Source organism: Stieleria neptunia, from assembly GCF_007754155.1.
GTDB lineage: Bacteria > Planctomycetota > Planctomycetia > Pirellulales > Pirellulaceae > Stieleria > Stieleria neptunia.
The window spans coordinates 6,861,623-6,919,293 of record NZ_CP037423.1 but is presented as its reverse complement, the minus strand read 5'-3'; the positions used below and the strand labels follow the sequence as shown (position 1 = coordinate 6,919,293).

37 protein-coding genes (2 of these 37 running past the window's edge) are annotated in these 57,671 nt (G+C 59.4%); 19 read left to right on the top strand and 18 right to left on the bottom strand.

The genetic code is table 11. The features are described from left to right. The 4 genes from Enr13x_RS24075 to Enr13x_RS24060 form a co-directional block, all read right to left on the bottom strand. A protein-coding gene (locus Enr13x_RS24075) for a nucleoside monophosphate kinase (RefSeq protein ID WP_145389383.1) crosses the window boundary here: on the bottom strand, positions 1-447 show its start. 600 nt of this gene lie to the left of the window's left edge; 447 of the gene's 1,047 nt are visible here — the first part of the coding sequence; its start codon is at positions 445-447; its stop codon lies beyond the left edge, outside the window. Positions 448-662: 215 nt separating this feature from the next. Continuing rightward, complete coding sequence (locus Enr13x_RS24070; RefSeq protein ID WP_145389382.1) at positions 663-4,439, bottom strand: alpha/beta fold hydrolase; 3,777 nt, start codon at positions 4,437-4,439, stop codon at positions 663-665. A 119-nt stretch (positions 4,440-4,558) separates the two neighbouring features. Then, positions 4,559-6,556 carry an ATP-dependent helicase gene (locus Enr13x_RS24065; protein ID WP_145389381.1) on the bottom strand — a complete coding sequence of 666 codons (1,998 nt, stop codon included), beginning with the start codon at positions 6,554-6,556 and terminating at the stop codon, positions 4,559-4,561. Positions 6,557-6,591: 35 nt separating this feature from the next. Then, entirely contained in the window at positions 6,592-7,239 is a 648-nt protein-coding gene (locus tag Enr13x_RS24060; RefSeq protein WP_145389380.1) for a hypothetical protein, read from the bottom strand. A 222-nt stretch (positions 7,240-7,461) separates the two neighbouring features. Here Enr13x_RS24060 and Enr13x_RS24055 point away from each other — a divergent pair, with 222 nt between their 5' ends. From Enr13x_RS24055 to Enr13x_RS24040, 4 genes are all read left to right on the top strand, one after another. Next, entirely contained in the window at positions 7,462-8,652 is a 1,191-nt protein-coding gene (locus Enr13x_RS24055) for a Gfo/Idh/MocA family protein (protein ID WP_231743749.1), read from the top strand. A gap of 210 nt (positions 8,653-8,862) precedes the next feature. Then, positions 8,863-9,579, top strand: a complete 717-nt coding sequence (gene ispD, locus Enr13x_RS24050) for a 2-C-methyl-D-erythritol 4-phosphate cytidylyltransferase (protein ID WP_231743748.1) — start codon at positions 8,863-8,865, stop codon at positions 9,577-9,579. After that, positions 9,572-10,858, top strand: a complete 1,287-nt coding sequence (tyrS, locus tag Enr13x_RS24045; protein WP_145389379.1) for a tyrosine--tRNA ligase — start codon at positions 9,572-9,574, stop codon at positions 10,856-10,858. Before ispD ends, tyrS begins: the two co-directional genes overlap by 8 nt. 220 nt (positions 10,859-11,078) lie before the next feature. Then, a complete protein-coding gene (locus Enr13x_RS24040) occupies positions 11,079-12,479 on the top strand; it encodes an EF-hand domain-containing protein (RefSeq protein WP_231743747.1) in 1,401 nt (466 codons plus the stop codon). Between the two features lie 93 nt (positions 12,480-12,572). On the opposite strand, the gene nrdR is transcribed toward Enr13x_RS24040, so the two are convergent. After that, the gene (nrdR, locus tag Enr13x_RS24035) at positions 12,573-13,037 is read right to left on the bottom strand and encodes a transcriptional regulator NrdR (protein WP_145389378.1); all 465 of its coding nucleotides are present in this window, start codon (positions 13,035-13,037) and stop codon (positions 12,573-12,575) included. Between the two features lie 231 nt (positions 13,038-13,268). Here nrdR and Enr13x_RS24030 point away from each other — a divergent pair, with 231 nt between their 5' ends. Further along, positions 13,269-13,682, top strand: a complete 414-nt coding sequence (locus Enr13x_RS24030; RefSeq protein WP_145389377.1) for a GYF domain-containing protein — start codon at positions 13,269-13,271, stop codon at positions 13,680-13,682. A 115-nt stretch (positions 13,683-13,797) separates the two neighbouring features. On the opposite strand, the gene Enr13x_RS24025 is transcribed toward Enr13x_RS24030, so the two are convergent. Both Enr13x_RS24025 and Enr13x_RS24020 read right to left on the bottom strand, forming a co-directional pair. Further along, positions 13,798-15,120 carry a hypothetical protein gene (locus tag Enr13x_RS24025; RefSeq protein ID WP_145389376.1) on the bottom strand — a complete coding sequence of 441 codons (1,323 nt, stop codon included), beginning with the start codon at positions 15,118-15,120 and terminating at the stop codon, positions 13,798-13,800. 139 nt (positions 15,121-15,259) lie between these two features. Continuing rightward, positions 15,260-17,776 (bottom strand): pilus assembly protein N-terminal domain-containing protein, encoded by a 2,517-nt coding sequence (locus Enr13x_RS24020; RefSeq protein WP_145389375.1) that lies wholly within the window; start codon positions 17,774-17,776, stop codon positions 15,260-15,262. A gap of 339 nt (positions 17,777-18,115) precedes the next feature. Here Enr13x_RS24020 and Enr13x_RS24015 point away from each other — a divergent pair, with 339 nt between their 5' ends. From Enr13x_RS24015 to Enr13x_RS23995, 5 genes are all read left to right on the top strand, one after another. Beyond that, entirely contained in the window at positions 18,116-20,998 is a 2,883-nt protein-coding gene (locus Enr13x_RS24015) for a PD-(D/E)XK nuclease family protein (RefSeq protein ID WP_145389374.1), read from the top strand. Further along, complete coding sequence (locus tag Enr13x_RS24010; RefSeq protein ID WP_145389373.1) at positions 20,995-23,517, top strand: UvrD-helicase domain-containing protein; 2,523 nt, start codon at positions 20,995-20,997, stop codon at positions 23,515-23,517. The genes Enr13x_RS24015 and Enr13x_RS24010 overlap by 4 nt, the downstream gene beginning before the upstream one ends. 277 nt (positions 23,518-23,794) lie before the next feature. After that, on the top strand, positions 23,795-25,111 hold the full coding sequence (locus Enr13x_RS24005) for a metallophosphoesterase family protein (RefSeq protein WP_145389372.1): 1,317 nt from the start codon (positions 23,795-23,797) through the stop codon (positions 25,109-25,111). Beyond that, positions 25,108-28,659, top strand: coding sequence for a YhaN family protein (locus tag Enr13x_RS24000; protein WP_145389371.1), 3,552 nt, complete (start codon positions 25,108-25,110; stop codon positions 28,657-28,659). The genes Enr13x_RS24005 and Enr13x_RS24000 overlap by 4 nt, the downstream gene beginning before the upstream one ends. Before the next feature lie 197 nt (positions 28,660-28,856). Next, the gene (locus Enr13x_RS23995; protein ID WP_145389370.1) at positions 28,857-29,426 is read left to right on the top strand and encodes a hypothetical protein; all 570 of its coding nucleotides are present in this window, start codon (positions 28,857-28,859) and stop codon (positions 29,424-29,426) included. 216 nt (positions 29,427-29,642) lie between these two features. Here the strand turns inward: Enr13x_RS23995 and Enr13x_RS23990 are convergent, their stop codons facing one another. The 3 genes from Enr13x_RS23990 to Enr13x_RS23980 all read right to left on the bottom strand — a co-directional run bounded on the left by Enr13x_RS23990 (position 29,643) and on the right by Enr13x_RS23980 (position 32,080). Further along, entirely contained in the window at positions 29,643-30,320 is a 678-nt protein-coding gene (locus tag Enr13x_RS23990; protein ID WP_145389369.1) for a class I SAM-dependent methyltransferase, read from the bottom strand. Positions 30,321-30,541: 221 nt separating this feature from the next. After that, a complete protein-coding gene (locus Enr13x_RS23985; protein ID WP_145389368.1) occupies positions 30,542-31,480 on the bottom strand; it encodes a hypothetical protein in 939 nt (312 codons plus the stop codon). A 354-nt stretch (positions 31,481-31,834) separates the two neighbouring features. Beyond that, on the bottom strand, positions 31,835-32,080 hold the full coding sequence (locus Enr13x_RS23980) for a hypothetical protein (RefSeq protein WP_145389367.1): 246 nt from the start codon (positions 32,078-32,080) through the stop codon (positions 31,835-31,837). A gap of 13 nt (positions 32,081-32,093) precedes the next feature. Here Enr13x_RS23980 and Enr13x_RS23975 point away from each other — a divergent pair, with 13 nt between their 5' ends. After that, entirely contained in the window at positions 32,094-32,459 is a 366-nt protein-coding gene (locus tag Enr13x_RS23975) for a hypothetical protein (RefSeq protein ID WP_145389366.1), read from the top strand. Here Enr13x_RS23975 and Enr13x_RS23970 read toward each other — a convergent pair. Further along, entirely contained in the window at positions 32,456-33,424 is a 969-nt protein-coding gene (locus Enr13x_RS23970; RefSeq protein ID WP_145389365.1) for a DUF6268 family outer membrane beta-barrel protein, read from the bottom strand. The two genes, Enr13x_RS23975 and Enr13x_RS23970, sit on opposite strands and share 4 nt — an antisense overlap. Positions 33,425-33,847: 423 nt before the next feature. Between Enr13x_RS23970 and Enr13x_RS23965 the strand changes: the two genes are divergently transcribed. Together Enr13x_RS23965 and Enr13x_RS23960 are read left to right on the top strand one after the other, a co-directional pair. Next, positions 33,848-34,459 carry a peroxiredoxin family protein gene (locus tag Enr13x_RS23965; protein ID WP_197455318.1) on the top strand — a complete coding sequence of 204 codons (612 nt, stop codon included), beginning with the start codon at positions 33,848-33,850 and terminating at the stop codon, positions 34,457-34,459. 26 nt (positions 34,460-34,485) lie between these two features. Continuing rightward, complete coding sequence (locus tag Enr13x_RS23960) at positions 34,486-36,450, top strand: serine/threonine-protein kinase (RefSeq protein ID WP_145389363.1); 1,965 nt, start codon at positions 34,486-34,488, stop codon at positions 36,448-36,450. Between the two features lie 195 nt (positions 36,451-36,645). On the opposite strand, the gene Enr13x_RS23955 is transcribed toward Enr13x_RS23960, so the two are convergent. Next, entirely contained in the window at positions 36,646-37,452 is an 807-nt protein-coding gene (locus Enr13x_RS23955; protein ID WP_145389362.1) for a cupredoxin domain-containing protein, read from the bottom strand. A gap of 178 nt (positions 37,453-37,630) precedes the next feature. On the opposite strand from Enr13x_RS23955, the gene Enr13x_RS23950 reads away from it, so the two are divergent. The 3 genes from Enr13x_RS23950 (at position 37,631) to Enr13x_RS23940 (ending at position 42,045) form a co-directional block, all read left to right on the top strand. Continuing rightward, the gene (locus tag Enr13x_RS23950; protein WP_197455317.1) at positions 37,631-39,253 is read left to right on the top strand and encodes a sulfatase family protein; all 1,623 of its coding nucleotides are present in this window, start codon (positions 37,631-37,633) and stop codon (positions 39,251-39,253) included. Positions 39,254-39,333: 80 nt separating this feature from the next. Then, positions 39,334-41,220 (top strand): OPT family oligopeptide transporter, encoded by a 1,887-nt coding sequence (locus tag Enr13x_RS23945; protein WP_145389360.1) that lies wholly within the window; start codon positions 39,334-39,336, stop codon positions 41,218-41,220. A 201-nt stretch (positions 41,221-41,421) separates the two neighbouring features. Continuing rightward, positions 41,422-42,045 (top strand): 3-keto-disaccharide hydrolase, encoded by a 624-nt coding sequence (locus Enr13x_RS23940; protein ID WP_145389359.1) that lies wholly within the window; start codon positions 41,422-41,424, stop codon positions 42,043-42,045. Between the two features lie 20 nt (positions 42,046-42,065). Here Enr13x_RS23940 and Enr13x_RS23935 read toward each other — a convergent pair whose 3' ends face one another. Then, a complete protein-coding gene (locus Enr13x_RS23935; RefSeq protein WP_145389358.1) occupies positions 42,066-43,541 on the bottom strand; it encodes a DUF1598 domain-containing protein in 1,476 nt (491 codons plus the stop codon). 401 nt (positions 43,542-43,942) lie between these two features. Here Enr13x_RS23935 and Enr13x_RS23930 point away from each other — a divergent pair, with 401 nt between their 5' ends. Both Enr13x_RS23930 and Enr13x_RS23925 read left to right on the top strand, forming a co-directional pair. After that, entirely contained in the window at positions 43,943-44,857 is a 915-nt protein-coding gene (locus Enr13x_RS23930) for a PIG-L deacetylase family protein (protein ID WP_145389357.1), read from the top strand. 81 nt (positions 44,858-44,938) lie between these two features. Further along, positions 44,939-46,768, top strand: coding sequence for a sulfatase family protein (locus Enr13x_RS23925; RefSeq protein ID WP_145389356.1), 1,830 nt, complete (start codon positions 44,939-44,941; stop codon positions 46,766-46,768). 18 nt (positions 46,769-46,786) lie between these two features. On the opposite strand, the gene Enr13x_RS23920 is transcribed toward Enr13x_RS23925, so the two are convergent. Beyond that, a complete protein-coding gene (locus Enr13x_RS23920) occupies positions 46,787-47,896 on the bottom strand; it encodes a hypothetical protein (protein WP_145389355.1) in 1,110 nt (369 codons plus the stop codon). A 142-nt stretch (positions 47,897-48,038) separates the two neighbouring features. Next, complete coding sequence (locus tag Enr13x_RS23915; protein WP_145389354.1) at positions 48,039-48,305, bottom strand: hypothetical protein; 267 nt, start codon at positions 48,303-48,305, stop codon at positions 48,039-48,041. Between the two features lie 86 nt (positions 48,306-48,391). Here Enr13x_RS23915 and Enr13x_RS23910 point away from each other — a divergent pair, with 86 nt between their 5' ends. Next, entirely contained in the window at positions 48,392-50,194 is a 1,803-nt protein-coding gene (locus Enr13x_RS23910) for a glycosyltransferase family 2 protein (protein WP_145389353.1), read from the top strand. A 230-nt stretch (positions 50,195-50,424) separates the two neighbouring features. On the opposite strand, the gene Enr13x_RS23905 is transcribed toward Enr13x_RS23910, so the two are convergent. The 3 genes from Enr13x_RS23905 to Enr13x_RS23895 all read right to left on the bottom strand — a co-directional run. Next, complete coding sequence (locus Enr13x_RS23905) at positions 50,425-55,104, bottom strand: bifunctional serine/threonine-protein kinase/formylglycine-generating enzyme family protein (RefSeq protein WP_145389352.1); 4,680 nt, start codon at positions 55,102-55,104, stop codon at positions 50,425-50,427. Positions 55,105-55,232: 128 nt separating this feature from the next. Beyond that, the gene (locus tag Enr13x_RS23900) at positions 55,233-56,213 is read right to left on the bottom strand and encodes a nitrilase family protein (RefSeq protein ID WP_145389351.1); all 981 of its coding nucleotides are present in this window, start codon (positions 56,211-56,213) and stop codon (positions 55,233-55,235) included. Positions 56,214-56,313: 100 nt separating this feature from the next. Beyond that, positions 56,314-57,671 carry the 3' portion of a 4Fe-4S binding protein gene (locus tag Enr13x_RS23895; RefSeq protein WP_145389350.1) on the bottom strand. 895 nt of this gene lie beyond the right edge of the window, so only the last 1,358 of its 2,253 coding nucleotides appear in the window; its start codon lies beyond the right edge, outside the window; its stop codon occupies positions 56,314-56,316.

Genomic DNA, 57,671 nt, shown 5'->3' with positions numbered 1-57,671 from the left:
GAGCTCGCACATCGTTCCTTTTCCCGCGCCCGGTCCTCCCAGAACGAAAACAATATTGGCCTTGGGGCAGGGGAGTCGTGGGTCGCTGTGGTGCACCACGACCTTGGGAGCCGGAGCGACGCCTTTCTTGTAGACGTGCCATTGCCGATCGGTCGGCGGCAGTTCATCGTCACAGGTCATGTCGTAGGCAAGATGACCGTCCAGTCGACAAATTCGCCAGGACTTGTAACTGTTGGAATAGGACAGAGCCGGGCTTCGAGCACTTTTGCCATCGGCGCGATCCCACGCCATCTTGCCGTTCCAGTAACCGAGGCTCGAAACGGTACCCGATTCGGACTCGGTCGGCGGAGCCGTCGAGGGAACGAACAGACCATCCACTTCAGGAAGACCTGCACCCGAAACTTCGATAAACAGAGTGTTCGGCTTCAGCTCGTGGGATTGGACCATGACATCTTTGACGGAGGATTGGCAATTTCGAAGTTTTCTGTTTTGGAGATCTTACCCCATCGACACAAGAACTTAAGGGGAAGGGGGCGTTATTCGGGGCGTCGTCCCGACAGGTCAATGAAACACGGCGACGGAGCGCTTGGTGAAACCCGTTTCTGCTGTTCGCTCCAGCGCGCTTGGGTTCGATATCATGGGGAAATGACGTCGCCGCGTCGTCACTTTGGTGGTTCTCGAAAGCTCCAGACATCAAACGGCGAGACATTTCCGTTTCCCAGGTTGACGTGAACTGCGAGTGCATTTCCGTCTTCGGAATAGGCCAAACGGGTCGAGAAACCTCTCGGTATCTCCTTGGTCCAAACCGGTTCCATGGTTGCAAGGTCGTAAACGGCAACCACTTTCTGACCGCTGATGGCCATGCGACTTCCGTACTTTCCGTACATCGCATGGTTCGCGTTCATGAATTTCGGTAAGTTGCTTGAGCTGACGAAGTTCCCGAAATGAACATTGAACGTGTCGACATAACTTTCGACGATTGGGATACCGTTGCTCTGCAACTTGTTGATCTTCTTCAGATAAACATAGCCCGCTTTTGCATCAACCATGATGGTCGGCATCGTGTCGCACGGGATTTCCCAAACCGTCTCGCCCGTCAATCCGTTGAACCGGATCACGGCCTTCGAAGAATAACCAATCAGGTCCTTCGATTTTGGAACTCTGCGCAACGACAACACGCCCTCGTCACGAATCTTGATCTTTCTGACGGACTTGAGTTGCTCGCCCCGGACGCCATCAACCCAGAAGCGATCCGTCCAAATGGCGTTCGCGTCCCAGGCCTCCAGACGTTCCTGAAACGAGAGATAGAGTATTCGTTCTTCATCGGAGAAAACCGCTGACCGCACGTGGGGCATTTCGACGCGCTTTACACGGAAGGCATCCTTGCTCGATTCACCGAACACCACTTCCTCACGCCCTACATGCACCCAGCGGCCCGATTCGCGACAGACTGCCAAGTCGAGCGCAGATGGAAATTGGTTCGGGCTTTGGGTGATTTTCGTCTGCGTCGTTCCAACTTGACTGAGTCGTTGCCACGTCGTTTCCTTTTTGGATCCATGACTCATGATCAACAGTTCTGGGATGCCGTTCACGTTTACCAAGCCGATCCCGCCGACAGATCCACGCGCGAACGATGATGGCATCGTGTCTCGACTATGCAGTTGCGTCGCAATCACGGGAGATTTTCGAGGGTAAGACGCACGCAAACCTAAGTCTTTGCGCACCTGGTCGATCCATCGATCTGAATACGTGAGCAGAGTCTCGACGGTCGGCTTTGCCGATTCAGGCCCCGCGTTCGCTTGAAGTTCGGGCGTACGGGCCAACACCGAAGTGTAGTGTGTTGACATCAGCGGGTGGTCGTCTGGAGATTGAAAACCGACGGCACGCGGCAACCCCAACCGCTTGAGATCGAGGCTGGAAATCGCTTTGGCCCAAAACGCAGCGTGAAGCTGCGGTTCGAGAGGTTGAGTCAATTCCACGTCATCGAGCACCGAATCGACGGTGATCGATTCACTTCGCCAAACGTCAGCAGCATTCTCGGCAGGGGGCTTCGGTCGAATCTGGACCGTCGCCGTGACTTTGCCCTGAAACGACGGACTTTGTCGGAGAAAACCGCTGGACAGCCCCGATTGTTTCATCTGCGGCAGTTCTTCTCCAAAGAGGCGTAGTCGCGCTGTCGCTCGCAATCGTGCCGGTGGATCGTCCCAACGAACACGTTGCAAGGTCAACAAGATTGGGGAGTTTTCGTCGCCGAGCGATAAGCCCTGTTTCTCAAGCAATCGTGTTGCATACGGTTTGAGCTGACTTTGAGACGATCGATTGAAAGAATCCGCGATCGTAACGTCAACCGTCACATTCCGGTCATCCATTGCGGCCAGCTTGCGAATCAGCTCGATTGGGATTTCGTGGACCACGCGCTCGCCAAGTTGATTGGCCGTCGTGATCCAACGGTCGTGCACCGCCATCGATTGAATCTTGGTGAGTTCCACATCCAGGTTCAGACGCGCGATCAGAGTTCCATCGGCGCGATCGACGACGAACGTACGATTGAGAATCAAAAAACGATCGTTGTCCAGCCAATCCACCGTGATGCATTGCGGGGCGACACGTCGAGTGAGTTTCACCTCACCCGTTTGCAAGTCTCTGACCGTCAGCAACTCATTTGCGACCGCAGCCAATTCGAGCCCGCTTGTTGACACGGCAATCCCTGAATGTTCTAGATCGAGGTCAAATCGATGTCCGGACTTGGCATCACGCGCGACCCACGTCCGGGTATGGGCATCGATATGGAAGAAATACTGGCCGCCGGGAGTCACGGGAACTGGACCATTGATGTAGATCCGCATGCCTCGTTCAATCCACGTGTCAGTCTCCGTGTTAAGCAGCATTGCAACCTTAGCGCCAGGCCCCGCTTGCCTCTGGGCGCGGAGTTGAGGATTGCTTCCGGCATCTTTCCAGACCAGTAGATCCGAAGCGTTGAGGAACTGGCAATTGTCGTGGTCCATCATCGTCTTGACCAAGCTACCGCCATCGGTTCGATGCACGGAGACCCAGTACACGTTCGGCTCGGTGGGATGTAACGCGGCACGATTGCGAACTGCGAACAAGCGTCCATCCTTGGAAAGCGAAGCAAACTGCGATTCGCATTCAACAGACGGAGTAATGGGTCTCGGAAAAGCATTTTTGTATCGATATTGCTTTTTCCCATCGACGCTGAGAATGGCGAATCCCGGGGTTCCAAATTCACCAGCGACTGCCCAATACGGATTGTCTGGTAGCACTCGAACGTTTCTGAATTCGTCGCGTTCGATCAGCCGAGAGACGATCCATCGCCAATCGGCGATCGCGGGGCCCGGATCGGCAAGTGAGTTCCAACCCTGAACGACTGGAATTTGCCTTGGTAATGAGTCACCGGCGAGAGGAGGTCCAGGAGTCGTATCGATCAATCTGTCGATTTGTTGGCCGGCAAGATTGGTCGGCGCTTTTGCAACACTGGGGCGTTGTGTTTGGCGTGGCTGGGATTGAAGACTGTCAAAGAACGAGAGCGCTCTCGGAATCGACGGTTCAAACGCGGTAAAGTGATCGGCATTGGGGATTTCGATCGACTCAACGCGTTTGTTTTCGCGCTCGGCGCTCGATCTCATGCGCTCGGACAATTGGATGAGCGCTGATTCCTGGCTTCCGTATGCCAATAGGAGCGGGCACTTTAGGTCCTTCACAAAACTCAGCGGCGAGCGTACGACATTTTCCCTGTTGTCGGATGTGTCGTAGGGATACTTTTCTTGGATCGTCGGATCGTGTCGGGCGAAAACCTCGAGAGACATCACGGCGCCGCAGGCCATTGCGCCTCTCGGTTTCGGGGACACCTCGGCGGTCAGAACCGCCAGCAAACCTCCAATGCTGTGACCGAGAAGAAAAATCTGATCTTCATCAACGCTGGGCAGACGCTCGACGAAGTCGATTGCCGCAATCATGTCGTCGACTTCACCGTAGCACATCTCATGCGCTCCGGCGTTCCCGTTTTCCCCACGCCAAGTCGGTGCGAAAACGGCATAACCGTGCTCGACCAGTTGATTGGCAACCTCGATATCCTCGCTCCCGAGCAGGAATCCTCCATGAGCAAACACGATCGTGGGGTGGGGACCGTTTCCCGACGGTTCGTTGTAGTATCCGTATAGCAATCTTGCGTCAGACGGGAACTCGAACCATCGCCCGGCCGCAAGGCTGGAGATCTGGCGATGTCCGGAAACCGGTTCACGGCGCACCAATCGCGTTTCGTGATCGGTCCTCATCTCCGCCAGCGTTTCAGTCGGCTGGGTGTGACGCAGTTCGTCAAACGCCGGGGAGATGAATAAGCGAAGTGAAACCGTTGCGACGACCCCAACGACAATCGTCGCGAACGCGACCAACCTGCGCTGCCTTGTTCTAGGACTAGCCATGGTTCATTGAGTTACGATTCGGGGACATCAGTCTATGACAAACGCGGAATCTGAATTTTTGCCGCGTCTGACAGATCGATCGGGGCATCGATGCGGGCCTCCACGGAGGCTACCGGTGATCAGCGACCAGCCATTTTACGCTGCTTGCGGAACTGGTGGGGGTTGGTCGCTTGGCCGGTGACTTCGTAGAGAAATTGGCTGGGGATCGTTGGGCGTGGCTTACCCCATTTTCGCCGCGTCAGCGCCATCGACAGTGTCAGTTGTTCTTGGGCACGCGTGATGCCGACGTAGCACAACCGTCGCTCTTCGGCGATGTCTTCTTCGCGTCCCGATTTGACGCTCCGCGAGTGTGGCAACAAGCCTTCTTCCATGCCGACCATGTAGACGACCGGGAACTCCAGCCCCTTGGCCGCGTGCAGGGTGAGCAACCAAACGGCGTTTTGCATCGCCAGCTTGTCTTTTTCATTTCCCATCTCACGGCCCGACAGCGCGATGTCGGCCAGGAAACCGGTCAGGTCGGCGTCCTCGCGATTGTCTTCAAACGCTCCGATCGCGTTGGCCACTTCGCCGAGTGATGCCATCCGATTTTGACGGTCTTCCGGTTCGTCATACAGTCGGTTGATCTCATCGGCATAGGCCGTCCGCGTCAGCAGCGTTTCCATGGCTGCCGTCAACGAATCGCTCTTGGTCCGCGCGGTGACGTCGGCATGGACCGATTGCAGGTCGGCGACCCCGCGTTGGGCGGCCGGGGACAGGTCCGCGACGATCTCTCGCCGCTGCATCACCTGCCAGATCGAAACGCCGTCGGCCACGGCGTGTTCCATCAACGTCTTGACGCTCTTGGGGCTCATCCCACGCGACGGGGTGTTGATGATGCGAAGCAACGAGACTTCGTCGTCGGGTTGGTCGATCCATTTCAGGTACGCCACCATGTCGCGGACTTCGCGTCGATCAAAAAACGACTGACTTCCCAGCATCACGTAGGGGACATCGGCCTTGCGCAGCTCGGTTTCGAACAGACGGGGCTGTTCGTTGGTGCGGAACAGGATCGCGATGTCGCGTGGCTGGATGTGTTGGTTTTCGATCAGGTGTTTGATTTCGCCGACGACCGATTGCGATTCTTTCGTTTCGTCCTTGTGCTGTGCGATCCGCGGCCGCATGCCGTCGGGACGCGAGGGACGCAAGACCTTGTCGTGACGCGTGGCGTTGAACTTGATCAGCCGGTTAGCCATTTCCAGGATCGAACCGCAACTTCGATAGTTCGCTTCCAGGCAAACGATCTTCGCATCGGGCCAGTCATTCTTGAAATTCAAAATGTGGGTCACATCGGCCCCACGCCAGGCATAGATGGACTGGTCATCGTCACCGACGACGCACAGGTTGCGGTGTTTGCCGGCCAGGTGTTTGGTGATCCGGTACTGGCTGCCGTTGGTGTCTTGGTATTCGTCGACCAGCACGTGATCAAACCTAGACGCCTCGGCGTCACGGATCTCGGGATGTTCGTCGAACAGGACTTCGGTCTGCAACAACAGGTCATCAAAGTCCATCGCGCCGCGCGTCTTGAGGCCTTCCTGGTAGCGGCGGTAGCCTGCCGCGGCGAGGTGCTCTTTGTCGGTCGCGGCAACCAGGGGCGCTTGGTCGGGGTGGACGGAATCGTTTTTCCAGTTGCTGATGATCCCCAGCAAGTCGCCGGGTTTGAGCGCCGTACCGGGAAGCCGCAGTTGCCTGAGGATTTCGCGCGCCAGCGATTCCTGGTCGCTGCGATCGTAGATCGAAAACTTGGCCGGATAACCGAGTGCCGTGGCGTGTCGCCGAAGCACGCGGACGCAGTGGGCGTGGAACGTGCTGATGGTCGGTTCGGGGCGTTTTTCGCCCCGCTTTTTTCGTTTGCCGGCATAGCCCAGCAGCTCGCCGACGCGTTCCTTCATTTCGCCGGCGGCTTTGTTGGTAAACGTGACCGCCAGGATCCGGTCGGGTGCCGTTCCGTGGCGGATCAGGTTGGCGATGCGAAACGTCACCACCCGCGTTTTTCCGGTCCCGGCGCCGGCCAAGACCAGCAGGGGACCCGAAAGTGTCTCGACGGCGTCTGCTTGCGCCGGGTTCAATCCGTGAGCCAATGAAAGTCCTTTTGGGGTATCGAGCCAGGGAACGTCTAGCGAATCGCGTCGCGGTCCACGACCGGGTCCGCACTGCCGGTTGCCAGCAAGACCAAGTTGCCTTGTTGCGGTTTGTTGGCGTTCATCATCGTGCGATTGAAGGGGATGTAATAACAAGCGTAGATCCCGGTGGTCGTGTTCAGGACATAGACCACCGAGGAGGCTAACGGATTGTTGTTGCTGCTGGGCATATCGACCATTCCGGTCATCATCATGTACTCGGCGCCTTTTCCCGTTCCCAGGGCGTCGTGGACGTTGACGACGAACAGGCCCAGGAATTGACCGAGACGGGGATACATGACCGAGCATTGCAGCAAGCCGGAGTTGTGGTCCAGGACGAACAAGCCCTCGGCCCGGTCACTGACGAATCCGGTGGCCATCGAAAATTTTTCGCTGGACGCCGATGCGGTCGCCTCCAGGGTCGGCAATTTCCATCCCGGGGGAAGCGTCGGACTGCTGGGAGAACTCAGGTCGCTGGGAGAACCCGCGGTGGACGCGTTTAAATTTGCCTGTCGCAACGCGTGCGTCTGGCCGGCGAAATACGCCGCCACGAAAACGGACGCCAACGTCGCGGCCGCCAGCAGGGGGACCGCCCGACGACGAACGAACGATCGAGGATCAGCTTGTTGGGGTTGGTCAACCATGGAATTCTGCTCCGTGCGGCGAGGATTTGGCGACAGACGCGGGACGTTCAGTTTAATCAAACAGCAACAGCGCCGCCGCCGGACAACGAACCGGCACGACGCCTGGACGGGGAATTGTAGGGTAGCCGGCGGGTCTTTACGATTGCGGGCCACGCGAGAAATCAACAACCTGTTCAAATTGTCTCCCTTCGCATCATCGAGGTCAATCAATCAACTATGGGCATGAACGAACCCCTGAATCGAAAACTCCGCATGGCACTGGTCGGTGGCGGACAAGGCTCGTTCATCGGTCGAGTCCATTCGATTGCCGCCTGCCTGGACAATCGCGCGGTTTTGACCGCCGGGGCACTTTCGAGCAACCCCGAACGGGCCAAAGCATCGGCACCGGATTACGGGATCGAGGACACTCGGGCCTACACCAGCTATCAGGAAATGCTGGAAGCGGAATTGAAATTGCCCGCCGACGAGCGAATCGATTTCGTCAGCATCGCCACCCCCAATCACGTTCATTTCGAAGTCGCCGAGGCGGCCGTCAAAGCGGGATTCAACGTCGTCTGTGACAAGCCGATGACCTACGATCTTGCCCAAGCCGAACAGCTTCTCGAAACCGTCCAATCCAGCGACGTCGTGTTCGCGCTTTCGCACAACTACACCGGCTACCCGATGATCCGCCAGGCCCGCGAGATGATTCTCAGCGGTGAACTCGGTGAAATCAACGCGATCCGGTCCCAGTACATCCAGGGCTGGCTTGTCGAAGCGATGGAGCACCAGGAGAGCAAGCAAGCGGCTTGGCGGACCGACCCCAGCAAGAGCGGCGCCGCCGGTGCCTTCGGTGACATCGCCACCCACGCCTACAACCTCGGTCGCTTCATGACCGGCTTGTTGCCCGACCAGGTCAGCTGTCACCTCAAAACCTTTGTCGACGGTCGACGCCTGGATGACTACGGAACGGCGATCATCACTTACGAAAACGGGGCGCTCGGTTCGGTCACCGCCTCGCAAATCACCCATGGCCGCGAAAACGATTTTGAAATCGAAATCGACGGCACCAAGGGATCCTTGAAATGGAGACAAGAAAACCCCAACGAGATGATCGTGCGGCACAACGGCAAGCCGCACCAAATCTACACCCGTGATCCCAAAGCGGCGCACATCAACGCCATGGGCCGAGCCGCATGCCGGATCCCGGCCGGGCATCCCGAGGCGTTTTTCGAAGCGTTCGCCAACGTTTACAATGCCGCCTTTGATGACATGGCCAAACGCGCCTGCGGGGAGACCTTCGAGCGACGCGATTCGGTGTACACCAATTGCTATGACGGCGTCGAAGGCATGTTCTTCATCCAGCAGTGCGTCGCCAGCAGCCAAGAGAACGCGGCCTGGGTGCCACTGCGACACGAAGCGGCGCGGAAGTAGGTGCCACGAAGAAGGGTACCTGACCCGAATGACGCGGGCGTTGGTGTGCAGGTTTTAGCCGCCCCTTTCGCTGCGTCGCAGCGAAAGGGAATCGCCTAAAGGCTAAACACCAACGGTGGCTGAATACCGTTTTCCGCTCGACAAACGCAGGCTCGAAAATTGAACGCCGACAAGGCACTCGCCAATTCCTCTTGCGTGACGCAGGCTTGTATGTCCTCCTCTCCAAAAAACGTCGCGGTGATCCTGCCGGCCGCGGGCAGTGGTCGTCGATTCGGACAGGACGAAAACAAGCTGTTCGCGCTGCTGGCCGGCCGACCCATTTGGCTGGTCGCCGCGGAGCGGTTGCGGGCCCATCGGCGGGTCGCGCGGATCGTGATGCCGATTTCGGATCAGGACCGGCCGCGATTCGAAGGCGAGTTTGCCTCGCAAGTCGACGCGCTGGGCATCGAACTGGCGTGCGGCGGTGCCGAGCGAACCGACAGTGTCCGCGCCGGTGTCGATCGGGTCGCCGGCGATGCGGCGGTCCAACTGATCGCCATTCACGATGCGGCGCGGCCGTTGGTGCGCAGCGCCGATCTGGACGCCGTGTTTGCCAAAGCGGACCACACCGGAGCGGCGATCCTGGCCACACCGGTCACCGCGACGGTCAAGCAATCGCTGGACGCGGGGGCGTCGTGTCGGACGATCGATCGCAGTACGCTTTGGCTGGCCCAGACGCCCCAGGTATTTGCGCTCGATGTGCTGCAACGCGCCTACGCCAAACACCGCGGCCGACCGGCGACCGACGATGCCGAACTTGTCGGCCGCATCGGTGTCCATGTGGCGTTGGTCCCGGGATCGCCCGACAACCTCAAAATCACCCACCCCAACGACTTGATCGTCGCCGAGGCGATCCTGAAAACTCAACACGAATCCAACCATGCCTGAGAACGACCTGATCCAAGAGCTGCGTTGGCGCGGCTTGATCCACCAAGTCACCGACGAACAGGGATTGCAAAAGCTGCTCGATTCGCAGCCCCAAACGGTCTACATCGGCTTTGACCCCACCGCCACTTCGCTGCATGTCGGTTCGATGATGCAGTTGATGTTGCTGCGGCGGTTTCAACAGGCCGGCCACCGACCGATCGCCCTGGTCGGCGGCGCGACCGGCATGATCGGTGACCCGACCGGCAAAAGCGAAGAACGTAACCTGCTGTCGACCGAACAACTGCAACGCAACATCGCCGGCATCGAAACGCAGATGCGACGGTTCCTTTCCTTCGAAGGCGACAACGCGGCGATCCTGTTGAACAATTTCGACTGGATGAAGGGCTACAGCTACCTGGAATTCCTCCGCGACGTCGGAAAGAATTTCCCCGTCGGCGTGATGATGGGCAAAGAGTCCGTCCGGGCCCGATTGGGCAGCGAAGCCGGACTGAGCTACACCGAGTTCAGTTACATGCTGCTGCAAGCCTACGATTTTGTGCACCTGTGTCGCGAACACGGCTGCCTGATCCAAGCCGGCGGCAGCGACCAGTGGGGCAACGTGACCGCGGGCATCGACCTGGCCCGCCGCATGCTGGGCAAACAGGTCTTCGGCATGACCGCCCCGTTGCTGACGACCAGCGACGGCCGCAAGATGGGGAAAACCGAAAGCGGAGCGGTCTGGCTGGATCGCCAGCGGACCAGCCCCTACGCGTTCTACCAATACTGGTTGAACGTCGGCGACGAGGATGTCATGCGATGCATCGCCTACCTGACGGAAATCGATCGGGAAGAATACGACTCGCTGGCCGAAGTGACCGCGTCGGACCCGGGACGCAACACGGCCCAGAAACGCTTGGCCCAGTGGATGACGCAGTTCGTGCACGGCGAAGAAGGCTTGAACGCGGCGCTGAAGGCCAGCAAGACGCTGTTCGGCGGCGAGATCGAAGCGATGGACGATGCCATGCTCAACGAAATCTTTGCCGATGTCCCCAGCCAAGAACTCGCCCGCGACGTGCTCGCCGGGGACGGGTTGTGGGTCGTCGAGGCGCTGCAGCAAGCCGGTCTGGCCAAGAGCGGCGGCGAAGCCCGCCGGACGATCAAGGAGGGCGGGGCGTACATCAACAATCAACGGGTGACCGACATGGACCGTCGCCTGGGCGAATCCGATTTGGCCAGCGAGACCGTGATGGTGCTCCGCAAGGGCCGCAAGAACTACGCCCTGCTGCGGTTTACTCCGTAGCGATTCAACCGGAGGGCTGGCGCCCTGCCGCTAACAATCAACTTCCAGCGTGTTAGCGGAACGGCGCGAGCCGTCCGGTCGCGCTTCAAAAACACCGTGAAAGACCGGAGGGCTGGCGCCCTACCGCTAACAAAAACAGATTTTCCGCCCATTCTTAGGCGAATCGGCCCGGATTGGCTACACTGACGGAACCTTTGCCCCCGCCCGAGGTTCCATCGATATGAACACTCTAAAAACAACGATTTTCGCGGTCTTTTGTGTTTTCGTTCTCGGCGAACCGATGTCCGCGCTGGCTCAGCGTGGCGGCGGAGATCGCGGGGGAGACGGCGGAGGGGGCTTCCGAGGGGGCGGAGGCCCTGGCGGCGGTGGCTTTCGTGGCGGCGGCGGAGGCCCTGGCGGCGGTGGGGGCCCTGGCGGCGGAGGCTTTCGTGGCGGCGGCGGCGGTCCCGGCGGCGGCAGTCCTTTTGGTGGCGGTGGCGGTGATCGTGGTGCACGCGGCGGAGGCTCACGTGGCGGCCCGGGCGGCGGGTTTGACCCCAGCAGCTTTCTCAGCCGGCTCGATCGCAACGGAAATGGGACCATCGACCCCGACGAGCAACAGGGGCCGGCTCAGTTTTTGATCCAACGCATGCAGTCGTCCGACCCCAGCATCAAACCCGGCCAGCCGATTTCGATCAAACGGGTCAGCGAGTCGTTCAAGAAGATGCAGGAACAACGCGGCAATGACTCGTCCCGCAACCGCGGTTCGTCCGATGACGATTCATTGACGCCCGAATTACTGGTGCCTGGGTTTGGCACCGACGCACCTCCGCCCATTCTGGCCGGATTCGGCCCGGCGGCGGAAATGATGGATGTGATCGTGACCGATGAAGATCGCAAGCAAGCCCTGGAAGCGATCCGACGTTACGACCGCAACCGCGACGGCGTGTTGAAAAAGGACGAGCTGTCCAGTCGGTTCTCCGGCAACCCGATGGATTTTGACCGCAACAAAGACGGACGCTTGACCGAAGGTGAACTCGCCGTCCGCTACGCCCGTCGCCGTCAGTCGTCCGAACAAGCACGTGACGACGATCGAAACCGGCGCCGCGAGAGTGACCGCAGCGGCGATGTCGAACCGCCGGACGTCTACGGCGGGCGGAAATCCTACCGAGTTAGCGGCGAAAAACGGCAACCCGAAGGTCTGCCGGGGTTCTTCACCGACAAGGATGCCAATCAGGATGGACAGGTCGAAATGGCCGAATTCGCCAGCAAATGGGACGACAATGCCGTCAATGAGTTCTTCCAATCGGATCTCAATCGCGATGGCGTGATCACCGCCGAGGAAGCCATCCAGGCGGTCGAACGGGGGGCCAGCGCGCCCACGGCCACCACCATGGCCTCCACCTCTTCCGCACCCGAGAGCGCCTCCGCCAGCAGCGGCCCGGTAGGGACGCCCGATGAAAAAATGGTCAGTTACGCCGAGCGGATCATCGGCCGTTACGATGCCAACGGGGACAAGAAGCTGGTCGCCAGCGAATGGAAGAAGATGCTGATGAGTCCCGCCGATGCCGATGCCGATCGAGACGGCACGATCACCGTCAACGAGTACGCTTGGTGGATGCAGTCTCGTTCCAAACGCTAGTCCGGTCATTGTGGGAGAGGCTTCCAGCCTGTCTCTTCGCGCCGACAGGCTGGAAGCCTATCCCACACCTCTTGCACTCGTCCCGCCTGTGCCTCAGCTCCGGATCGGTCGCTTCGTCAGCCGGGTGACTTCGTTGATGAAGTCGTCGGCCGAATGGAACTCCTGATAGACGCTAGCAAATCGGATGTAGGCCACTTCGTCCAGTCGCGCCAAGTGTGCCATGACGATCTCGCCGACCTCCTTGGCCGGGATCTCTGTCTCGTATTCTTGGTAGATGTGCGTCTCGATGCTCTGCACGACCTGTTCGATTTTGTCGCTCGGGACGGAGCGTTTGGAGCAAGCCCGTTCGATGCCGCGGCGGATTTTCTCGCGTTCGAGGGGTTCCCGGGTTTGGTCGCGTTTGACGACGCGCAACGTCAACTGCTCGATTTTTTCGACCGTCCCGAATCGACGGTTACAATTGGTGCAGACCCGTTTTCGGCGAATCATGTAACCGCCTTCGGCGGTCCTGGTGTCCAGGACACGGTCTTCGTCGAGGTGGCAAAATGGACAGCGCATGGGCGACCGGTTGGTGCAGGGCGAGAAATTCGGCGTGTCATTATCTCGCCAAACGCAGCGAAAACGCAAGGCCTTGCGTTTTTTGCTGCCTGCCGCGTGATTCTGCTAAACTGGAACATCAGTCAAGAGACGACGCTGGCGATGTGCTTTTGATCGGCACAGTGCTTTTAAACGGCACAGTGCTTTTAAACGGCACAGCGAACTGGGACTTTCAAGGGAGCGAATCGAACCGTGACGGCTTGGTTTTTACAGCGAATGGAAGGCAACGTTCAGACGGAAGTGGGACCGTTGCGTCCGAGCGAATTATTGTCGATGGTCCGCAAGGGTGAAATCAAACCCGAGACACGTTTGCGCAAGAACGACTCGGCGTGGTTCCCCGCCAGTGACGTCGGCGGCCTGTTTGAAGCGGCGGTCCGCCAGGAGGTTCAGTATTACTGTCCCTCGTGCGGGATCCGAATCAGCCAACCGCCCCGCACCTGCCCACGATGTTTGCGGGATATCGGGCGAGGCGAAGCACGCGAGATCAAGCCGGAGAAATTGGCCGCCGACGTCGCCTTGTCGTCCGAGCCAGAAGAGCAAAAGGAATCCAAGCAGAGCGTGCAGAACTGGCTGCAGAAAAAAGTCGCGGGGAAGCAAAAAAAATAGCCGCGAGATCCCCCCCCGATTTCGAATGTTGCTCGAAGTGGAGAGAACCGGGCGGCTACTGGGTGAATCGTTGATCGAAGCTGGAAGCCTATCCGACTTATTTTCCCTGCGTTGTTTAGAACCGCAGTTCGACGCCGAAGGATCCGCCGTAGAACAGCAGGCCGTCGTTCATGTCGATGCGGGTTCCCAGTGCGTTGGTGACGTTCGCTTTGACTTGGCCGGGCACCAAGGCGGTGTTGGTGATGTAGAGCAATTCTCCGCCGCCGCGGATCGACAGCATCTCTCCCAACTGGTAGCGAAGCCCCAGCCCGATGTCAAACACGCCCGAGAAGTCGTCGTCGTCGCGACTATTGCTGAGCACCGTGACGCCTTGGTTGCGGAGCCGCACGTCGGAGTCGGCAAAGTTGTAGTAAACGCCACCCCGCAGTCGCACGTCGGTGTAGACATGCTGTGTGACCGGGTAGAGCAGGTCGAGTCCGAGTTGCAGCCCGGCCATCGTGTTCTGCGTGCTGGCGGTCAGATCCGAGTTGGACCCGAAGACATCTTTTCGGGACGCGTAGCCGTAATCTTCTTCGACGCGAATCACACGGCCACCGAACAGCGCTTTGGCGACATCCCAGCCGACGAGTGTCTTGTTCAATTCCGCACTCCAGTACTCGCTGTTGTAGTACTGGGTTTGCAGGTTGGCGTTTTCGAACGGATCCAGAAACGTGCCGTCAAAATTTTGCGGGTGCGGATTGGCCACGGTCGCGGGGCCGTCACCGTCGAACAGGTTCGAATCGATGTTGCCGGGAATGTTCGTGTCGACGACCCGCAGGTTGCGGTTCCATTCGGTCGGTCCGACAAAGGTGAATTCATAACCGTTGACACAGTTCGGCAGGGTTCCGAGCGTGATCCGGGGAACCCATTCGAATCCGAAGTCGTCCATCCGGGCGTTGCGGGTCAAGCTGAATCCGTCCTCGCCGTTGCGTTCCATGTACATGGCTTCCACGATCACGTAATAGTAGGGATCGCAAGGGATGCCGCACGCCATCGATTGACCACCGTAGCCGGACATCCCATAGCCGTTGCATGATCCGTTGCAGGAGCCTTGCTGACAGCTTTGGCAGCCGAAGCCGACTTGGGCGACGCGGCCGGCGTTGACCGATCCTGCCGGCCCCGAGTGGGTGGCGATGGCTTGTGAGATCGATCCTGGTGCGAGCCCGCGGGGGCTGACGTCGGCCGCGGTGCGGACGTCGGCTGCAGAAACGACCTTGGTTTCCGGACCGAACATCGCGGCGCCCGTCGAAGCCGACTGTGGGGCTCCACCGAGTGCGCCCACCAATCCGGTTTGCGCCCAAGCCACGCAGCCGCTACCGGCGATCATGGCGGCCGCGGCGAACGCCAGAACCCTTGCGGCGTGACGCCGGATGACGGAGTGGATCAGAGGGATGTTCATGTCGAACCTCGTTGACGTAATCGGTGCGGAACAGTTCCGCAAAGGATCAGTGGTTAGTGTGACGTATCTGAATCAAGTTGAATCGCGATGGGCGTGTCGGCCCCGTCCCAGGGCAGCTGAGCATCCCGTCCCGCTTCGATCATCGAACTTTCAAGTTGTCTTGGACGGGGACGAGGCAACTCTTGCGGACCATCCGGACGATTTGCTTCGCCGTGTCTTCGTCGTCGCAATGACCGGTGACGATCAGCTCGCCGCCACGAAGGGACACGACAACGCTGGCCGTCGGAAAGGCTTGGTCGATCGAATCGTTCAGCAGCTCGGTGTGCCCCGCGACCTTGTCTCCGATCGCATCGACGCCTTCGCCGACCTCGATTTGAAAGGTCTGTTTGCGTGTCGGCTCGCCGTCGGCGACATCCGCCCAGATCGTCAATTGGGTCTGCCCCGTGCCGGTCCCGATCAATTTGATCTGGTTGGCACTGGAAGCGAATGCCTGACAAACGTCCTTGTTTTCGATGGTGAATCGCCGCACCCGACCGCCGATCGTCATCGATCGCACTTGGGCACGCTTGAGTTGCAGAACGACCGCCGGGCGTTTGCCTTCGCCGCCTTGTGTTGGAGCCCCCGGCGACGGAGACGCGTTCGGATCGGGAACCGTCACGTCGATTCGTTTCTGATCCGGTTCGATCGATCGGCGCTCGATGCGATGGCGAGACGACGCGAGCTGTGCGCGGACGCTGGACGGTGTGGTCCGGTTGGGCGGATGAACGGTCGCGGTGTGGGCCGCGGCTGCACGCGACGGATTGACGGCGACCGGTGCCGCGATCAACGGAGCTTCATCGGTGCCGATCTGTTCGATGCCGGGGGCCACCGAGGTCACGATCGAATGCCCCGTGGCCTGCGGCGGCAACGGGAGCGGTTCGGGCTGACTGGCAGTGGGCTGACTGACAGTGGGCTGACTCAGCGGAGTTCGATGGGCAACGGGATCGCGTCTGGCAAGTTTCTCCATCGCGTCGCGGTCCGGTTCGGCGATCGTGCCGACCGGAGCAGATTCCGGGACGGTTTTCGAGTGATGCTCCAAGCTGATCGCGACGGCTGCTTTCGGGATCAACGCCGGCTCCGCATCATCAGTGGATCCTGCGTTCCCCGCGTTGTTCGCGGCCGTGGTGGGCCGATCCGCTGCTCGCTCGTCCTGGCTTGCCGCTGGCGCCGCTGCAAAGCGGATCGGGTCGATCGCCGACTGCACCACCGCGTTGTCGTCTTCGGCAAATTGCAGTTCGATCGGCGGAGTCGCGATCGCGATCGTCTTGCGCTGCAGCAGGAGCGGGACGTGCGAGTCCGCTTTCGCTGCGACGTGCTGTTCGGCGTTCAAGACACGCGACTTGGTCGTCGGTGGAACGCGTGCTCGGTTGCTGACCACCAATTCGTCGATTCCGGTGTCGTCGGTCGGGTCCGCATCGACATCGGTTCGGTCCAACGTCTTGGCACCGTCGTCCAGATTGTCGTGGAGGGGCGCCAAGACTTCCGCCGCAAAATTCACCGCCGGAGCGAGTTTCACCGGGGTCTGGGCGGCAACCGATGGTGTAGCGGGCTGCGAAGATTTCGGCTGCGAAGATTCGGGCTCGGATGTCTCGGGAACCGTTTCCGGATCTGTCTGGACTGGCGGCTCGGCTGGCAATTTGGCTGGCGACTGGACGCTGGCTGTCGATTCATCATCGGGACCGACCGCGGTCTTCGCCACCGGCTCAACCGGACTGGTGGATTCGGTAACGTGGTCCGCCGTTGGGGTTGCCGCGACCGAACCGCGGGGTGCCGCCGTCTCGGCGTCGGATTCGGCTTGGAACTCGCTGGTAAACGCATCGCCGGCTTCGGCCGTGTCATCGGACAGGGTGAAGAAGATCGGTTGCGTTTCCTGGATCGGCGACTGGGCGTCGCGGGCGTCGGTCACCGGAATGACACGCGAGTCCTGTTCGGCGGCGACTCCGATCGGAGCGGTGTGTCCGGCGGTCAGCCGAGACGCGGCATTGGATGACATAGCGGACCGGATCGGCGCGGCCGCACCGGTCGGGATCGCCAGCGGCGCCGGAGACTTCACGGAGGCGGTTTTCTCCGCCCAAGTCAGTTGCCCTGGGTCGGCTGGGCTGGGCTGGGCGAATGCATTGGCGGGAGCTGGTCGATTGGCGGGGGCTGGCCCGAATCGGTCAAACGCCTCGACTTGAGTGGCGGAGGCAACCGCGTTGGATCCCAGCGCGATCAGCGGCTGGTCGCTGACGCCGGTCGCTGCGGCGGCATGGAATTGTGGGTTTTGCCGCACGCGTCCCACCGGGGACGCGGCCATCGACACATGGCCGCCGGCCATTGTCGGTGACTGATTCGGCCCGTTGGTGGGGGTTGCCGAGGCCTGCCCGGGCGCCACAAAGGGGTTGGACTGCACCGCGCCCACGGGCATCGGGGCTGCGACCTGTGCGCCGCCGCGGACGATCCCGGGCGCAGCGTTGTTTTGGTGAAAGAAACGCGATTGAATCATCCCGCCCTGCGGTTGTTGACCGCCGGCGGTTGAGCCGGACGCGACCAACACCGCCAACAGGACCGCGCGTTTTGCGATTCGTTTGGAATGGTCGCCGTGTTGGCTTGTCAGTTTCGCGTTGTTCACACGCATGCCGCGTTCCTAGGTCCCGGTGATATCGGCCCCAATGAACCGGGTTCGGTTCATCGAATGGATGTGCCCCCCTCGGCACACCGACGGCACACAGTGATTGCGCACTGGATGTCCGTTGGTTTACGTATCGGATGCGTGTTGGCGCGACATTAACGATTCTCGGGGCTCTAGCACCTGTAACGCTGGAATCGTTTGTCGCGGCCGTGCGGCCTTTGATCGCCCCCACGGGTCACACAAGCAGCCACGAATCGATAGGATTGGACCAGACGTGTCACGACCGAACACGACAACAACGCCGCAGGCTTAAAAACGGATTTTCACCAGGGGGGCTGCTTCGCCGTGTCATTTGATCTTTTTCCCGAATTGCTGTGCCGACGCGAGTTTCTCGGCTGGGATCGGCCCTTGCTGCCCGGGGTGGTCCGCCATTTCATCGATCAGGCGGGCGAAAACGGCCGTTTGGACTTGGGCGATTGGATTTTCGTCTTGCCGACGGCCCAATCGATGCTGCGTTTCGGCCGGCTGTTGCAATCGGCTGCCGATGCCCAGGGATTCGACTATGTCGCGCCCCGCATCACGACGTCGGGAGACTTGGCCGAACATCTCTACCAACCCGAGAAACCGATCGCGATCGAGTTCGAGCAGACGCTGGCTTGGGCCCGCGTGTTGCGTCATCGCGACGCCGACTCGCTGCGGCCGCTGCTGCCCGTGCTGCCGGAATCCGAAGCGATCGGTCCCTGGCTGGAACTCGCCGGGACGCTGCGGCGATTGACGGCCGATCTGGCTGCCCACGACGTCGGTTTCGAGGATGTGGTTGCGGTCGCCGACAGCGACACCGAACAAGCCCGCTGGGAACTGCTGCAAGAACTGTTTGAACTGTACCTCGGCGAACTCGCCACGGCCGGGCGGAGCGACCCACACCAGCAGCGACGGCGTGCGATCAAGCGAAAGACGATTCGTTCCGGACGCGCGATCGCGCTGGTCGGCACCAGTGATTTGAATCCGTCGGTTGCCAAGGTGATCGCAAACGTCGAACGCGACGTCGTCGCCTTCATCGCCGCGCCCCAGGAAAAACAAGCTTGCTTTGATTGGCTCGGCTGCCTCAAACCGGACGCCTTTGCCGATTTTCAATTGCCGCTGATCGATGACCATCTGGTGCCGGCCGCCGACATCGCCGATCAAGCGACCGCGGTCAGCGAGGCGGTGACGCAATTCGCGACGCGCTATCAACCATCGGAGATTGCCGTCGGCGTGACCGATGATTCACACGTCGCCGCGACCGAAATGCAACTCGACGGATGCGGATTTCCAACCTACCGCCACGTCGGCTGGACCGTCGCGTCGACCGCAGTGGGACGACTGCTTTCCCTCACCGCCACCGTGGTGGCACGGCCGACCTGGCGATCGCTCGCGGCACTGGTGCGGCACGGTGATGTCCATCGTTTCCTGCACGCACAACTCAACACGACCCAGCGCGACACGGCGCCGCAGGACTACCTGGTCCCGCTCGACCAGATGCTCGCCAATCATCTGCCGGTGCGATTGGCCGATCCGCTGCCGCCGGCTGCGCTGAAACACTATCCCGCCGCCGAACAACTGCGCTGCACCGTCCTGGCCTGGCTCTCGCCCCTGGTTCCCGAGCATCTGTCCGACGGACCGCGAGCGACGAAACCGATCGCCGACTGGTGCGAGAGCCTGCTTCAATGGCTGGATTCGATTTATACCGGCGTCGAAACGGCCGATGCGTCTCGGCCCGAGCGCCGGTTGACGGTCGAAGCGGTCGCGAAAGTCCGAGACCTTTTGACACGCTTCACCCAACTCAGCCGCCACCTGGACGCGCCCGTCACCGCCGCGTCCGCGTTGGAAATGATCGCCTCCCGTCTGGCCGATCTGCGTGTCGGACAAGACCAGGACGCCGATGACATTCAAATTCACGGTTGGCTGGATTTGGCACTGGATGATTCGCCGGCCATGGTCGTGGTCGGTTTCAATCATCCCTTCGTGCCTTCGGCGGTCACCAGCGATCCGTTTCTGCCCGGATCGCTGCGTTCACGACTGGGAATCGCCGATAACGAACGCCGCTACGCCCGTGATCTGTATGCGACCCAGTTGCTGTTGTCGACACGCCGAGACATCCGTTTGATCGTGGGCAAGCGTTCTGCCGACGCAGCGCCCACGCCGCCCAGCCGACTGTTGGCTGCGTCGTCGCCCCCGGACGTGGCGCGACGGATTCGGATGCTGTTGGCCGGAACCCGCGACAAGGTCAACATCGCGCACCGTTGGGACAGCGATCGTCAAACGACCGAGCTTCCCATTCCAGAATTCCATCCCGACGCGTGTCCCGTCAAGACGATGAGCGTGACGGCGTTCAAGGCCTACCTTGAATGTCCCTATCGTTTCTACCTGCGGCATGTGCTGAATCTGAAACCCGTCGACGATTTGGCCCGCGAACTGGCGGCCAACCAGTTCGGCGACTTGGTCCATGGTGCGGTCGAGCACTTTGGGGAGTCCGCCGAGAAAGACGAAGCCGACGAAAAGCGAATCTTCGAATCGTTACGCCATCATTTGCACCAGTACGCGGCCGACCAATACGGCGATCACGCCGAAAGCGCCGTTCGTCTGCAAGTCCGTCAAGCCGAGCGGCGCCTGCACTTCGTCGCCGCCGAGCAAGCCCAACGCATCCAGCAGGGATGGAGAATTCACGCCACCGAAGCCAGCGTCGAAGAATCCAAAGGCGCTTCGATCACCGTCGACGGAAAAAAGATGGGATTGCGAGGGCGTTTCGATCGGATCGACCGCAACGTGCAAACCGGACAATGGGCGATCTTGGACTACAAAACCCACGGCCACAAACCGGAGAAAAAACACCTTCGCAAAAACCGCGACACCGGCCAATTCGAATGGATCGATTTGCAATTGCCGCTGTACCGAATGATGGTGCCCTTTCTCGGCATCGAAGCGCCGCCGCAAGAGGTCCAGCTGGGCTATTTTAATGTCAGCGACAAAGCGGAAGAAACCAAAATCAACATCGCCGAGTTCGGCGAACCGCTGATGGACCAAGCCAAGGATCTGATTCATCAATGCGTCCGTCGAATTTTTGCCTGTGATTTCGCACCCAGCGAGCAAGGCGTGATGTACGACGATTACGAAATGATTCTCCAAACCGGTGTCGCCAGTCGAATGCTGGCCGGTGCGGCGATCGCGGAAGGAGACAACGACCAATGAGCACCGAAGTCACATCCCGCGACCGTTCCCCCGGCGACGTGTTCCTGGACGGTAACCTGCCGCCCGTGTTGGTGCGGGCGTCGGCCGGCACGGGAAAAACGTATCGTTTGACCGCACGACTGTTGCAGATTCTGTTTCAAGGGGCGGCCCCCGAATCGATTCTCGCGACCACGTTCACACGCAAAGCAGCGGGCGAGATTCTGGAGCGGATCCTGTTGACGCTGGCCGAAGCGGCCGATCCGGAAAACGATTCGGCGCTGGAGGAGTTGCGTCGGCAGGTCGGTCTGGAAACGTTGCCACGCAGCATGTGTTTGCAACTGTTGCAGCGACTGGTCGCAAACATTCACCGCATCCGAATCTGTACCTTGGACAGCTTGTTCACCCAGCTGGCCAAATCGTTTCCGTTTGAATTGCAACTGCCACCGGTTTGGCGATTGACCGACGAGATCGAAGAAGCGTGGTTGCGTGAACGCGCGATCGATTCGATGGTTTCGATGCTCCAGCCCGGCGAATTGGCGACCCTGTTGGCGATGCTCAGCAAAGGTGAAACGAAACGTTCGATCGTTCGTGAGCTGATCCAAATCGTCTCGGGCGCGTACACCAAAGCACGTCAGACGACCCCCGATGCGTGGACCAATTTGGACGCGCCCACCGCGCCCGACGATGCCGCATTGACCTCCGCCGCCGGTTCCTTTCGGATGGCGGAGCCGCCCCAGAAAACGGTGCGCGCCAAACTGGATGCGATGGCTGAACTCCTTGAGACGCGTCAATTCGATTCGCTGGCGACCGAAACGCTGATCAAGAACTATGCCAAGGCGAAGCGGAACGGAGAACCGACCAAGCTGGGCCGATCCGCGCTTCCCGATGGCCTGGATGACGCGCTCGGGGCACTGTACGCCGCCGCACGCTCCAACACCCTGTCGCTGTTGGCCGCACAAAACGACGCCACCGGCCAAGTCTTGGCACTGTACGATGGCCAAGTCGCGCAGCTGAAACAATCCTTGCGAACGCTCGGTTTTGATGACATCGCCGTAAGGTTGGCCAAGCAGTTTTCCAAGGTCGATCACCGCTCGATCAGCCGTCGCTTGGACGGCGCGATCGACCACGTCTTGTTGGACGAATTCCAAGACACCTCGCCGGCCCAGTGGCAAGTCCTTCGGCCGCTGGCGTCTCGATCCGCCGATGCGGCAATCGACCCGGATCCCGATCCCGAAGCGGCGGTCAAACGTTCGTTTTTCTGTGTCGGGGACACCAAACAAGCGATCTATGGCTGGCGCGGCGGTGTGGCGGAGATCTTCGACGCGGTCAGTGCCGAAATCGACGGCGTCGAATCGGTCGAACAGAATACGAGTTTCCGCAGCAGCCCGGTGATCATGGATCTGATCAATCGCGTTTTCCAGCACCTCTCGCGACACAGAATCGCCGACGCCGCCTCCGACGGACACGACGCCGACAAAGCGACCTACGAAGCCCGCGCCGTCACCCAGTTCGCCAAACGGTTCCCGCAACACGTGGCGTTCAAAGCATCGCTGCCCGGTTACGCCCGCATGGAAACGTGCGAAAAGATCGACAGCCGCGACGGCGCGGAAAAGACCCAGGCCTGTTACCAGCTGGCTGCCCGACGCATCGCCGAACTTTCGCGCGCCGCTCCGGATCGTTCGATCGGTGTTTTGACGCGAACCAACAAAGGCGTCGCCCATCTGATCTTCCTGCTGGAACAACTTGGCGTCGACGTCAGCCAAGAAGGGGGAAACCCGTTGGTGGATTCCGCCGCAGTCGACTTGATCCTTTCGGCATTCATGATGGCCGAACATCCGGCCGACGGGCGCTGGAAATTCCATGTCGACCATTCGCCGCTGGGGCAGGTCGACGGCATGTCCGCCGACTACGTCAGGGACTTGGTCACCGAAGTCGGGATCGCACGTGCGGTTCAGCATCTGGCCGCCGTCCTGGCACCGGTCTGCGGTCCCCGTGATACCACGCGTCTAAAGCAATTGGTCCAGTTGGCGGTTGCCTATGAACCCAACGCGACCGATCGCTTGCGAGATTTTGTACGGATGGTGCGTGAGAAACGCGTCGAACGACCGCAATCGGCTGCCGTGCGAGTGATGACGGTTCATCAATCCAAGGGCTTGGAATTCGACGCGGTGTTCTTGCCAGAGCTGGACGGCAATCTGACCGGCCAACCACCGCTGTGCATCGCGGACTCGCGGAATCTGACCGAACCGCCAGTCGGGCTCTCACGGTTTTTGACCAGCGAGGCCTGGCACTTTCTGGATACCCGCTGGCGCAAAGCATTCGGACGTGATGCGGCCGGGAAAATGACCGAAGCGCTGTGCCTGTTGTACGTCGCGATGACACGTCCCCGCCAGGCGCTTTACATGATTGTTCAACCCTGTAAGCCTGACGACAAAAAACCGGCGGCGCTGATCCACGCGGCGCTCGGCGTGGACACGAATCCCAGTGAAGGAGACACGTTATTGTATGAAGACGGAGATTCGAATTGGTATGAACAGTGACGATCACCTTCCCCGGAGGTCGTGCAGCTTTTAAAGTCACCCTCCTGGCAGGAGGGTCGAGCGAAGCGAGGGGAGGTCGAACGGTGAATCGCGGTGTTCACTTCATTTTTGATGGGCGCCCCCAAGCACCAACGCAAACCCTCTCCTCGCTACGCTCGACTCTCCCAGGGGGAGAGTGACCAAACTCCTTTCTTTTCAACGCCTGAACACTGCGCAAACTCGCCAGGGCGGGTGCCTTCAAACCTTGCGTCTTGTTTTCCCCATCCCCGACATTGCCTTGACCACACGAAAGATTCTTCACGCGGCTGACATTCATCTGGACAGTCCGCTCAAAAAACTCGACCGCTACGACAGTGCGCCGTCCCAGCGGATTCGTCGCGCGTCACGTCGTGCGTTGGAAAACATGACGGCATTGGCGATCGATGAAGACGTCGATTTGGTCGTGATCGCCGGCGATTTATACGACGGGGACTGGCCGGACCAAAACACCGGGCTGGCCTTCGTCAAAGAAGCCGCCAAATTGGTCACCGCCGGTATCCCCGTGCTGGTCATTCGCGGCAACCACGACGCGGCAAACCAGATGACGGCGTCCCTGCCGCTGCCCAAGAACCCCGACGGCAGCGACATCTTTTTGCAAACGGGAAAGGCGGAATCGAGGTTCTTGGAAGACATCGGCGTCGCCGTTCATGGACAATCCTTTCGCAGCCGTGCGGAAAAATCGAACCTGGCGGCAAAGTATCCCGACGCGGTCGCAGGAATGTTCAATTTGGGCATGCTGCACACCGGGCTTGAAGGCGCCACCTCCCACGCCCACTACGCACCTTGCACGCCGGCCGGGTTGACCGAGAAGGGGTACGACTACTGGGCGCTCGGCCACATCCACGTCCGCGGCGACCACCAAATCGAAGGCGGACCGCCGATCGTGTTCAGCGGCAACTTGCAAGGCCGACACATCGGCGAACAAGGTCCCAAGGGCTGCGTGCTGATCGAAGTCGATGCCAGGAATCGTTGTCGCTACGACTTTCACCCGCTGGACGTGTTACGGTGGCACGAATGCGTGATCGATGCCGGCCCGATGCAGGATCGCGACGAAATTCTGGATGCCTACCAAAGCTGGCTTGCCGAACAAATCGATGCCTGTGACGGCCGGTTGCTGGTCGCGCGGGTTCGCCTGACCGGGCAATCGTCCCTACACGCGGCGCTTCATCAAAACACCGAATGGATTCGTGCCGAATTGCAAGCGATCAGCGTCGCCGCGGGCAACGAGCAGGTTTGGTTAGAAGACGTCAAGATTCGAACCGTGATGCCGACCGACCAAAAGATCTCACTCGATTTTGACGGGCCGCTCGAAAGTCTGGAATCGGTTCTAAACGCTCTCCGTAACGACCCCTCGCTCGCCTCCCTGGTCGAACAAGAACTGTCCGGGCTGTCGAAAAAACTTCCCAAGGAATTGAAGGGCGACGAGGACCAGGCGGCCTTTCCGTTCGGCGATCACCAGTGGGTTGCGGGGCTGGTCGAATCCGCCGCGGCCGACGTCGTCGGGCGGCTTCAACACGATGAATCGACCGCCGCTGCGACAGGAGCCAAGAAATGATTCTGGAACGACTCGATCTCAAAGCGTACGGCTTGTTCAGCGATGAGTCCCTGGACTTGTCCGCGGGGCCCCGTCGCTTCCATCTGGTTTATGGTCCCAACGAATCGGGAAAGTCGACGTGCTTGCGTGCGATCAGCGCGCTGCTGTTCGGCATCCCGACGCGGACGACGGATAGTTTTCTGCATTCCAACGCAAAACTGCGGGTCGGCGCGACGTTGCTCGGTCCCGACGGAAATCGTCTTACGGTGATTCGGCGCAAGAACGGCAAGACAAAGCTGCACGCCGAGGACGACAAGACACCGATCGACCCGATGGAGTTGGAGCAAATGCTCGGTGGCATCGACGAAGCCGCTTTTCATCATCGCTTCGGGCTTTCCCACGAGCAGTTGGTTGCCGGTGGACAAGCCGTCTTGGACAGCAAGGGCGAACTCGGCGAAATCCTGTTTGCCGCCGGTGCGGGCGTCGGCCGGCTGAAAGCGATTCAGACCGAACTGGAAAACGAAAGCAAAGAACTGTTTCTCGAACGCGGCAAGAAACGAATCAACGGCTTGCTGAGTGAACTGGACGAAAAACGCAAGATCGTGCGTGAACTCCAGACGCCGCCGGCCGAATACCAATTGTTGAAACGCCAGTTGGCCGAAGCCGAACAGCAATCGCAAGCGTTAGCCGATGAGCGAACACGGTTGGCCCAGTCGCTGGCCAGACAAAAGGCGGTGCGTGAAGCCCACGCGATCGTCCCGGTCTGGCGACGGCACAAGGCCCAATTGGAAACGCTCTCATCGGTGCCTACGCTCGACGAAGACTTTGCCGCACGCCGCCGGGAAGCATCCGCCAACCGTCAAACGTATCAGCGATTGGTCGATCAATTACGACGCGAAATCGAGGCCACGGAAAAGAAAATTGATTCGTGCTTGATCGATCCGGCGACGATCGAACATGAATCCGAAATCGTCGCCTTGTTCCAAGGCATCGCCGCGCGGGAGGCGGCATCGAAAGATCAAGCCAACCTGCACCGCGTCGTCAAAAACCGGAACCGCCACCTGCGAGAATTGCTGCGTGATCTGGAAATCGACATCGCCGACGACGCCCCCGACGACAACGTCGATCGGGTTGTCGACAAGTTGCACGTCAGCGACGCGGCGCAAATTCGAATCAACGAATTGGCCGGTGACTGCGAAATGCTGCGGCAACAGGAACGTGATTCCCTGGAATCGCTCCAAACGCTGCGCAAACAGCTTGCCGAACTGGACGATGAACTGGAACGCCACCCGGACATCGCGGACCCCGCGATGATCGAGTCGGTGCTTGCCGAAATCGGTCCGCCGGCAACCCTGTTGGACCAGGCCGATCAGGAACGGTCCAGCTGCCGTGAACTCGAGTCACAGTGCGAACGATTGATGCGCGAGCTTCGCCTCGGCCAAACCGATCTCGACGACGCGGCACACGTGCAACCGCCGACGGCGGCGGAAATCGATGACCATGATCAAACACTCCACGATCGCTCGCGGGCCGTTCAGGATGCCCGGAAAGCGGTGGCGACGCTGCGGCAACAGCTTCACGACGCCGGTGAAAAATTGACCCGCCTGCAAGCCGATCAACCGCTTCCGACCGAGCAGGAACTTGCACAGTCACGCGAAACACGCGACCAATGGGTCGATCGACTCGCTTCGGCACGCGCCGATGAAGAAAACTTTCAAACCTCGACACGCCAGGTGCGGCAATCGATTCGTACCGCCGACGACGTGGTCGACACGATTCGATCGCACCAAAAACAGGTCACCGAACGGGCGGCGGTCACGCAGGAAATGGCCCGACTGAAAGACGCGATCACCGCGGCGGAAGAAGCGGTCGATCAGGCAGAACGCCTGGCCGCCGAGGCGTCTCAGCAATGGAATCAGCTCTGGGAAAGCTGCGGGATCGCCGCCGGCAAGGTCCGCGAGATGCGGAACTGGGTCGCCAAGCATCAAACGTTTGTCGAAAAGTTCCGGACGCTGGAAAAGGAACGTACACGTTTGGATTCGACCCAGACCCGCATTGCTCGTCATGCGACGCGACTGGCCCACGCCTTGCAAAACGCCTGGTCCGCCCGACCGGTCTCTGTCGGCCACGACGAGACGTCGGCCGCGCCGGATGATCCGATGAATCTGGAATCCTTGCATGACCGAGCGACCGTGCTGCGGAATGAACTCGTTGCCGCGGCGTCGCAACTGGAACAAATCCGCCGCAAACGAAACGAAATCCACGCGGCGCTTCCCGCGGCCGAAGCCAAATACGAATCCAACGCGGCCAAACGCAAACAATGGGATAGCGACTGGAAGCAGGCGATTGCATCATTCGCCTCCGATCAAGATGTCAGCCCGAGCGTGATCAGCATGCGGTTAAAGAAGATCGCCAAACTGTTTGAAGAGACTCGTGAACGCGACATCATCCTCGGACGAATTCGCTCCATCGACGACGACGGACGGTCCTTCGCCGAGCGTGCAACGGTGGTCGCAAGAATCGTCGGTTTAGAATGCAAACCGGATCAGCAAAGTGTGGAGATCGCACAAGCCTTGTACGAACGGTTGCAAGCGGCCAAAAACGCGGCCAACCAAGCCGAGCGTTTCAAAGCCGATCTGACCGCCGCGAAAGCCAGACTGGTCGATGACAATCAGGTGCTCGAAGCGGCCGTCGGTCAATTGGCCCAACTCTGTCGCGAAGCCGGCGTCGACCATGCCGACGAATTGCCCGGGGTGGAACAGAATGCGGCCGAAAAACGTACCGCCCTCCAGGCCTGTGCCCGTGCCGAAGAACAATTGGCGCTGATCGCCGGCGGTGTCGCGGTCGAACAATTTGCCCGGCAAGTGGAATCGCATGATCGGGTCGAACTAGAGCATGAAATCGACAAACTCGAAGAATCGTTGCAAACGCTCAACGAACGTTGGTCCACCGTCGAACAGCGAGTCGGGGCGTTTAAGAAGGAACTGTCCAGGATCGACGGCGGAGATCGCGCGGCGGAACTGAACCAGGAACTGCAACTGCTTTATGGAACCATCCAGCGGGAGTCGCAGCAGTACGCCAAACTGCGAATCGCGTCGATGATTCTGCAACAATCGATCGAGCACTACCGCAGCGAGAACGAGAGTCCGGTCTTGAAAATCGCCTGCCAAGCCTTCGAAGAATTGACGTGCGGTCGTTATGCCGGATTGAAACCCGAATTCGACGACAAGGGGCGTTCAAAATTGTTCGGCATCGCCGCGTCTCCCGCGGGAGAAGAAAACTTGGTGCCCGTCGACGCGATGAGCTTGGGGACCGCCGACGCGCTGTATCTGGCCATGCGGCTCGCATCGCTCGAACACCAACTGTCTGCCGGACACGCGATTCCCGTCGTGATCGACGACTGTTTGATCCAACTGGACGACCAACGCACCATCGCGGCGATGAAGCGGTTTTCAAAATTGTCCGAGCGAACGCAGGTCATTCTGTTCACCCACCATCAACACCTGATCGATTTGGCCCAGTCCGCACTCGAGCCCGAGCAGTTTCATCTGCATCGTCTGGCGCGCTGACAGAGAATCCACGCTTCTGTCAATCGCGATGCCCACACCGACAACAAGCACACGTGAAGAGCATGTTGGGATTTGTTGAAGATACGGTTGAGAAGTTGACTCGACCGGTCAAGACGCATGCATCAGCCGTTACCATTTCGATTCAAGTGAATGGACGTGTCAACGCGCTGGCAGCGTGGACGAAATGCGAGTGAAAAATGGCGCGATTAGATAGACAACTGGACAAGATTTCCGGCGAGAAAGTCGTCCGACTCCATTGGGCCGACGACGACTCCACGGACATCGAAATGCTGCGATCTGACATCGTTCGCGAAATCAATTCGCACGAACACCGGATCCCTCTGGACCTGCGCGGTGTCAAAGGTGCTCCGTCCGAACTGGTCGACTTGCTCGTGGACATGGACCGTTATGCACGATCCAAGACCAAAATCTTGTCGATGACGTGGATGCTACCGCCGCTCCGTGAGGCACTCGACCAGCGTTTGGGACGCCAACGCAAATCCAATTCCAACGGTGAAACGGACGCCGCCAGCAAAACGGCATGTGATCTGTTAAAGCACGCCGAAGAAAAGAAAGAGTATGATCTTTCGAAAGCCGAAAAACTTGAGCGAAAGAAGCGTTCCCCAAAGTCAAAAGCGGGGAAACGAAATTACCTGAAACTCGTCGCATTCATCCTGGTCGGGGCGATCGTCGTCGGCGTGGTCGAAGGAATCATCGTCATGCAACAAGACGAATCGTTGATCATTCCTGAAAAAGGGTTTGAATAAAAGGCACGGGCGTACGTGTTGCTGTGCAGGGTTTAGAGACCGTCCAGCTTAGGGCTAGCGCGAAACGCGACAAATCTGAATGATCTGCCGAATGGGTGAGAGGTGGTCGGCGGAGGGGTGTACGACGTCCTTTCTAGGTCGTCGCACAGAGCCCCACGGGCGACGGCCCGGAAGGGCCATCGTACATCCGAAAAGCGATCGTCTTAAGCTGGGCGCCTAAAGGCTCAACCCCAACGGTTGCACGCGATAGCAGCGACACGCCATCATCGGGTGGATTCGATCTGCGGAGTGATGCAGCACCAGTGTCTGTCTTGCCAACGCGGCATCTAAATCAACCAATCGTCGATTCGGCAATCCCGTTTGCCAACGGAAAAAACGGTGCATCAGCCACTGATACGCTGCGGCCTGTCGTCGCCGCCAGCCCGGCGGCGGCCAGACAAAATCGACGAAATAGAAAATCCCTCCGTCACGGAGGCCGGCCAGGAAACGGGGCAACTCATCGTCCAGTTCCCGCTCGGTGAAACAATCCAAAAAGAACGCGGCCACCAGAAGGTCGTACTGGTCGACCGGCACGCTGTACGATCGGGCATCCGTTTGAACAAACTCAACGCGTTCCAGGGCCCCGATCCGTTCGACCCGTCGTTGTTGGTGATTCAGCATTTGACGGCTCTGGTCGACCGTCGTGATCCGGCAATCCGGTTGAGTGATGCAGAGTTGTTCGAGCAATTGCCCGGTTCCATCACCCAAAACCAACGCCCGCTCGGCACGAGGGAGTTGGTCCAGCAGGGCGAGACGTGCCCGGTGAAGTGCATTGCCGAACAAGCAGATTTCCAGTCCACGATAGACCGTCGCCAGTCGATCGTATCCCCGCATCAATTTTGCGTTGTCTTTCATGAGAACGATTTTACCAGCGGGACGCGTCACAGCTTGTCGATTAAATTGGGATCTGCGGAGTCAATGGTGAGCCGCTGGCCGTCAGGCCTCGGGCGGGCGCCTGGATGCCCGGCCGCTTACGCGTCGCGGCTCACCAAGTCGACAGCCCGGTCAGCGAGCGGCGCGTGTTGTATACATGCTCACTGCGCGCCACTGGCTGACGCCACGTGCTGAGCTGCGATTCATCCTACCGCAATTCTGGAAATGCTCTCGACGACCGAACGGGCGGCCCAAAACACAATCGGCGGTACCACCAACGCAACATCCGCCAAGGCAACCAACCGTCCCGTGGAAACAAACCCCGCCCGATCCGCAGACCTTTGCGTCACGTTCGCTGAGCCCGCGACTCCCAACCCCCACAGCAACACATCACAGCCGATCAAACAGAATCCGATCCCCGGCGAAATCGAATCGATCGCAACCAACACCGCGGCGGTCAAGGCATGCAGGATCAGCATAGCCGGCAGAGCATTCGCGGTGCCCGGCGCCCGCAATACCCATGAGTCAAACGCTTGGATCCGATCCAAATCACGCTCCAACATCGCGATCGTCAAACAGTTCGCGGTGAACAACATCGCAGCCATCAAAACCGCAACCAGCAGCGAACCTGAATCGCCGGATGACCCTTCGGACCAGGCATTCAGACTGACCCCAAACGCAAACACCAGCCCGGCCTGCAATTCCTTGGGCAGCCATCGCGCCGAGTTTCGCGGGAACTGCACGCTGGCCACGTACGCGACGACGATGGCGATCGCGGCACACCCCCAACGCAATTGATCATCGGACGCAAACGCGACCACCAGGGCGGTGTCCAAACTCAACGCCAGAAACCATCCCAGGCAAAGTGGTTTTCGGTACCGGAAGTGAAAATGATGGCGAATCGAGTGCCCTCGGCGGGTGTCCAGTCGGATCGAATCGAACAGCCGATCGGCGGTGTAGACCAGCCAGATCGACAACCCGATGATCGCGAATTCGTACCACAACGGCTGTCGCCCGCAATACGCGTCGGTGAACACCAGCAACCAAACCAATCCGACGGCCACCGAATCGAGCGACAGGACGTTTGACCATGCCCACGGGGGAATGATCGCGGAGTCATCCTCCGCATGGTTTTTGGTCACATTCCACACCCAAGACGTTGCTGTCTAGAATATCACTGCCTTCCCGGTCTGCAACACGCTCCACACACCGATTTCGTCTATCGGCGCTCCAGCGTTGCGATCCTCCGCATCAGACACGAACCGCATTAAACCGATGCCACCGTCAAAACGGAAGTCCGGCGCCGCCCATGGGAACGAAACGAACGCAAGAAAGTTCGTCCGTAATATCTGCCTCACGCTGTACGCGTTGGTGCTTGTCGCATCGGCGTTTTCGGTCACGCGGTGGCAGGGCGTGGAAAATCATTGGTTGCTCCTGGTCGGATTTGTGCTCAGTCAGTGCTCGATGGTCGCCCTTTGGGCAGCTGATTTTCGTGGTCACGCCGCAGTGTCCTGTGCCGCGTTGACGTTCGTTTCGATTTTGTGCTGGTGGATCATCACGCCGTTTCGGTTCGTCGGCTTTGGCGACGCCTCTGAAGTCTGTTGGGTGATTGTCGTCACGACGCAAGCCTTGGCGACGATGACGGGTGCGACCTGCCTGGACACATTTTCGAAATCGTCGCGACGAAAACACAGCAATCGTGTCGTCCACGGCGTCCGACTGAGAAAATTTTCGTTCAGCATCGGGAATCTGATCTTGTGGACGACCTTCGTTGCAGTCGGACTGCTGATCGTGCAACAAATCTTGCTTTCCAATGGCTGGACCTCGGATTCGCCCGGCGCGACTCAAGTGTGCCTCGCCTTACTGATGGGGCTTGCTGGTGCAGCCCTTGCCGTGATGTGGCTGGCTATTTTCCGGGGGGCCCTTTGGCCGGTCGTCGCACAACGCTTGATCATGTGGTTGCCGGTGTGTCTGTACGGTACTTTTTTCTTTCACATCTTGATGGCTTACCTGCAAGGAGCGCTTTTCATCCCGTCGATCAAGACGGTGACGCCGCTGGTCGCGCAATATCTCTTTGACGGCTTGACGCTTTTGGCGACGCTCAACCATACCCGCCGCTAAAAACGGGTCCCGATCTGAATCAGCAACGCGTCTTGAATTTCGAAATCGCTGCGATCGCTTTCGAACTCGAACCGCCGGCCGAATGCGTATCCCACTTCAGCCGAAAGTTTGCGTCCCAGCGCGAACGGCATTCCGGATTCGCGACGAGGGGTTGATTCCCAGCCGAGCACCAATCGCCAATCGCGATAGGTCAGTTGATCGTCTGTGCCGTCGTTCCGCTGATACCCCCAGGTTCCTCCCTCCAGGCCGGCGCCGATGTAGCCCCACTGTTGGCGAATTCCATTGTCGGCCAACAACAGCGACGCGCGGGGTCGAGGAAACGAAGCGTCGAATCGCAGGCAGGGATTGGGCTGGTAGATGAACCCGATGGCCGGCACGACGGGAATGTCATTACGACCGAGTGCGATCGCGCCGAACGTCCACGTCCAACGCTCGTTGGGTTGGTAGATGGCAAACCCGCCGCCGCGAAACTGCCACGCGTCACTGGATTGGTTGTCGCCGTCGGTCGCGTTGGCGGCACCCAGCATCCAGCGGAACGACCAGCGATCGTTGCGACGCCGCATCCATGACAACCCGATCGACGTCTCGTACAGTTCGCCCGCCAGATCGAAGACCGCCGCTGCGCTTAAGTCGGTGTATTCAAATCCCAGGCTGAACATCGGCGGAGGGGGGCCGAAGATCGGATACAACGGCATCGTGACCCTGGCGTCGTAGGTTGAAAGTTCAACGTCGTCGGCTTCGGCCAGCCACTGAAATCCCAGCCGGAAACTCGGACGCATCAGCTGCCGAAGTCGCTCCGATGTCATGCCTGCCGGTTGCGAAGACGCAGTCGTCAAGACGGACGCGTGAGCGACGGGCTCCGCAGCCACCGAACGCGACGCCAGCTGCGCAGCGACAGGACGCGTGATGATCAACGGCATCACGACGATCGATAGCACTGCGGCCAGGAACGTCTTCGCTCTCAAATCTCCGGTCCATCCGTGCGTCGGTGGCGTGAAACATCATGTTCCACGCGATTGGGTCGATTGAACCCGGTGGATCTCTGGACTCTAGCAATCGATCAAGCCAGAGCGAAATACGGGATCCGGCGGCAAGCCTTCGCTGCCGACGTCCGGCTCGATGAATTGGGCCTCACGGAAACTGGGAAACCTAAAAGAAGATGGCAGAAAAATGGGGGGGCAGAAAAATAGGTTGCCGGAGGTGAGACAAGAAAATGGGTGGCAAGAAAATGGGTGGAGACGGCAAGAGTGAGCTTATTCTCCGATCACTCGTTTCCTATTTTTCTGCCCCCCATTTTTCTGCCATTCCACCACGCTCCGGCGGTTCTTTCACCCCAGACCTAGCTGACCCCCTACAATCTGTAGAAAGCCATCAAGAGAGGTCATCAGGTGTCCGGCAAGTTCCCGTTTTCGATTCTATCGTTCGCCACCGTGTTCGTCTTTGCGACGCTCGGCTGCAACCGCATTCCCGACGACGGGATTCGATTTGCGGAGGTGACCGAGTCGCAGCCGATCACGATCGAGGACTTTTCGGGCTTGCGATTCACCGACAAAGACGGCAAGGAAGTCGCGTTGTCCGAGGTCATGACACGTGATTATCTGGTGCTGGTGATCACCCGCGGCTGGTACGGCGGCGTGTGTTTTTACTGCGCGTCGCAGACTTCACGTTGGGCGCGGCGGTTTGAGGAACTGGAACCCTACGACGCGCAGCTCGTCGTCATCTTTCCGACCGAAACGGAAGAAGAGGCTCCGAAGTTGAGCGAGTTGACCAAGCGGATCAAGGGAGGCGAAATTCCCAACGAAGACGTTCCGTATCCGATCCTGTTGGACATCAATTTGATGGGCGTCGATCAGTTGGGGATCCGGGCGGAGCTTGCCAAGCCGTCCACCTACATCATCGATCGGCAGGGGCGTGTTCGATTTGCCTACGTGGGCGAATCGATCGCCGACCGTCCCACCGTCGACTCCGTGCTTCGGCAACTCGATCAATTGACCCCCTAGACACTCGACGGACAACCGAGTCGAACATGCCGAGCGAGGACCATGAGAGGAAATTCATCGAGACCTGTCTTGAGCTACGGCTGCTCAACGAGACCGACGCGAAATCGTTATGTGAAAACCTTGACTCATCGGCTCGGGACATTTCGCAGGCGGCCCTTCAACGAGGGCTGCTGACGGCCGCGGATGTCGACATCGTCCATTCACTGCAACATCCGCAGGACGTCGCACCGGGGTACCAAATTTTGAATCTGGTCGGTCGCGGTGCAATGGGGGCGGTGTATCGCGCGATGCAGATCGACTTGGAGCGAATCGTGGCGCTCAAGATCATCTTGATCAGCAACGTCGCCCAGCCCAATGCCGCAGCCCGTTTCGAACGTGAGGCCAAGGCGCTCGCCAGGCTCCAACACCCCAACATTGTCCAGGCCCTCAACTTCGGCAAGCACGATGGACGCTACTACTTTGCGATGGAGTTTGTCCCCGGACGCACCTGCGAAGAATTGGTGCGTGAAAGTGGGATCATGCCGCCGCAGGCCGCCTGGTCGATCGTGCGTCAAGTCGCGTCGGGGTTGTTTCATGCCGCCGGCCAGAATCTGATTCACCGCGACATCAAACCGGCCAATTTGATCCTGCTGCCTCCGCCGGAAGGGGCTGCGACGAAAACCGAGGTTGTCAAAATCGCGGACTTCGGCTTGGCCATGTTTGCCGATCCAAGCGCCGAACAACTGAAACTCACGACCGGCGACAAGGTGATGGGAAGCCCCGCCTACATGTCACCCGAGCAGTTCGGTGGGCGAGACGTCGACTTTCGCAGCGACATGTATTCGTTGGGCGCGACCGCCTGGCACTTGCTGTTCGGCAAACCGCCGCATCAAGGGCGCAGCATCGCCGCCTTGTATCAACAGAAATCAGAACGACTGATGCCCCACCCGGACGACCTGGCGGTCCGATTGCCGGAGGATCAAATGTCGTTGCTGTTGGGCTTGCTCGATCCAGATCCGGATTCACGTCCCCCAAGCTACGGAACGCTGATCGATGCGATCGACGCCCTGGGGGTCAACGCTGCGGCGCCAACCACCACGCCGGTCGCAGTGCCGATCGGGGCATCGGTCGGTGCGCCCACGAGCATCGTTTCCGAAGCATCGCATCGCGAATTCATCAGTCAACATCCGACCCTCGAGCGTGCCCCGCCCGAGCCGAAAGCTGACACGGCCACGTTGAATCCGGTCAATGTGGCGGACGATACCGTCACGCAAACCGTCGAACTCTCAAAATCGAGTTCGCATCCACGTTTGCCCCGTTCTCGATGGCTGGCCGCCATCGCGATTCTCGCCCTGGCAGCCGTGTCGATCGGATTGTTCGAGTCCTACCGACATCGCCGCGGCGTTCGATTGCCGACGCAAGTGATCGGCAACATCCCGTTGTTTGATGGCGTGACGCTCAGCGGATGGGACGTAGGCGGGTCGATGGTCGGGGCCTGGCAAACCGTCCAGGCCCCAGATGCATCGACCGCGATCGCTTGCATCACGCGTCAGGGGGCATTGACCCGGCGGTTTTCGACGACCGCCATTCCGCGGGTCAGCCTGTTCGTTTGGCTGCAGAAAGACAGCGGCCCCGTGGACATCGACTTTGCCGTCGACCCCGCCAATCCGTCCGCCAAACGGGGATGCGTAAGATTGCAGGGGGATCAGAATCAACTGGGCATCAAGGCGTCCGATTTCGGCGACGTCGATGTGTCCTTCCGTTCCGATGCACTCCCTTCGGTATTCGACCGCTTTCACGTGATCGACATCGAACGCCAGCCGACGGACTGGTTTGTGTTCCTGGAAGAAAAATTCCTCGGGTCCATCCCGATCAAAGACATCGGCGCCGGCGACGCCATTCGATTGGTCATCCATGACAATCCATCAAGCGACGAAGCCGGACCACAAGTTTTCTTTGCCGACGTCCAACTCGATGAATTGGGGCTCAAGGAAACCGCAGAGTTGAAATAAAGGTGGCAGAAATATGAGGGGCAGAAAAATCGCAGGCCGGAGGTGAGACAAGAAAATGGGTGACAAGAAAATGTGAGTCCTCGGCTGAGTCGATCTCAATTTAAACCGAGCCGTCCGTTTTCATTTTTCTGCCCCCCATTTTTCTGCCATCTCTCGTCTCTCCCCCAACCATTTTCTTGTCACCCATTTTCCTGTCTACTTCTCCCCAGCCTTCGAATCCAGCCTCCGGTCGATCGTGAACGCGGATGCCGGAATCTCGATCAACCCCAAGTCGTTCACGCCCGCTTCCAACACTCGTTCGAACCGACTGCCGTCCCATGTTTCGGCCATTCCATTAACGACGACCTCGCTCAATTTTGCACTTTCATGGAACGCTCGGAAAACGATTTTTTGGCCGACCGGCAACCCCGTGATCTCCAGCTTACCGTCGCCGTCGCTGATTCCGGCCAGACGATGATCTAAGACGAGAAGGTAGGCGTTCATCCAAGGATGGATGTTGCAGCGAACCGGAATCGGTGCGGGTTCGGATTCGTCTAGCGATCGCTGCCAGGGCGCCCCGACCGGACGTGTGATCCCGAGTGGGGCATTGTTGAAAAATTGAAAATTTGCATTGTGGCCGACCGGGTCGTGATCTTCGACGCGCAGGGTGTCTCCTTTTTGAGCGAGCAGAATGTGGGGCTTGAACCGGCAATGTTTGATTTGCAGCAGCTTGGTTTCGGACCGACGTTTCGGATTCGGCAACACCGTGCCTCGCCGTCCGGTGTACACGTACAGCACGACGTTCTTGAGCCCGTGGTTGTCGCCATGGACGATCAGCCGCTCATCGGGAATCGGCACGCTCCCGCAAAACTGCCGATCGAGGTGGGGCTTGATGGGTTGGACCGCAGGAGGTTGCCCCAGGAAACGAAACGTTGCTTTCAGTGTCGCCGTTTCCTCGGCGGTCACATTGCCCACCAGCAGCAGCGTCATGAAAGTCGCGAGTGTTCGACCGATTCGATTCATGGGAGGGTTCCACCGACTCCAAACAAGTGGCGTAAGCTTCCAGCTTGCGAATTCAGGGCGATCGCAAGCTGGAAGCTTACGCCACTTGAATCCGGTTCGACGCGCCGCCCGAGGGCAGGGGCAGCGTGTATAGTAGGCGAATGCCTCGATTGATTCCCCCCGTTTCTTTGTCATGATCATGCCTTTTAGATTCTTTCACGCTTTCGTGCTGCTCGGTTGTCTGGTCGCCAATGCGTCGCATGCCCCCCGCGTCTCGGCGGACGATCGACCCAATATTTTATTCATTTTCAGCGACGATCACGCGCCCCATGCGATCGGTGCGTACGACGGTTGGCTCAAGAGCGTCGATCCGACGCCGAACATCGACCAACTCGCCAAACAGGGAATCGTCTTTCGAAACAGTTTCTGTACCAATTCGATTTGCGGTCCCAGCCGAGCGGTGATTCAAACCGGGAAACACAGCCATAAAAATGGCTTCATGAACAACGGGAACTCGTTCGACTGGAACCAGCAAACGTTTCCCAAACTGTTGCAAAAAGCGGGCTACACGACGGCGATCTATGGCAAATCGCACCTCAAGGGCGAGCCGCAAGGCTATGACGATTGGAAAGTCCTGCCCGGCCAGGGGCTGTACTACAACCCGGACATGATCACGCCGGAAGGCCGCAAACGGATCGAGGGGCATTGCACCGACGTGGTGACGGACCTGGCCGTCGAGTGGCTCAAGCAAGGACGGACCGAGGACAAACCGTTCATGTTGATGGTCCAGCACAAGGCCCCGCACCGAAACTGGATGCCGGCGCCCCGGCACTTGGATCTGTATGCCGACATCGATCTGCCCGAACCCAACACGCTGTTCGACAAATGGCACGACAACGCTCCTCCGGCGCGACACCAAGAGTTGGAAATCGATCGCCACATGCATCTCAATTTTGATTTGTTCGTCGACTTGACCCCCGATTTCAAGGGCAACGAATTGGTCGGCCGCTACGACAAATCGGCTTGGCGCAACATGCAACGGATGACACCGGAGCAACTGAAAACCTGGTTCGCCGCCTACCGCCCGCGCGACAAGGCGTTTCACGAAGCCGACTTGACCGCCGACGCCCTGGTTCGCTGGAAATACCAGCGCTACGCCAAGAATTATCTGCGCTGCGTCAAAGGTGTCGACGAAAGTGTCGGCACGCTGATGGAAACACTCGACGAACTCGGGCTTTCCGACAACACCGTCGTCATCTACTCCTCCGATCAAGGTTTCTATATCGGCGACCATGGCTGGTACGACAAACGATGGATGTACGAGGAATCGCTCAAGATGCCTTTGATCGTCAAATGGCCCGGCGTGACGAAGCCCGGTTCGACCGACGAGCACCTGGTCCAGAACTTGGATTACGCCGAAACGTTCCTCGAGATGGCCGGCGCCGACGTCCCCGATGACATGCAGGGCGAATCACTGGTCCCACTGCTCAAAGGTGACAGTCCCGACGATTGGCGACGCAGCATCTACTATCACTATTACGAATACCCCAGCGTGCACATGGTGCCCCGGCAATACGGTGTCCGCAACCATCGCTACAAGCTGATTCGGTTCTACCAGTTCGACGAATGGGAGTTTTACGACCTGAAGAACGATCCCGATGAATTGACCAACCAATACAACAACCCGGAATACGCCAATCAGATTTCAGACATGAAACAGGAACTGGATCGTTTGAGAAAACACTATCAAGACGACAGCGACGTGTCGGTACTGCCCGAGGAAAAACAAATCGAATTGCGAACACCGCAAGCGGCAGGCTAACCCAGAGCGGAAATGATGTGGGATAGGCTTCCAGCCTGTCGATCGGTCACAGTCTGGAACCGTCAACGAGTCAGCGTGATATGAGTGATTTGCCAGAACCGTCCACCGCGCCACTTCCCGAGCTGACGCCCCGCGTGATCGTTCTGGGGCTGATCCTGTCGGTCGTCATGGGTGCGGCGAACGTGTACGTCGGATTAAAGGCCGGGATGACCGTCTCGGCCTCGATCCCCGCGGCCGTGATGGCGATGCTGTTGTTCCGATTGCTGTTCAAAAAGTCCAGCATCTTGGAAGCCAACCAGGTCCAGACGTGCGCTTCGGCGGGCGAGTCGCTGGCGGCGGGTATCATTTTCACGATGCCGGCGATGATCCTGATCGGCCACTGGCAATCGTTCGACTTCTGGACCGTCACGCTGGTGGCACTGACCGGCGGGCTGTTGGGGATTCTGTTCATGATCCCGATGCGCCGCGTGTTTGTCGCCGACAACGAGGATCTGCCGTTTCCCGAGGGTGTCGCCTGTGCGGCGGTCTTGGAAGCCGGGGAAGAAGGCGACCATCAACGCTCTGCCGCGACCAGCTTGTTGATCGGCGGCGCGCTTGGGGCGGTGTTCAAGATCGCTGCCGGATTCTTGGGGTTGGTCAGCGATACGCTGCAGGTTGCCAGGGCGACCGGCGAGCGAATCTTTTACTTCGGCGGTGACCTGTCGCCGATGTTGGTCGCCGTCGGCTTTATCGTGCGACTGAACGTGGCGGTGTTGATCTTTATCGGCGGCGCGATCGGCTGGTTGATCGGCATCCCGTTGATGGGCGGAGCGTCCCAGTATGATGATCCGATCAGCGGCGCCTGGTCGATCTGGAGCAGCGAGATCCGATACGTCGGCGTGGGGGCGATGGTCGTCGGCGGGATCGGGTCGCTGATCGCCGTTCGCCACGGCCTGCTGTCTGCCGTCACCGAACTGTGGCACGGGTTGCGCGGCCGACGGATCGCCCTGGATCACGGCCAACGGGACATTCCGTCGGGACTGATTTTGGCGCTCGGATTAGGTTGCACTGCGATGCTCGGCGCGGTGAATTTTCGTTTCACCGACGACATCGGTGTGTCGGTCTTGTCGACCGTCGTGATGCTCGCGATGGGGTTCTTCTTTACCGCGGTGGCCAGCTACATCGTCGGGCTGGTGGGCAATTCCAACAGCCCCGTGTCCGGCATGACGATCACCGCCGTTCTGGCGGCCGGCGGACTGTTGTGGCTGTTCAACTATTCGGGAACCCAAGGCATGGTGGCGACGCTGGGCATCGCCGCGATCGTGTGTTGTGTCGCCTGCACCAGCGGCGATGTCTGCAACGACCTCAAGACCGGCTCGTTGGTCGGCGCGGCGCCGTTTCGACAACAGATCATGCAGATCGCCGGTGTGTTCGTCGCCGCCTTCGTCATGGCTCCCGTCCTGACGCTGTTGCACAACAACACTCCGGGCGGGATTGGAGGTCAACAACTGTCCGCGCCCCAAGCCAGCTTGTTTGCAAGTTTGGCACGTGGGTTCGCGGGCGAAGGCGAGCTTCCCTGGAGCCTGATCGGGCTGGGCGCCGGCATCGGTGTGCTGATTTTGGGGATCGACGAAGTGCTCAAACGCAACACGAAGCATCGTGCCCACCTGATGCCGATCGCGGTCGGCATGTATTTGCCGTTCGGATTGGCGACGCCCATTTTGATCGGCGGGGTGATCGCTTGGTTTTGCACCAAGGGGACCCGACGCGAAACGCACGACCGGGTGTTGCATCGTGGCATCCTGTTTTCATCCGGCGTGATCGCCGGTGAAGCGTTGACGGCCGTCGGTTTGGCGGGGTTGGCGGCGCTGGGAATCACGGCGCTGGATTTGGGATTGTCGCCGCTCGCCAAGAACCTCATTTCGATCACCGTCGCGGCGGGAATCATCGTGGCGTTCGCGGTGATGACCAAACCCAAAGCGTCCTGAGCGAGCGGCGCGTTGGCCGCCGATTTCGATCACGCGCCACTGGCTGACGCCACGTGCTGGGGTGCGGACTTCAGCGGGACGCGTCAGCGAGCGGCGCGTTGCAAGATCGACTATCATCAGGACCCGCCGGCTGACGCCACGTGCCGACGTCCGGCTTGCTTTCCGTCCACGATTTCCCTCCAACCGATGAGTCCACTTTCGATGCCACACCGCTCTTTCAGTCGCCTTGCCGCTTTGCTCTTGGCCGCCTCCGTCTGCTTGGGGCCACTCGCAGTTGCCCACGACGGCCTGCACGCGATCTTCGACGGAAAGTCGCTCGACGGCTGGGAAGTCCGCCCCGAAAAAGACACCGAAGCGCATTGGTCGGTTCAAGACGGAAAAATCGTTTGCGAAAACGTGAACAAGAAAGGCTCCGTCTTGTGGACCTCCAAAGACTACAAAGACTACGAGATCGAACTCGACTACCAAACGTCGTCGGATTACTACGACACCGGAGTGATGTTGCGGGGTGACGGACACCAAGTCCAACTCGGAATCTCCGGCAGCTTGAAAAAAGACATGTCAGCCTGTGTCTACGCGCCCAAAGACAAACGGGGCAGCTACCCCGGAGTCTCAGAGAAAGGAACCGAAGTCTTGAAGCTCGGTGAGTGGAATCACTTGCGAGTGATCTTGACCGGGAAACGAATTCAAACCTTTCACAACGGCGAGCCCTGCGTCGATTACACCGGGATTGCGATCAATGACGAAGGTCCAATCGGCTTGCAATTGCACGGCGGACACCACATGAAGATTCAGTTCAAAAACGTCAAAGTGAAAGAACTGTAAACGAAGAACCGCCGCGCCTGCTACCACCACCAGCGTTGGCCCGCTGCTTGGCCCGCTGCTTGGCCCGCCCCCTGCACCGCTCGGGCGCGACTCGCCGCGATGCCGTCGTCGGTCTCGGTCTGGCCGACGACGGACCAGGCATCGATCGAGACGCCACCGGAAACGCTCACGATCCAACCTTTTCGACCCCGGATCGTGGACGCGACCGACGGAATCGACGTGGGCACTCGATAGCGAGGCCCCTGTAACCGGCTGGCGTCGCTGAGCACGTTGAACTGACAATCGGCACGCACGGCCAATCCTTCGGCGGCCATCAACGCCCCGAACACGGCCAAGTCGAAACAGTTGCTCAACTCTGCGAAAATCGGTAGTGCGGTGGAGAGTTCGTCAAAGCCCTCGGTCATCGCGTCGGCCCACTGTTGTGCCAACTCGTTTTCCTGGGCCAGGGTTTTGCGTGCCCCATCAGCGGTCAACAAACTGTCCTGGGTCAGCGTGCGAATTCGTCGGCCACGAATTTGCCATGCGAGTCGGTCCGACGTGCACCGCAGCGGTTCGTAGTCGGACGCCATCCACCAGCGCGGCGACGAAAGTTGATTGCGGTCGTTGTGTCGCTGAAGCAATCGCAAATAGCTGGGCAAGGAATCGATCGGCGCCGCTTCGAACCCCATGGCAAGACGCTTCATCGCATAGTCGGCCGAAAGCAGCACCTGGGCGAAATGGCTGTCGACGTCGATCCCGCGGATCAGCACCTGTTGCGGTCCGATCGCGGTTTCCATCGCGTCGACGGCTTGGCGGTTGAAGCGGCGCAGCCGGGCTTGAACACGAGCAAATTGCCGAAGCCCCTCGGCGGTCGGTTCGATGGAGCAACTGATCTGGCGATCGTTGACATCGGCGTCGTTTCGCAGTGCGCCTCGACGCAGCGCGTCCATCAAGTCATCGAGCCGGAGCACGGCGCGGCCGTCGGCGACCCCGACGACTTCACCGGCTTCGTTGGCCTTCCACGGCCCGCCGGGACCGGCAATGAACACATCGCCGTGTGGTGTCGAGCCGTCTGGGGGGACGGCAAAGACGTACTCGACGCGACGCAGCCCCGCCAAAAAAGCCATCGAGGGCGTGATCGGTTTTCCGTTTTCGAGTCGTTCGGTCAGTGCTCGATCCAGCCCGGCCAACGAAATCACACGGAATTCCGTCTCGACATTCGCGGCCCCATCGCTGGAATCGGAGAGCTGATTCCAGCGATCGCGAAGCTGATCGAGTTCGGCTGGTTGCACGCGACCGACCACGCCATCGGCGTCGACCAGGACACCTCCGACGGCACCGCGAGACCCGATGATGGGCGTGATCCCGGTGACAAACGGCGTGCTGGAGACGTTTTGGATCGCCGCGATGCCCTGCGCGACGGCAGCCTCCGGCAGAACGCAGAACAGCACCACGAGCGCAGCCGCCGGGCGAATGGATTGCAGAACGTTGGAACCAGCAGAAGGTGAGACAAGCACGACGAGACCCCCAATTCAATTGCAGACGGGTTTCTCTCAAGGTACGCGTTGAACGTACGATGTCAAATCAGGCATCCCCCTGCCCCTCGCTTCGACGCAGGTCGTGTAGTTCTTGAATTCACCCTCCTGGCAGGAGGGTCGAGCGAAGCGAGGGGAGGTCGATCGGTGGATCGCGGCGCTCGTTTGAAGATTGATCGGCACGCCCCAAACAGCAACCCAACTCCTCCCTTGATCACGAATGAACCACTGCACGCCCCGAAGCGCCCTCTGTGACACAGGCTGGGCAATTCCAATCGACCGGCGCGTGGTACTACACACCCGACGTCGCTCGGCCAGTTATGATTGCTGCGTGAATGTCAGTCTTACCTGCTGCCAAGTCAACTTCCTGCCGGAGTCCTGCCATGCGTGTTTGCTTGTTATTGCTCGTCGTCGCAATCTCTTTTCCCGCCCCTGATCGACTGTTTGCCCAGGACGGCTCGGAGCCACTGAAGATCATTTGTTTCGGCGCCCATCCCGATGACGCGGAATACAAGAGTGGCGGGACGGCGGCCTTGTGGGCCGCGCAAGGTCACCAGGTCAAACTGGTTTCGGTGACCAACGGTGATATCGGTCACTGGAGCATGGCGGGCGGCCCGTTGGCGAAACGCCGCGCCGCCGAATCGGCCAAAGTCGCCGAACGGCTGGGCGTGACCAGCGAGGTCTTGGACATCCACGACGGCGAGCTGGAACCGACACTGGAAAACCGACGCAAGATCACGATCCTGATCCGCGAATGGGATGCGGACATCGTGATCTCTCACCGGCCCTGGGACTACCACCCCGACCACCGCTACACCGGCGTGCTTGTGCAAGACGCCGCGTACATGGTCGCCGTCCCGTTCTTTTGCCCGACGACTCCGCCGCTAAAAAAGAATCCCGTCTTTCTGTATTCCAGCGACCGCTTCCAAAAACCGTATCCCTTCGAAGCTGACATCGTTGTGGATGTCGACAGCGTGTTTGAAAAGAAAGTCGATGCACTGACCGCGCTGGTTTCGCAGACGTTCGAAGGCGGCGCGCTCGGCAGTGCGGACAAGATGGCGGCGGCTCCGCCGGAATCTCGCCCGGAACTTCGTCGCGAGTGGCTGCGCGACAAATGGATCGGTCGCCAATCCGCCGAAGCCAAACGGTTTCGCAGCGGTTTGATCAAATGGTACGGCGAGGAGCACGCCCAACAGGTGCAGTACGCCGAAGCGTTCGAAATCTGCGAGTACGGACGCCAACCCACCGACGACGAGATCCGACAACTGTTCCCGTTCTTGCCGGCCAAGAGCGAGTAGGGATCCCCAGCCGATCGCCGACAAAGGTTAAACTTGCTCCCATCCACCACACAACCTCCTCACACTCACACGGATTTCGACATGCGCCACCGATTCCTCTTTGCAGTCCTGATCGGCGTGATCTCCCTCCCGGCAATCCGCTGCTTGGCCGAAAAACCCAATCTGCTGATCGTGACCGTTGACGACATGAGTTGTGATTCGGTCGGCGCCTTCGGTTGCGAGCTTCCCGACACCACGCCGAACATCGACGCGTTGGCCGCCGCGGGTTTGCGCTACCATCATGCGCACGTGCAGGTCGGCAACTGCTACCCCTCACGCAACGTCATGTTTTCGGGCCGCTACCCGCACAACACGGGCGTAGAGGGGTTCTACCAGGTAAACGATCCCGACTACCCGCACATGGTCGATCTGATGAAACAGGCCGGCTATTTTGTCGGCATTCGCGGCAAGGTGTCTCATTCGACGCCCTACCAACCCTACGCGTGGGACGCCGACCTGACGATCCTGGACGGTGAAAAGCAGGACATGAAAAACGCCGAATCCTATTACAACTCGACTCGACGGGGAATCGAGATGGCAACGGACGCCGGGAAACCCTTTTGCCTGAACATCAACATCTCCGATCCCCACAAACCCTTCTACGCGATGGGGAAAAGTGGAGCGGTCGTCGACGACAAGAATGTGCCCACCCGCGTGTTTACGCCTGATGAGGTTCCGATCCCCGGATTCCTGTTCGATCATCCCGACGTGCGATTGGAACTATCGCACTATTATTCGTCGGTGCGTCGCGCCGACGACTGTTTCGCCGCCGTCATGAAAGCGCTCCGCGAGTCGGGGCAGGACGAAGAGACCGTCGTCGTCTTTCTCTCCGATCACGGCATGCCCTTGCCGTTCGCCAAAACCGCACTGTGGAACCACAGCACGCGGACGCCATGGATCGTGCGGTGGCCGGGCGTGACAAAACCGGGGACCGTCGACACGACCCACATGATCTCCGCCGTCGATCTGTTGCCGACCCTGTTGGACATCGCGGGGATCCGTCATCCCGATGGTTTTGACGGCCACTCCTTTCTGCCGACACTACGCGGCCAGCAGCAGCCCGGTCGCAACATGGTCTACAAGGTCTACAACGAGAACTCCGGCGGAAATCGCAGCCCGATGCGGAGCGTCCAATCCAAGCGGTTCGGTTACCTGTTCAATCCCTGGTCCGACGGCAAACGCATTTTCCGAACTGCGACAACGGGAACGTTGTCCTATCGCGCGATGGTCAAACTGGCACCGACCAACCCGCAGATCGCTGCCCGTTTGGAATTGTTTCAGCACGGGGTACTCGAAGAGTTTTACGACTATGAAAACGATCCCGACGCACTGATCAATCTGATCGACCATCCCGAGTACGCCGACGAAATCGCCAAACACCGCGCGGCGATGCGCCAATTCATGGTCGATTCCAATGACCATGCCCTTGCCGCGTTCGACCATCGTGATGACAAACAACGGGTCAGTGCGTACGTCGACAAGGTGCAAGCCGAAGCGGACGCGCGTCGGGCCAAAAAACGCCGCGGAAACGTCAAGGGAAATGCAAAAACGAAGCCGAATCCCAAGCTGTTTCAAATGCAGGTTCCCGACCGGGCCACATCCGGCGCCCCGTTCACCGTCTCCATCACCCACCGGATTCCCTCATCGTTGGGCGAACAGAAATTTCACGTCACGATCAAAGATGCGGGTGGGAAGCGGATCGAGCGAATCATTCGGGCGGCTTCCGGCGACGGAGAGTTGAAAGTGACCTTCACGATTCCCGAAAACCTGTCGGGGAAATCAATTTCAGTCGCGGCATTCGTCGGCGAAGCGTTTGCGAACAACCTGATGTACCGAACCGCCAGCAGGATTCGTCTCGGTCCCGCAAGCTAGAAGCTTACGCCACTTTTGCTACAGCAGGTCCCCGAGAAATCGATTCGCGTGTCTTGCGTTGACCGCGCGGGCCAAATTCCAGATCGTGCTGACCGTGCCGATGTGTTGGACCAGGCTGGGGCTGGGGAACAGAATCGGGATCTCGTTGGCCACGGCGACGTGGCCGATCGCGACATCGATTCTGGACAGCCCCTTGGCGCCCGGCAGCGCGCGATGCTGATAAACGAGCGGTGATGCCAGAAACAGCCGGAGCGCTGCAGGAGAAAACACAAATGCCACCGCGCCCCACACCCAGCGGTCGGGAAACGTGTGCCACCCCGTCGACGCTTGCGTGTATTGTTTGCTGCAATACAGCGATGCAATCCAAGCCCCATCACCCGGCCACAGCACAGTTTGCAAATACTCACGCATCGCCGGAGTCCCCAACAACAACGCGTCGTCTTGGATCATCAGGTAGGCATCCGCGTGCGGGTCTCGCATGAACAGTTCGCCCAGTGACAGAACGTAGTTCGGGAACGCGCCCACGGCTGGAGTTCGGCGGCACGTCGCGAGCGTCCCCAAGGACGCTGGAACGTCAACATCACCATCAACAAACAACACCGGGTCGTGCCAACCGGAATCCAGGACCGATCGGACAGAACGTTCCAAGGTCGGTAATCGCCGTGGCGCGGTGGTGACGCCCACGGACCACGTTGCGACCTTTCCTGCCGATCGAGATTCGGAGACTTGCGGCCGGGGAAGATAGTTTGCGATTTCGTCTGCGGTGACTCCGGCAAGGTGGTCGTACGACTTGCCCGCGATATCCAGACCATCGTCTTCGTCGGGGGCGACCGCGGGCAACGAGCGTTCGGCCCAGCGATTCAGCGTCTTTGCCGTTTCAACGTTGCAATCGGGAACGCCGTTTCCATCGACGACTTGCTCGGTCAGTTCGAACAGCAACGACGCAACGATCGGATTCAAATCCTTTTCCGACGGCGGATACGATTGGCAACAGGCGCGACACGCATCGCCGGCAACCTGCAATCCGGGGTGGCTCTCGATGCCAGAGATCTTCTTCAACAGGCCACAGACGGCGGTTTCACCGTCTGGTTCGCGATAGAGACAAGTCTCCGGTGTTCGAGAACTCATACCCCATGACCTATTGCGGACCGATGTACGACGTCCTTTCCAGGTCGTCGTCGGGAGTCCAGCGGACGACGGCCCGGAAGGGCCATCGTACTCGAAAAACCGGTTGCCCTAAGCTGGACTGTCCCTAAAAGTCAACTAAACGCTAGCCGGCAACGCACGCGGTCGCTCGCAACTGCCCGGCAAATTTCCCCGGAACCGTGGGTGGTGGGCCGACTGCGGCGCCGTCGAGCGCACAGTTCTTTTTCAGTTGCCACTGGACACCATCGAATCTCCAGAGCGCGTATCCAAGGCCCTCGGCGCCACTGGAATGGGGTGGTGCCGACGAATCTTCTCTGTTGACCGGTGAGACAATCGCAGTCTGCATCATCTTCAGTTCCTTGCGTTGGAATCGCTCTGAATAGGCGGACATCGAAACACCCGACGTCCGAAACCATTAGCATAGGCGAGTTGACACTCGCCGATCACGACCGTCGGGTCTATTCACGCAATGTTTCAATGAATTCCGAAAACCTGAACTGCCCTTTTCGCTTCAATCTGCGACGTGCCGAATCAACCGAAGTCGCGACCTGTGGGTTGATTCAGCAACTGCTGCAAATCGGCTCGCACGACAAACCCAGCAATCTATGCGATGTGACGCGCGATGCCTGCCAGGCCTGCGTCGGATCCACTCCGGTTGCCAGTAGTTTTGTCAACAGCGTCTTGCCATCCCTGCTCAGCGAAGCGGCTGCGAAGGTCTTGGAAAACGAGCCTTCGGGTGATCGACGGCGGACAGAACGCGCCCAGGCATTGCTGCGGATCAGCGAGGAAGCCGTCGTCGGCGAACTGGCAGTCCAGCGTCCGGGGCTGGCGACGTGTGATGTTTTCCTGTGTTGTCGTGACGCTTCCGAAGCGACGCGGCGATCGATTGAAAGCGTGCTCGAACAGCAAAACGCATTGGTCAATCTTCATCTGATCACCGCTGGTCCCGACGCACAGACGCTGGCCGATGACTACCAGACACGCTGGAACGTGCACGTGCACCGCATTGCCGCCTCGAAACGCTGGTTTGACACCGTTCATGAACTGGCGCCGACGGCGCGGAGCGAGTTTATCGCGTTGCAGCACCCCGCCGCGTTGTCCCTGCCCAACCGAATCGCCAGTGCGGTTGGCGAATTGCGTCGCACCGGAGCGGACTTCATCGGATCGCCCATGCTGACCCCGGCGGGCGAAGTGATGGCGAGGGCTCCGACGGATGCGTTTGAGTCGACGATTCCGTGGCCGACCCTGGTGATCCGACGCAGCTGCTTGATCGATCTGGGCGGGTTTGCCGATCGAAAGACCGATCAAGATGCCGAACTGATCGCCCGCGCCAAACGCTCCGGCGCGAAGATTCAAGTGATGCCGTTGCCTTCGGTGCAGCTGCATCGTGCTTGGCAACCTCCGCTCTTGGGCCCGGCTCCGGTGTACCACGAACGGCTGGGCTCTTTTCGTCATCAGGCGATCGGATACCCCCAGTCGTCGGTCCCGTGTGACGTCGTGCTCCCTGTCTACGGCCAGCTCGAATACGTCGCACAGGCAATCGAAAGCATCTTCAATCAGCAGGGCGCCGAAGTCATCCTCCACTTGATCGATGACGCCAGCCCGGAAAACGTGGACACGCTGTTTCGCTATTGGGGCTCGTTTCCGAACGTGCGGATTTACCGAAATTCCAGGAACGTGGGCCAATACGTTTCGTTCAACAACGTGTCGCCGTATTTCGAAACGGATTTGGTTGCGGTGCAAGACGGTGATGATGTCAGTTTGCCCCATCGTCTGCACACCGCCGGTAATCTTTTGCGGTTGTCTGACGCAGACTATTTTGCCGCGACGATGGAGCAATTCACCGAAGCAGACATGGAAGACGCCGGGTCGACAATCAAACGGTTCCGGCGTTCCTACCATCCTTACGGAAACTACATTCGTTATTTCGCCATGAATCCGACGGCGTGTTTCCGCGTGTCACTGTTTCGCCGTTTAGGGGGATACACCGACTTCGGCGGCCGCGATCGCAACCGCGCCGGTCTGGATTCCGAATTCATGATCCGGGCGTATTTCTCGGCCGCGCGATTCGCCGTTTCGACTTCCGTTGTTTCGCGTCACCGAATCCATCGACAGGCCGCGACGCGAAACCCCGAAACCGGCTTCGGATCGATGACGCGAGCGTTTGCCTTGGAAGAATGCCGTCGACGCATCGCCTTGTACCAAAACGCGGCATTCGATCCGCGTGCATTCGGCGCCCTCGGCAGAGATCGCAACGTCACGCAGCGAGTGGGAAATTAATGTCATAGCGACGCTCGCAAGGGCGCGGACGGCGACAGGGACAAGCGGGGGTTGCAGAACGATGAAGTGGCAGAATGATGAGGTGGCAGAATGATGGGGTGGCAGAATGATGGGGTGGCAGAATGATGGGGTGGCAGAATGATGGGGTGGCAGAATGATGGGGGCTCCGCGATCGGAGCGGTCTGAACATCATTCTGCCCCGTATCATTCTGCCACTTCAAATCCTTCGTTCATTCCGCCGCTGTCGGCCTGGATCGAAAGACACGCAACCCATAGAAGGAGGGTTGTGAGTGGGGCTGCGACCATCCCAGATAGCGAGGCTGGACGCCTGACATTCCCAGGTGAAACCGATAATCAAATCCGCAAACCTGAAGACGCGTTGCATTTCCCTGATCGATGTCGCTTGTCCATTCACGTACATTGGAATAGGTGTCAAAGATGCCAAACCCGTTGGGCCGCGCCAGCCCGACAGCCCAACTCCCGTTCCCGTCGGTCGGCTTGGCCGGGCTGTACCCCTCGGAAATCCGATCCGTCGACAGCAGGTACGAGGGCTGTTCACAACTGCCAAAGGAATAGTCGGTGATCGCGCCGCCGGTGCACATGAAAAACCACTCCTCCGCCATCGGCAGCCGATACCCGGTTCGCTGTTTGTAGTCCGGGTACAGCAAGACCGGTTCAATCGAGTCGTCGGTGCGATCGGGATAGCAAAGCTGATCCTCCTGGAGGCCGGTTTCGCGCGACAGCCAATTACAGTAGGCGACCGCATCGTGGTAAGTCACGCTGCCGACGGCCGCATCATCCGACGGTGCCTTCCATCCCCTGGACTCCACGCCGTCGGGCATCGAGCGTCTCATTTGCCCCAGCGTCACTTCTGCCATCGCGACCTCGATGCGATACGAATCTTCGGGTTCGTGCGGAGGCAATTGAATCATCGTGTGCCCCTCGGAATTGACGTACCAATTTCGCTTGGACGGCTGTTCGGGTTTGACCAGGTACAATCGACCTCGGACCCAGTCCGCCTCCTTCCACTGCCGCAGAAACCACAGGGAATTGGCACGCAATCTGGCGTCGCTGGCGGTGGTAAACCATCCTTGGGCCAACGTGATCACCCGATCGCGAAGGTCTGCGTTGACCTGTTCTCGCGGGTATTCTCCCAAGGCTTGCATCAGCCCGCACTGGGTCGGCACGTCTGACTCGACCAGCAAGCGTTGGGCGATCGGGTCGGGATCAACACCGAAGGCGCGGATCCGCTGGACCAATCGGGTTCGTGCGTTGGGGATCGCGGTTCTGCCGAAGGTGATTTGACGATAGCGCGAGATCAACTCCTCGCGGTCAGCGGACCCCAATGCCTCATATTCCTTTGCGGCGAGCAATCGCTGCAACTCACTGCGCACCCAATCATCCGATTCGAGCGTCTTTGCAAGACCCTCTGTCGGCATTTGATCCGGTTGAAAGGTTGACCAGATGTCCGAGTTCGATGCGCCGTGCCGCAACAAGATCGCCGCGGCGGTCGCCTTGCGTTTGGCATCACGTTTCCAGTCGGGGTCACGCAGATCAAGCTGCTTGGCGACCGCAGCATTGAGCAGCGGGCGAACGGCGTTGCGGTGTTTGTCGATCAAGTCGATGGAGAATAAGATCTGCGCGACGTCGGCGTGCAACAGCTGATGGGTCAATTCCGGGACGTCGTCTTCGAGCAGGTTGATCAGCAGGTTTTGCGCGGCCGATCGACGCAGTTCTGTCTCTTCGCCATCGGGATCGGTCATGACTTCGGCGAGCGGGCCGACCAGTACCGGAGTCGCGGGCCGAATCAAGTCCACCATGGAGCGAAAGTAGCGACGATCGATGTTGGCAAAATGAATCAGTTCATCGGCAAATGGGTCCGCCACGGCGTTCCATCGGTTGCGGCTGGCCGGTGTTTGGCCGGGCGGATCGAAATTGGCCAGGACCAACGCCGCATTGAAACGCGGGCTGACCAGGCGACCTTTCTCGTCCGATTTTGGCGCAACCGATTCGTCCTCCGCCCGCTCCCACAGGTGCCCGGCCAGTCGACTGCCGTGACGACGAAGTTCCTGGCACAACAGGGCCAACGTTTCTGGATCCGAACGGAGCAGAGCCGGTTTGATGTTCTCCAGTTCGTCGCTCCCCGAACGCAACAGCGCCAACGAGGCAAACAGATGCGTGGGGGACCCGGGCTGACTGGCTTGTTGAATGTCGATCAATCGGTCCGTCGTCCAGCGTTCGCGCCCCTCCAATTGATCGAGCAGTCCGCTGACCTCGCCGACCTTGGCGATCGCGAGTTGACCGGTCAACGCCTTCGCTCGATTCCATGATGAATACTGCAGCACGCCCCAGCCGACCAGCAACAGGAACATCGACGCGATCGCGATGCCCGACACGTGCCGCCGCGTCGCCGATTTCATCATCCGCTGCTGGGCGTCATCCCAGTGATCTCGCCGCGTGAACGCCAAGATCGAAACCCATTCGGGCAATGTCGGCAGGTGCCGCGAATCCGGCCTGGCATCCCAAACTTCGGTGCGTTGGGCCAAACGAATCTCCGCGCGACCCTTGCGGGTCCCACGCTGCATTCGGGCTTGCCAATCGCGGATCGCCGGAACCAGATAATCGTGTGCCAGGTGATAATAAACCGATTGCGAAAGGCTGCCGGATTGGACTCCCGATCGGTTTCCCGATTGCAGATCCGAGTGAATTCCCGATCGGCTCACCGACAGGTCTCCGCGGCCTTCGGGATCGGTCCGCGTGATCAGATGCAATTCGGTATCGAGCGCCCGCATCAGGGACTGAAATTGTTTGGGCTGGTCAGAATAGCCGGACAATTCAAGCAACTCTTCGCGAGACCGCATGTGGCCTTTCAGGTTCGTCCCCGGTTGCGGCAACAGAGCCCCTAACGTCGCGTAGACCGCGTTGAGATGAATGCGATAGCTGGCGGGGGCGTTTTCGGAGGAGAAATTCTCGTCCAAGAACATCACGCCCACGCCGGCGGTGCCGCCGATTTTGCGCAAGGTAGCTGTCGTCCACGGCTTGTTCTTGACCATTTCAGCAAACAACGCCAATCGAACCGGCGTGATTTTTCCATGCTCGGCCAATCCCTCGATCGCTTGGGCCACGAACGACCGAGCGTCGCGGCTCAGTTCGGCACTGTGTTCGGGCAATCGACCAAAGGCGCGGCCGAACTCCGTCAGCACCCGTCGCGCGTGCTGCGGATCAAACAGATCGATCAATGCCATGTTCTTGTTTTGCATCAGATCGACTTCCAGGTGATCCATGAATCGGCTGAATGCCAACCAGAAATCGTCCCTGACCATCAAGATGCATTGCACATGTTCGCCGTCGCATTGCCGCAGGGCTTTGGCCAAGACGGAGTGCTCGGGCTGTTCGACCGAATACAGCCACTGTTCGAATTGATCGATCACGAGCAACACTTTTTTGCCCTGGCCCATCACGTGACCGCGGCGGAGCGTTGCGATCGATTCGGGCAGCCCCAACTCGGTATCCAGGTAAGGGCAACTGCGGCGGAGACGATTCAGCAAACGTGTTTCGGTCGCATCCGGTGCCGCCTCGATGACCACCGGGATGACGTCTGACGAGAGCGTCGGAACCAACCCCGCTTTGACGAACGAACTTTTGCCGCATCCCGACGGCCCGTAGATCAAACCGATGCGAAAGCTGTTTTCGGGATCCCGTTCTTCGATCCGGCGTTTCCAAAATAAAATCGATTCCGGCGTCCCGTCGCGGTCGTACGGCCCGGGCAGTAGGCCCATGAAAAAGTGAGCGTCTTGCGGTCCAAACGAACGCAGCCCCCTGGGGACGATCCCCAGGGCCCGACGGCTCGAACGAGAACGCTCGCCGGAACGCCCTTGCTCATGAGGGATCAGCGTGCTGCTGATCAAATCCAAGTTTTCACCGTGGGCGAGGAAGTGACGCAGGTCCTCGCTAAAATCGAGCGCCGTTTGATGTCGAGCGGTCGCACGTTTGGAGAGTGCCTTCATGCAGATCCGCTCGATTTCCGCCGGCACGTCCCGGTTGAGGTCACGCAACGGGCTGGCCTCTTGCTCTTGAATCAATTGCGTCACCGATTGACCCGGTTCGGCGACAAACGGCCGCCGTCCTGCCAGCAATTGATAGAGCACGACCCCCAGACTGAATATATCCGAGGTGGCTTTGACCAGGTGATTCTCCCCGCGCGCCTGCTCGGGACTCATGTATGCAGGTGTGCCCGCGACCGCCTTGGACCCGATGCCGTCGTCTTCCAACAGCGCCAGCCCGAAATCCGCCAGGTAGGCCGTGCCGCGTTTGTCCAACAGAATGTTGCTCGGTTTGATGTCGCGATGAATGACACCCTGGTGATGGACGTAATGCAACGCCTCGGCAATCGTTGCGACCAGCTCGACCGATTCCCCGATCGACAACGGAGACGTCCGCATCCGGCCTACCAAATCGCTGCCGTCGATGTATCTGGAAACGATAAAGCACTGCCCTTCGGGCGTGGTACCGACGTCGTGCACGGGCACGACATTGGGGTGCTCCAACTTGGCAAGCGTCCGCGCCTCGGTCAGAAACGCATTGACGTCCTTGGAACTCTTGATGCGGTGCGTGTGCGGCACTTTGATCGTGACGTTTCGCTGCAATTCATCATCAAAGGCCAGATAGACCGATCCGAATCCGCCCTTGCCGAGCATCGACTCGATGCGGTAGCGACCGATCGCCGCGGGTAATTCCTCCTCTTCTCTTTCGGGTCGATTGTCCGGATTGGTAACCGAAGCACTATCGATCGTTTCGCCGATCGGATCATCCCCGCCGTCGTGTGAAAATCCGGAGGGTTCGCTGGTGAGCTGCGTACGCGTTTCGCGGCCGTCGTCGCGCAGGTCGTTGTCGTTCTCGGGATCGGTCATGGAAGATGGTTTCAGTGCCGATGTGCCTGCGGGGCGCAATGGTTGCAACAGCGGCAATCATTGCACGCTGGAGGCTGCAATCCGTTATTTCACGCCCCCCAAACAACGATGATACCCGAGACAAGCGTTCACGTGCCAGAGTGGGCGCCAGTCACCTTGGCAAAACGAACGACGCGCGTGTCTTGTTCAATTCCGGTCCGCTCGGCGAGTGGGCCGTAGAGTTCGGGCCGCCGGGACTTGAGCCAGCGACGGCCGGTGCTGGTGGCTTGGATCGATGGATCAAGCTGAGCGACCACGATGTCGTCATCGGCCTTCCATGTTTCCGCCAACGTCTCACCGTAGGGCCCCAAGATCATCGAATTGCCGGTCCGCACTTCATCATCGTCCACGCCGACGCCGTTGCTGAAGATCACGAACAGACCGTTGTCGTGCGCCCGGGCGGGTAACCAACGGCGGATCCATTCACGTCCCTTGGGACCGCGAAACTCCGCTTCGATCGCTTCGGGATTGGTCTCTCGCTGCTGCCAAAGTTTCGGATCAATCACGCCCATGCAATGGGGACTGGGCGAATTGCAGCCGCCGGTTTGATGTGGCGCGAGCAGGATTTCCGCCCCCAATAGCGCGTTCATCCGAACGTTTTCGCCGATGTTGTTGTCGTAACAGATCAACACGCCCACGGTTGCCCCTTGGGGTATCTCGAACACCGTGTAGTCCTCGCCAGAATCGAGGTGTTCGCTGATGAAACAGTGAAGTTTTCGATGCACGGCGACCTGGCCGTCGGGCATCGCGACGACGTAACTGTTGAACAGTCGCCCATCCTCGGCCAGTTCAATCAGCCCGGCGCCGATCGTCATCTCATGTCGAGCGGCAAGTGCCAACAACGCGTCGGTGGATCGCCCCCCACGAATCGGTTCGGCAAGTTCACGGCACTGGTCAGCCGACAGGTTTCTCACGTGCCAATAGCCGGTCAGACACATTTCGGGGAACGCGACCAAATCCGCTCCTCTCGCCTTGGCCTCCGCCGTCATCGACTCGACACGACCAAGGTTGAACGCTTTGTCACCTGGGCGATGATTGAACTGGACGGCAGCGACGGTGATGGGATTCATTTGCAAGATCGTTGAAAAGGTTTGGAGTTCGAACCATGATGCTCGGTCGACTGTCGTCGCATTGTAGCGAACGACGATCGACTCGAGCCACAATTAACCATCACTTCAAATTCAACGTACCAAATGGGTCATCATCCGGGGCATCCATCTCGGGAGACTCGGGCACTCCAAACGGTGACTCGGGCACTCCGAACGGTGACTCCGGCACTCCGAACGGTGACTCCGGGACTCCGAACGGTGACTCCGGGACTCCGAACGGTGATTCATCGGCGTCCGTCTCTGGCACGAAGTACTCGACACCCGGTTCTGCCGTCGCACGCTGGCGTGATTCCTGCTGACGCAGTGCGATGTAGGAACCCGACATCATCCGATCCTCTTTGCCTTCGCCCGCTTCGATGATGATCGCCGACTCGCCTAACAAACCTCTTTCCTTGACGTTGATCGCGTGGCAACGTGTCTGGCAAAGTCCACATCCCACGCACTGATCGGCCAGCACGACTGGCGCCGAATAGCCGGTGCCTTCGATCGGGACACCATTGTCGTCCACTTCCGTTCCGACCCGCTTGAACTCGATCGCATGGTACCCCGCCGCGTTGCATTCCTGGACACAAAGATCGCATTCTTCTTGACCGGCAAACGGCAGACAGGTCTTCTCGTTGACGATCGCCAAGCCCATTCGTGCGACTTTCTTCTCGGCCAATGGCAGCGCACGAATGGCACCGGTCGGACAGACTTGTCCGCATGCGTTGCAGCTTGATTCACATCCCGCCCAATCGGCGTTGACCAGCGGCGACCACAATCCCTCCAAACCCTGCTGAAACCCCTCCGGCTGCAACACGTCGTTCGGACAGGCCTTGAAACACTCGCCGCAGCGAATGCACATTTCCAAAAACTCTTGCTCGGGCACGCTGCCCGGTGGACGGACGGGCAGGAACGCATCGGGATCGTCCAGGCGTGCACCAAAGGCTTTTGTCGCCAGCGAAACTCCGGCGCTGCCCGCCACCGCCGCCGCCGTGCCTCCGGCGAGTGACAAGAAACCGCGTCGGCCCAACGCCGTCTCGTGCGTCGGCGGATCGTTCTCGACCTTCAACTCGACCACATTCCAGCGTTCGACGAACTTGATCGCGTGCGTCGGGCACACACCGCCACAGGACTGACACAGCGTGCAGTCGGTGGTCCGCGTTGTGAAGTCCGGTTTAATCGCGTCGAACGGGCAGATTTCGACGCACTTGTTGCAGTTGATGCAAGACGACTCGACCTTTCGCTCGGTGATTCGAAACAGATTCCCAAGCGAAAACACCGCTCCACTTGGACAGACGTACTTGCACCAAAACCGCGGCCGAAAGAACCCCAAACTCAACACGCCCAAAAACATCGCGATCGAAATCACGTGGCCGACGTTCATCGCGGGAACCAAATGCCAACCCCGCAGCGTTCCGGTCTGGATCGGATCAAACA

Coding starts and splice junctions, on each gene's coding strand:
- Enr13x_RS24070 (WP_145389382.1), bottom strand. CDS start 4,439: ATGGCTAGTCCTAGAACAAGGCAGCGCAGGTTGGTCGCGTTCGCGACG.
- Enr13x_RS24060 (WP_145389380.1), bottom strand. CDS start 7,239: ATGGTTGACCAACCCCAACAAGCTGATCCTCGATCGTTCGTTCGTCGT.
- Enr13x_RS24055 (WP_231743749.1), top strand. CDS start 7,462: ATGAACGAACCCCTGAATCGAAAACTCCGCATGGCACTGGTCGGTGGC.
- ispD (WP_231743748.1), top strand. CDS start 8,863: ATGTCCTCCTCTCCAAAAAACGTCGCGGTGATCCTGCCGGCCGCGGGC.
- tyrS (WP_145389379.1), top strand. CDS start 9,572: ATGCCTGAGAACGACCTGATCCAAGAGCTGCGTTGGCGCGGCTTGATC.
- Enr13x_RS24040 (WP_231743747.1), top strand. CDS start 11,079: ATGAACACTCTAAAAACAACGATTTTCGCGGTCTTTTGTGTTTTCGTT.
- nrdR (WP_145389378.1), bottom strand. CDS start 13,037: ATGCGCTGTCCATTTTGCCACCTCGACGAAGACCGTGTCCTGGACACC.
- Enr13x_RS24025 (WP_145389376.1), bottom strand. CDS start 15,120: ATGAACATCCCTCTGATCCACTCCGTCATCCGGCGTCACGCCGCAAGG.
- Enr13x_RS24020 (WP_145389375.1), bottom strand. CDS start 17,776: ATGCGTGTGAACAACGCGAAACTGACAAGCCAACACGGCGACCATTCC.
- Enr13x_RS24010 (WP_145389373.1), top strand. CDS start 20,995: ATGAGCACCGAAGTCACATCCCGCGACCGTTCCCCCGGCGACGTGTTC.
- Enr13x_RS24000 (WP_145389371.1), top strand. CDS start 25,108: ATGATTCTGGAACGACTCGATCTCAAAGCGTACGGCTTGTTCAGCGAT.
- Enr13x_RS23995 (WP_145389370.1), top strand. CDS start 28,857: ATGGCGCGATTAGATAGACAACTGGACAAGATTTCCGGCGAGAAAGTC.
- Enr13x_RS23990 (WP_145389369.1), bottom strand. CDS start 30,320: ATGAAAGACAACGCAAAATTGATGCGGGGATACGATCGACTGGCGACG.
- Enr13x_RS23980 (WP_145389367.1), bottom strand. CDS start 32,080: ATGCTGAACGAAAATTTTCTCAGTCGGACGCCGTGGACGACACGATTG.
- Enr13x_RS23960 (WP_145389363.1), top strand. CDS start 34,486: ATGCCGAGCGAGGACCATGAGAGGAAATTCATCGAGACCTGTCTTGAG.
- Enr13x_RS23955 (WP_145389362.1), bottom strand. CDS start 37,452: ATGAATCGAATCGGTCGAACACTCGCGACTTTCATGACGCTGCTGCTG.
- Enr13x_RS23950 (WP_197455317.1), top strand. CDS start 37,631: ATGCCTTTTAGATTCTTTCACGCTTTCGTGCTGCTCGGTTGTCTGGTC.
- Enr13x_RS23945 (WP_145389360.1), top strand. CDS start 39,334: ATGAGTGATTTGCCAGAACCGTCCACCGCGCCACTTCCCGAGCTGACG.
- Enr13x_RS23940 (WP_145389359.1), top strand. CDS start 41,422: ATGCCACACCGCTCTTTCAGTCGCCTTGCCGCTTTGCTCTTGGCCGCC.
- Enr13x_RS23930 (WP_145389357.1), top strand. CDS start 43,943: ATGCGTGTTTGCTTGTTATTGCTCGTCGTCGCAATCTCTTTTCCCGCC.
- Enr13x_RS23925 (WP_145389356.1), top strand. CDS start 44,939: ATGCGCCACCGATTCCTCTTTGCAGTCCTGATCGGCGTGATCTCCCTC.
- Enr13x_RS23920 (WP_145389355.1), bottom strand. CDS start 47,896: ATGAGTTCTCGAACACCGGAGACTTGTCTCTATCGCGAACCAGACGGT.
- Enr13x_RS23915 (WP_145389354.1), bottom strand. CDS start 48,305: ATGTCCGCCTATTCAGAGCGATTCCAACGCAAGGAACTGAAGATGATG.
- Enr13x_RS23910 (WP_145389353.1), top strand. CDS start 48,392: ATGAATTCCGAAAACCTGAACTGCCCTTTTCGCTTCAATCTGCGACGT.
- Enr13x_RS23905 (WP_145389352.1), bottom strand. CDS start 55,104: ATGACCGATCCCGAGAACGACAACGACCTGCGCGACGACGGCCGCGAA.
- Enr13x_RS23900 (WP_145389351.1), bottom strand. CDS start 56,213: ATGAATCCCATCACCGTCGCTGCCGTCCAGTTCAATCATCGCCCAGGT.